This window comes from Bacillus sp. JJ722 (genome assembly GCF_036963345.1).
In the GTDB taxonomy this organism is placed as follows: domain Bacteria; phylum Bacillota; class Bacilli; order Bacillales; family DSM-1321; genus Bacillus_AD.
On the sequence record NZ_JBALMO010000020.1, the window covers coordinates 1 to 52,322 of the forward strand.

Here is a 52,322-nt window from a genome sequence, read left to right on the forward strand (position 1 = left end):
CGACTTTCGCTTTTGTTCTAAAAGCTACTTTATTTAAGTGAACGTAAAAATATGGTATAATAGTTAGGTTAAACAACAATTTATGGAGGATTACATGAGTAAAGACTCTAATTCAATACAATCAGCAAAGATATTGTCGTTTCATCCAACAGGAGAATATTATTTCTCTAAAGGATTACAAGCTTACCATCGACGTGATTTATATAAAGCAAAAAAATACCTTGGGAGAGCATTAGAACTGGAACCTTTTGAGCCGATGATTGCCTGTCAATTAGCAATTGTTTGCACAGATTTAGGTGAATACAGTGATTCTAATGATATTTTAAAAGATATTATATCCCAATTAGATCCATATATGATTGAATGTCATTATTTTCTTGCTAACAATTATGCTCATCTTGGACTATTTAAAGAAGCATATTGGCATGCGAATGAATATATAAACAAAGATAAGTACGGAGAGTTTATAGATGATGCAGAAGATCTTCTTGAGCTTATTTCATTAGAAAGTAATGAAACAGAAGAAAGTTTATTCGAGCAAGATACGCTAATTTATGAACAAGAAAAAGCTAGGGAATACCTTGAAGCGGGTGATTTTGAAAAAGCGATCGAGGTTCTAAAAGATACGATTCAAAATCATCCGGATTTTTGGTTTGCATACAATAACTTAGCGTTAGCGCATTATTATTTAGGGCAGCATCAAGTAGCATTTGAAACGCTTGAGGATCTTTTAGAGAAGAATCCGGGTAATTTACATGCGTTATGTAATTTGGCGGTCTTCTATTACTATGAGAAGAATGCAGAGCAAGTAGAAGTGGTTGTAGCAATGCTTGAGAAAATCCGTCCGATTCTTCCAGAGCAGCAATATAAGTTAGGCGCTACGTTTGCCTTAGTTAATCATTTTGAATCAGCTTATAAGTGGCTGAAACTTCTTCAAAAATCAGGTTTTGATGGCGATGATACCTTCTACTATTGGTTATCGTACAGCTCTCATCACCTTGGATATGAACAAAGTGCTAAAAAAGCTTGGAAAAAAGTACTCAATATAAATCCTGATAAAGAAGGATTAGAACCATGGGGATTGATTCATTCTAATTTAGAAGCATTTGAACATCAAACGGCTATGATCATTAAGAAGTTAGAAAGTGAGTTAATTGAAGAGCGTCTTTTAGGGTTATTTTTATACAAGCATAGCTTTGAAAAAAAACAATTAGCTCAACATCCTGCTGTTAAGAATAACAATTTGTTTTCAACGATTGAGAGCAGTTATGTTCGACTGATAAATAATGATGATAAAGTAGAACCCATTGTTTATTTTATTGATGAAGTGGCAGAATTATTATATAAACAATACCATCCCATAACACTAATCGAATCGGGATTGTATATCACTTGGTTTTCTGCGTATGAGGAAGCAAAAAAAGAGAATATGACGTTCTCAAATCCTTCAGCGTGGGCAGGAGCTGTAGAATACGTGTGGAGTAAGATGACGAATGAACCGCTGCTTCAGAAAGATCTTGCCGAAAAGTACGATGTTTCCATTTCTACATTACGGAAGTATGTAAAAAAGGTGAACTCTTTGTTATATTGAGCAGATTTTTGGACGTTAATTCCTTCGTTATATAGGATTAGAGTAAGGGGATTTTCTAAACCAGTGAAAGTATAAATAAGTTTATTTGAAGGAGTGACAGGCATGTCTGAAGAAAAAATTTATGATATTGTCATTATTGGTGCTGGACCTGCTGGAATGACTGCGGCTGTATATACATCTCGTGCGAATCTATCAACATTAATGCTTGAGCGCGGTATTCCTGGTGGACAAATGGCAAACACAGAAGAAGTAGAAAATTATCCAGGATTTGATCATATTCTTGGACCTGAATTATCTACAAAAATGTTTGACCATGCGAAGAAATTTGGAGCAGAATACGCATATGGCGATGTTAAAGAAGTAATCGATCATAAAGAGTATAAAATAATTAACTGTGGTTCTAAAGAGTACAAAGCCCGTTCAATCATTATTGCAGCGGGAGCTCAGTACAAGAAAATCGGTGTTCCAGGCGAAAAAGAACTTGGTGGCCGTGGCGTTTCTTATTGTGCGGTTTGTGATGGAGCGTTCTTTAAAAATAAAGAGCTTGTTGTAATTGGTGGAGGAGACTCTGCAGTTGAAGAAGGCGTATACTTAACTCGTTTCGCATCTAAAGTTACTATTGTTCATAGAAGAGATGAATTAAGAGCACAAAAAATTCTTCAAGATCGTGCATTTGCTAATGAGAAAATTGATTTCATTTGGAATCATACTGTTAAGCAAATTAATGAAAAAGATGGTAAAGTGGGTAGCGTAACACTTGCTTCAACAATAGATGGCGAAGAGCAAGAGTTTAAAACAGATGGTGTATTTGTTTACATCGGCATGGACCCATTAACAAAACCGTTTGAATCATTAGGTATTACTAATGAAAATGGCTATATTGAAACAAATGAGCAAATGGAAACTCGCGTAGAAGGAATCTTCGCAGCGGGAGACATTCGTGAAAAAACGTTGCGTCAAATCGTAACAGCAACTGGCGATGGAAGTATTGCGGCACAAAACGCACAGCATTACGTTGAAGAGTTAGTTGAAGCTCAAAAAGCTAACGCTTAATCTTAATGCAAGTGATTGTCATTGTCATTTAATTCCACTGTAACATGGATGAAATGTTTATAGGGTATATTAAATTTACAAAATACCCCCTTTAATAATAAAGAATATTTGGAGCACAGGTTTTTATGCCTGTGTTCTTTTTTTGGACGTAAGAATAATAAACACACATTTTTTCGCCACATATAATAAAACAATAATAAACAGTCTTCTTTCAGAAATATAGTAAAAATAGTATAATGTATTGAATACGATTTCTTGACAAATATATAAATTAATTATATGGCATTATGTTACGGAAACGTCTTGAGGTGAAATAAATGCAACGTGTGACCAATTGTGTATTAACAAAAGGTGATCAAGTATTATTGTTACAAAAACCACGCCGTGGCTGGTTTGTTGCCCCAGGTGGTAAAATGGAACCAGGTGAATCTGTTAAGGATGCTTGTGTTCGCGAATTTAGAGAAGAAACTGGGATTTATATAAAAGATCCGAAAATAAAAGGTATTTTTACGTTTATCATGAAGGAAGGCAATCAAGTTCAGTCTGAATGGATGATGTTTACTTTTGTAGCGAGTGAATTTGATGGTCAACTTATTGAGAACAGTGAAGAAGGTCAGCTATCATGGCAAAATACAATGGATTTAAAAGACTTACCAATGGCTGAAGGAGATTATCATATATTAGATTACATGGTCCATGGGAGCGGATTAATCTATGGTACGTTTACGTACACACCAGATTTTGAATTATTATCTTACCGCCTAGACCCGAATTAATCGGTACTAATTAAAAATATGTCCTTTTAAAAATACTAATGAGTATGGAATGGACTGGGGGGAACAGAATGAGTAATGAGCATAATAAAGACACTGAATTAGTAATTATTACGGGAATGTCAGGGGCTGGTAAAACAGTTGCTGTGCAAAGTTTTGAAGACTTAGGCTATTTTTGTGTAGATAATCTACCCCCAACATTACTTCCGAAGTTTCTGGAACTTATGAAGGATTCTGGAAGTAAAATGAATAAAGTAGCTCTTGTAATGGATTTAAGAGGTAGAGAGTTCTTCGATCATTTATTTAAAGTTTTGGATGAAATGTCAGAGACATCATGGATGACAGCTCAAATTCTATTTCTAGATGCTAATAATGCAGCGCTTGTTCGTCGATATAAAGAAACGCGAAGAACGCATCCGTTAGCTCCAGCAGGCTTGCCATTAGATGGCATTCGTTTAGAGCGCAAATTGTTAGAGGAGTTAAAAGGGCGTGCACAAACGATTTACAATACGTCTGAATTAAAGCCTAGAGAGCTACGTGAAAAAATCTTAAAGCAGTTTTCATCTAATAATCGTCCAGAGTTTACTGTAAATGTGATGTCTTTTGGTTTTAAACATGGTATTCCAATTGATGCAGATACAGTATTCGATGTTCGTTTCTTACCGAATCCTTATTACGTGGAACATATGAGACCTCAGACGGGTTTAGATGAAGAAGTCTATGGCTATGTAATGAAGTGGTCTGAAACACAGAAGTTTATTGAGAAAATTACTGATTTATTAAGCTTCATGTTACCTCAATACAAACGGGAAGGGAAAGCCCAGTTAGTTATAGCCATTGGTTGTACGGGTGGACAGCATCGCTCAGTTGCCCTTACCGAGTATTTAGGAAACTATTTTAAATCAGAATATCATACAACTGTTACACATCGAGACATCAAGCATAGAAAGGAAAAGATTGATGACTAGTAATTTGCAACAGCCCAAAATAGTCATTATTGGTGGGGGTACAGGTTTACCTGTCTTATTACGTGGGTTAAAGCAATATCCTGTAGATATTACTGCAATTGTAACAGTTGCGGATGATGGGGGTAGTTCTGGTAGACTTCGTGATGATTTAGATATTCCACCACCAGGTGACGTGCGAAATGTATTAGCAGCGCTTTCAGATACTGAACCACTTGTTGAACAAATGTTTCAGCATCGTTTTGGTCAATCGAATGAGCTGTCTGGGCATTCGCTAGGAAATTTAATACTGGCAGCAATGACATCTATAACAGGTGATTTTGTTCATGCGATTCGTGAAATGAGTAAAGTCCTTAATGTAAGAGGGAAAGTATTGCCTGCTGCTAATCAAAGTGTCGTTCTACATGCGGAAATGGATGATGGATCTCAAATTTCAGGAGAGTCTAAAATTCCGTATTCAGGTAAGAAGATCAAAAAGGTTTTTCTTACGCCATCTAATATTAAACCTTTATCGGAAACAATAGGGGCTATAAGGCAAGCTGATCTAATCGTAGTCGGGCCAGGAAGTCTTTACACTAGTATCTTACCTAACCTTTTGGTACCGAGATTAGGTAGAGAAGTTTGTGCAGCTAAAGCGAAAAAAGTGTATGTATGTAACTTAATGACACAAGCAGGTGAGACGCTAAATTACTCAGCTAGTGATCACGTAAGGGCGATTTATGAACATTTAGGTTGTGCTTTCTTAGACACGATTCTTGTTAACGCTGAAGAAGTGCCACCACAAATGAAACTACGCTATAAGGAAGAGTTAGCTCAACCTGTTCACTTTGATGTAGCAAAACTTCTGGAGCTAGGGTTGGATGTTGTACAAGAGCACATAATGACGTTTGAAGATGAGTATATTCGCCATGATACAAAAAAAGTTGCGAATTTATTATATAAAATGCTTCAGGATGAAACCAAAACACTCTTTGGTTCGTAAATAACAGCAGAAGCTTATTAATGCTGTATCATTTCCTGTAAAAAAGTAAATAAATGGAACAAGTCGGGAGGTGAGAGTGTGTCATTTGCTTCTGAAACAAAAAAAGAACTAACGACGCTAGAGCCTAAGGATTGTTGCTCTAAAGCTGAGCTATCAGCATTAATTAGAATGAATGGATCGCTCTCATTTTCTAATCGTCAATTAGTGATTGATATTCAAACTGAAAATGCGGCAATAGCAAGAAGGATTTATACACTGCTCAAGAAGAATTATGATGTAAGTGTAGAGCTGTTAGTTCGGAAGAAAATGAAGTTGAAGAAGAATAATATTTATATTGTACGTTTTTCAGAAAACGCTCAAGAAATATTAATGGACTTAAAGATACTTGGTGATGGTTTTACCATTATCTATAATATTTCTGAGGAATTAGTAGCTAAGAAATGTTGTAAGCGTTCATATTTAAGAGGGGCATTTCTAGCAGGTGGATCAGTCAACAATCCAGAAACGTCATCTTACCATCTTGAGATTTACTCTTTATATAAGGAGCACAATGATGCACTTTGTGAATTGATGAACGGTTTTGAGTTGAAAAGTAAAACTCTCGAAAGAAAAAAAGGCTATATTACGTATTTAAAAGAAGCTGAGAAAATATCTGAGTTCTTGCGAATTGTAGGGGCCAATAGAGCCATTTTACGATTTGAGGATGTTCGTATAGTTCGAGACATGAGGAACTCGGTTAACAGACTTGTAAATTGTGAAACGGCAAATTTAAATAAGACGATAGGTGCTTCTTTACGACAAGTAGAGAACATTCAATATATCGAAGAAACTGTGGGGCTTAGTGTTTTACCTGACAAGTTACGAGAGATAGCTGAACTTCGTGTTGCCTATCAAGATGTGACTTTGAAAGAGCTAGGTGAAATGGTTTCAGGAGGAAAAGTCAGTAAGTCCGGGATCAATCATCGCTTGCGGAAAATAGATGATATTGCCAATAAGTTAAGAGCAGGAGAAACAGTTTACTGACAAAAGAATAAGGGGGAGAAGAGATGATCGAGAAACAGGTCGAGGTACGTTTGAAAACAGGATTGCAAGCAAGACCTGCTGCAATATTTGTACAAGAAGCAAGTCAATTTTCATGCGATGTGTTTTTAGAGAAAGACGGTAAAAAGGTAAATGCAAAAAGCATTATGGGACTTATGAGTCTTGCGATTGGTTCTGGAACGGTCATTACGTTATGTGCTGATGGTAAAGATGAAGAGAAAGCGGTTGAGTTTTTAGAAGCGTTTGTAGAAAAAGAAGCCCTTTAAGAATTGATAAAAACCCCGGATTAACTTTCAAGTTATTCCGGGGTTTTTAATCGTTATTGTCACGCGGAAGCTAAATGGATGCTTCCGCATTGTCTTAATTATTTATCTTTCTTCTCCTCTAAAGTATTACGAGTAAGAACTTTGTCAATTAGACCATACTCTAATGCTTTATGAGCTTCCATGAAGTTATCGCGCTCTGTATCTCTTTGAATGACTTCAAGAGGTTGGCCCGTACGATCAGATAAGATTTGGTTTAACTTATCACGTAGGTGTAGAATACGACGAGCAGCAATTTCGATTTCAGTAGCTTGACCTTGCGCTCCTCCTAATGGTTGGTGAATCATTACTTCACTGTTTGGAAGTGCGTAACGTTTACCTTTCTCACCTGCTGCTAGTAGGAAAGCTCCCATTGAAGCAGCCATACCGATACAAACTGTAGATACTTTTGGTTTGATATATTGCATCGTATCATAGATTGCCATACCAGCAGTGATGCTACCACCTGGGCTGTTTATGTAGATTGTAATATCTTTCTCTGGATTTTCAGCTTCTAAAAAGAGTAGCTGAGATACAATTGAGTTAGCAACGTTATCATCGATTGCGCTACCAAGCATGATTACACGGTCTTTTAGAAGACGAGAGTAAATATCATAAGCACGTTCTCCACGACTCGTTTGTTCAATAACTGTAGGAATTAAATTCATCGTTTTGTTCCTCCTTAAATAGAGAATGTTAAATACATTTCTCAACGTAATCGTTGTAACAATATGATACACTTTTTGGTCAATTTAGGTCAAACAAAACAATTGAAGTGTAGCCATATTTTAATCGACATTTTTTTATGTATGCGCGAAAGTTCTTTACCATGATATCCAAAGTACAGTGATTTAAACGTGCTAGCTATTGATAGAGATAGGTTTATTTTGAAATGCTATTCATTGAAAGATTAATATATCAGAGTGAAGAATGGATGAAATTATCAAAACAAGTTTTGTACATGAGTTCTATTACACTTATAATTATGGTATATGAATGTCACATACTACGAAAAAATTGTAGGAGAATTTGTATGGATTTTAGAGAACTAAAGTATTTTGCGCAGGTGGCAAAAGATAGGAACTTTACATTAGCAGCAAAAAAACTTCATATATCACAACCAGCTTTAAGTAAATCGATAAAAAATTTAGAGAGAGAGTTAGATGTACAATTGCTGGATCGATCCGATAAAGAAATTAAATTAACTGAAATCGGTCAAAACTTTTTACTTAAATCAGAAGAGTTATTAAATATGTTTGAAGCATTGAAGGGCTCATTATATGATACGAGTAAATTAAATAAAGGAAATGTAATTGTAGGTTTACCTCCTGTTATTGGTTCTAGTATTTTTGTAAATGTACTTACATCATTCCGAGAAGTGTATCCTGATATTACTTTAACTATTATGGAAAATGGTGCAAAGATGGTTGAACATAATTTGCATAATGGGACGATTGATGTAGGAGTGGTAATTGCACCAGTTGATATGGATATGTATGATTATATTTCAATTATGGAGGATGAGAATGTCCTTGTAGTGAATAAAAAGCATGCATTAGCTTTTAAGGACTGTGTTAGGTTTGAGGATTTAAAAGACGAAATATTTCTAATGTTGGATAAGACTTTTATGCTCCATCATCATATTCTGGAACGGTGTCATTCGGCGGGGTTCAGGCCGAAAATATACTTTGAAAGCTCTCAGTGGGATTTCGTATTGGAATTAGTTGCCCAAAACCACGGAATTACTATTTTACCGAAGCCAATATTAAATCGTGTGGAAAATGATTCAATAAGTATCATTCCTATTAGTGACCCACCATTGAAATGGGAGGTTGGTTTCCTACTGAATAAGGATCAATATGTCACACATGTTACGAAAACATTTATTAACCATACGTTAAAAGTAACTAGATAAGTAATAGATTGAATTCTAAGCCCACAACATACTGAAAGTAGCGGGGCTTCGTCTCGCTACTTTCCTAAAAAATCAGCTAAGGAAAAATGTTTCATTTTCCTCCGGTTCATTCACGAATGCAGGAACCAGTGCTGATATATCAAAGTTCTTAAAAGAGAACCTTGATCGGGGTATTCACACTCAGCCGACCTACGGAGCGGTCATAAGCAAGTAATTATTTTCATCTGAGGCGATGTCTTTAATGGCGTCGTCTTTTTATTTTTGTGAAGATTTTTTAAGAGATAGTTTCTACTTCAAGACATGGCGGGGCACCTAGTTTATAAATATGACCAAAGACTGTCTACCAAAGCAGTTGAGCAAAAGGGTGAAATGGAGGATGAGAAGGTTAGTTTTGAGTATGGCAGTCCTCCGCCCTGCTCCATTCGTTATTCGCAGCTTCAGCCTTCGCCAGTGAAGGTGAGAGCAGTGAAGTTGTCCAGAGCGAAATTGTTGTAGAAGGGGGCATACAGCCCGAGGATCTCATTTGTAAACTTTAAAAGGTCAGAATGCAAGCTGACGCCGGTGTCAGCTTGTTTGTTTTTTCGTCAGAAGATTATGCGTTGACATAATTTAGCAAAATATATTATACTCAAAATTGTGTTAAGAGCTTAATACAATTTTGGGGTTGTGTCATTATGAAGTTTAGTGCCAGAGAACCGATCTATACGCAGATCGTGGACGTTTACAAAAAAAAAATTGCAAGCGGCGACTTTCCTCCGGGAGAGGCCATCCCTCCGCGCAGAGAATTGGCCAAAACGTTTGGCGTCAATCCCAACACCGTTCAACGGGCCTTTAAGGAAATGGAGGATAACGGATGGATAACGACTCTAAGGGGGAGCGGCAGCGTCGTTACCGAAAATTCCGAGATTATCTTGGCGTTGCAGAGAAGCATGCTCGACGAATTGTCTTCGCAGTTCGTATCGGAAATGCGATCGCTGAGAGCTTCCGACGAAGAGATTTTGCGAATGGTGAAATTGAAATTGGAAGGGGGAATCTCCAGTGATTGTAGTTAACGATGCCGTAAAATATTACGGCCATAAGTCCGCGCTTAACGGGATTTCCTTGACGATACGCCCCTCCTGCATTACGGGGCTGCTGGGGGCAAATAGTTCGGGGAAATCGACTCTTTTGAAAGCTATCACGGGCTTGATTCGTCTGGATCGAGGTGAAATTCAGATTGACGGGTATCACCCTTCGCCGATAACGAATCGTTCCATAGCCTACTTGCCTGAACTTGAAACCTTTTATCCGTGGATGAGCATTGCTGATGCTATGCATTACTTGAAGGACTTCTATGCGGATTGGAACGAGAAGAAGGCGGCAGATTTGCTGCAAGCCTTCGAGCTCCAACCTGGTGTTCGATTACGGACGTTGTCCAAAGGGGAACTGGCAAAAGCCAAGTTGCTCTTAGCCTTAAGTAGGAGAGCGCGCTATTTGCTTCTTGACGAACCGTTATCCGGAATCGATCTGTTCTCCAGACAACAGATTCTGCAAGGTCTTCTCGACGATTTCATGGATGAAGAGCAAACGATTGTCATTGCTACTCATGAAATCGAAGCCGTAGAGCCTTTCTTGGATGACCTGCTTCTCGTTCGCGAGGGAAAATTGGCCGTTCAAGGCAATCTGGAGGAGTTGAAGGAGCATAGGGGACAAACGCTTACAGAAATCGTAATGGAGATGCATCTATGAACGCCTATATCCGTTTGCTGAAAACCGATTTCCGTTCTTTCCGTTACTGGATATTGCTGACGTTTATCCTTTTTGGGGCGACGGAATTCATACTTATCTATTTACTGTCTCGTTATAGTAAAGATCAATTATCCATATGGTTTTACGGACTTAACGGGAGTGCATTTGTTGCGGCCATCCTCGTTCCCGTCATCCTGTCCTTTGCGATTTGGATTTATGAATGGAGACAAAATACGCATTACTCCTTGCTTCTGCTACCGATTAGTCGAAGCATGATCTTTTTCTCCAAGTTATCTGTCGTCTTGTTCGTAGACACTATATTGCTGTTAACCACATTGCTTTTTTGGAGCAGGGAATGGCTGTTGCAGGGTGGATGGTTAAATGTGGATGCCGGTATCGTAAGTTCCTTGTTCATCACATTGGTTACGATTCATTTGCTGGCTTTTTTTTCCGTATTGACTGGATTGTGCGCGAAGAAATTCCAGGTTCTCGTCACTACCGCAGTCTTTATCGTCCTTTTTCCAGTCCCGACCTTGCTTGCCTACGTCCTCATCGCATTGAACGGACAGGCGGAGATCGGATTCGTTTTCTCCGGCGTCATCGTGATCAAGAACGACGAACCTCTTCTTCTTGTACCGATGCTGGTCAACGTGCTGTTCTGCGTCTTATATAGCTTCGGAGGCATTGCCTTGTTTCGAAGCAAGATACATACTTAAACGTTAAGTGTACGGCTATGCAACACTATTAGAGATAAAGGAGTGGATCGATATGATAACGGCAAAAGATACGGCAAATCCTGTCCTTCGGATCGCGGCGATTTCCAAGCAGTACGGAAACGGAAAAAATGCAACACCCGCTTTAATTAACGTTTCCCTTGATTTCTCTCCCGGTTCGTTCACCGCGATCATGGGACCTTCCGGATCGGGAAAGAGCACAATGCTGCAATGCGCCTCCGGTCTTGAGCGGCCGACATCCGGCGAAGTGTGGTTAGGCGGCATTCATCTGAATAGATTGAAAGAGCCTCGTTTGACTTTAACGAGAAGAGATCGAATCGGATTTATATTTCAGGCTTTCAATTTAATCGATTCCCTGACCGCTCGAGATAATATCCTACTGCCGTTGAAACTATCCGGCAGACGGCCCGATGAGGCCTGGTTGAGGAGACTTGTCCACCAGACGGGCTTAGAAAGTCGGCTCAATCACCGCCCTTCGGAGATGTCGGGAGGACAACAGCAGCGGGTTGCCGTTGCCCGAGCGCTCATAACCCGGCCGGATATCCTGTTTGCCGACGAACCGACCGGAGCGCTGGATACGCGCACGGGATTGGACATTCTTGAGCTTCTTCGCGAGACGGTAGACGAGTTACAGCAAACCTTGGTTATGGTCACTCACGATCCGAATGCGGCTTCAATTGCGGATCGGGTCATTTTTATGGCCGACGGTCAAGTAACGGGCGAGCTTGTGGCGCCTACAACCGCGAAAATTATGGATCGCATGAAACGACTGGAGGAAAGATGATGGTTCGGTTCATCCTGCTGTCTGTTCGTTATCGCCTTGTCCACTACGTCGGCATGTTCGTCGCTATATCGATCGCTGTTGCGATGATCGCCTCGACAGGCATCCTGATGGAAAGCGTCATGGAGGATTCCGACGAAAATCAAACTGTGATTTCATTTATCGGGTTTTTAAGCGTCCTTATCGGGTTTATTTCGATTTTTGTCGTAGCCAACACGCTCGCTTTTTCCGTCTCCCGGCGTACGGGCGAAATCGGCGCGCTTCGTCTCATCGGGGCGACTCCCCGACAAATTCGAATCATGATCGCTGGCGAGGCGGTAGTTATCTCAATCTGTGCTTCGATAGCAGGTTGTCTTGCGGGCATCGCTCTTTCCCGCCTCATTTCTGAGCTGATCGTTCGAGCCGGGATTTCCGGAGGGGACTTACAACTGATCGTGTCCATGACGCCGCTCGTTGTTTCCTTTATATTCGGCGTGTGCATATCCCTTTTATCCGTGTTAACTTCGCAGCGCCGCGCTTCACGTATCGGACCGACTCAGGCCGTGAGGGAAGCTTCAGTGGAATCCCGCGGGATCAGTCTATCCCGGCTGCTATTCGGACTTCTCTTTCTTGTCGGCGGCTGGACCCTGTGGTATAACCTTCCCCGATTGGGGGAAAACGAGTATCCGATTTTAGTCGCCCTTCAGCTCGCGTTTGCCTTTTCCCTGCTCGGCCCGTTGTTGGTTGGTCCTCTCGGATGGTTGTCGGGAGCAATCGCTTCCGTCATCTCCAAGGCATCGGGCTGGATGGCATGGGAGAATACGGCTAAAAATCGTGGGCGCACAGCCGGAGTGATGGCTCCGGTTATGCTCATCGTAACGATCGCCTGTACACTTTTGTTTATACAGGAAAATGAAAAAGATATTTCTCGGGAAAAAATGGAGGGTTTAATCGCCGCAGACTACTTCTATGCGACCCAGGATTCAGATGGAATCCCCGCCTCTCTGCTCCGTGCTGTTAGAGACATTCCCGGGGTATCGGCCGTCGCAGGGATCAGAAGCATAGAGGCGAATGTAATATGGGAAGGATTGGACCTATGGGAAGAAGAGGGCATTTACGAATACCGGGCCACAGGGATCGATGATCAACTCTTGGAACGTTTTATTCACGTCAATCCGGTGGAAGGACAAATATTGGGCATCCGAAAAAACGAGGCGGCAATTAGCAGCGACCTGGCGGAAGAGCTGGCGGACGATTATGGTTTGGGGATCGGGGATTCTTTCGAAGTGCGTTTGGTTAATGGGGATGCCCGGACATTGGAGATCACCGCGATTTTCCAATCTACCGCTATGCTCGGAGATTTTTTGCTGTCCAGCGAATTAGTCGCGCAGCATCAAGATCGACCGTCATTCGAGCATGTGTATGTGGACACGCTGTCTGCGTTGGACAATGGAGATGATCCTCTGCTGCAACAGCTTCATGCTCTCGCAGAGCCATTTCCGAGTTTGACGGGATATTCCAAAGAGGAATATATCGCCCTTTCGGAGCAGCAGCAGTCGTCGGGGCTTTGGGCGTTATACTTGCTCATCGGTATACTGGGGCTATATATCGCGATTTCTATTGTGAACACAGTTACGCTTTCCACCTTGGAGCGCAAGCGTGAGTTTTCCAAGTTGCGTTTGGTTGGCATGACCCGCTCGCAAATCTTGTGCATGATCGGTTGGGAGGCGCTAATCGCTTCCGCCATCGGCGCCATCATTGGAACGGGAATAACCGTTTTTACGCTTATGGGTCATAGTTTAGCGCTAACGGGCTCGTGGGAGTTCGATTTTGTATGGGAGACGTATGTTTGGGTCCTATCTGCCGCTTTGCTTCTAGGCGTCATTCCCGCGATACTATCGGGTCGTTATGCCATCCTGCGGTAGCAGCGGGAACAATCGAAATAGAAAACCGGATCGTCATTCGATCCGGTCAGATTGAAGAAAAAGTGTTTTTCTCTACAGTTTTCAAAATATTTTAAAAATAATAAAAAACCGTCCCTTCTAGCAAAATGAAAGCTACCCCACTACCATTACAGAAAGGACGGTTTTATGTGCAATCTTACGACCACTACTGGAAATTTATAACACGCAAATGACACTTCTTCCAGGAACAGATGAAAAAACTACCTCAAAAAGGCGACTGGCCCCCTACCTTTAAATATTACGATATCACTGACAAATTCATTTTATTTATGATATTGAGGCACTCATACCCGAACATCATGTGGCACGTGTAGAGGATGAAATTGTCGAAGCTGTACCTGATGAGAAGTTGTCTTCTTATTATAAAGGTGGTGGGCGATGTTCCTATCATCAGAATGATGCTTAAAATCATTCTATTTGGCTATGCACAAAAAGTTGATCAGAGAAAATATTCTAGCCACTATAACTTTTAGTTATAGCAATCCAAACTATTATGTATTATACAGATGTAGCCAAACATCGTAGACTAATAAATGAAAACGGATACAATAAACTTGTTTTGGATAATGAATTGTATATATTGCAGTACAAATTTATATGACTTATTTGATGTGAAAAAAGATTGGAAATTCAGTATAACATCTGAGGTGGACGAAATGAAACGTTTAGAAGGAAAAGTTGTCGTAGTAACTGGAGGAGCACAAGGATTAGGGAAAGAAATGTGTGAGCTTTTCATGCAAGAAGGAGCAAAAGCGGTATACTCTATCGATTTGCAAAAAGGTGATTATATAGGTGAGAACTTAATGCATTATGAATTAAATGTAACCAAACCTCAAGAAATTGAAAAGTTTGTTCATCATGTGAAAGAAGAAGTAGGACATATTGACGTATTAGTTAATAATGCAGGAATTACGAGAGATGCGCTAGTGAATAAATTAGATGAAGATGCATGGGATTTAGTTATTGATATTAACTTAAAAGGCGTTTTCAACATGACGAAAGCCGTTGCTCCGATCATGATGAATAACGGAACAGGATCAATCATTAATATTTCTTCTATTGTTGGTGCCTATGGTAACGTTGGTCAAACAAACTATGCAGCTACTAAAGCTGGCGTTATTGGTATGACTTATACATGGGCGAAAGAGTTTACTAGAAAGGGTGCAGCGGTTCGTACAAATGCGATTGCCCCTGGTTTTATTGAAACAGAAATGGTGAAAACGGTACCTGATAAGGTTCTTCAGCCATTACGTGATCAAACACCATTAAAGCGCTTAGGTCGACCGAAAGAAATTGCAAATGCAGCACTCTTCTTAGCAAGTGAAGAATCTAGTTTTGTGAATGGCCATGTTCTATCTGTTGATGGCGGATTACGTTTATAAAAGGAGAATGTGGAGATGTCAAAAGTTTTTCTTATAGATGCAAAACGAAGCCCGATTGGGAAATTTCTAGGAACACTTTCTTCTGTGGCTCCTTCGGATTTAGCGGCTCAAGTTATAAAAAACGTAATAGAAACGAATAAAATAGATGCCTCAATGATTGATGAAGTAATTCTTGGAAATGTTCTTTCTGCAGGACATGGTCAAAATATCGCTAGACAAGCAAGTATAAAAGCTGGAATTCCAACTGAAGTACCAGCTCTTAGTTTAAACATGGTATGTGGTAGTGGGATGAAGTCTTTAATGATTGCTTATAACAACGTCAAAGCAGATATGGGTGATCTCATGATTGTTGGTGGTGTTGAGGTAATGTCACAAGCCCCATTTATAGCATCGCACAAAATGCGTGCTGGAGTGAAAATGGGCAATCTGAATTTGGAAGACACGATAATATCCGATGGATTAACAGATGCGTTTCATCATTACCATATGGGTATTACTGCTGAAAATATAGTAGAGAAATACAAGATTACGAAAGAAGAGCAGGATATGTTAGCGATTCAGTCTCAAGAACGCGCCATTGCGGCAAGTGATAGTGGGCGTTTTAAAGAGGAGATTGTAGCGATTGAAGTGAAAAGTCGAAAAGAAACACTTTCATTCGACAAAGATGAATATCCAAATCGCGCTACATCATTATTGAAGTTGGCAAACTTACGACCAGCATTTAAGAAAGAGGGAACAGTAACTGCCGGAAATGCATCTGGAATCAATGACGGGGCATCCATTCTCTTAGTTGCATCTGAAGCTGCAGTGAACAAGTACGACCTACAACCAATCGGAGAAATTATTGCGGTCGGCCAAGGCGGAGTGGACCCATCAGTGATGGGTCTAGGACCTGTAAAGGCAATCGAAAATGCTTTATCTAAGCATGATATTCAGATGAAGGATATAGGACTTCTTGAACTAAATGAAGCATTTGCGGCACAAGCTCTAGGTGTAATGCATGAGTTGAAAAATACTTATGATCTGACAGATGAGTGGTTACTAGAGCGTATCAATGTGAATGGTGGAGCGATTGCATTAGGTCACCCACTTGGAGCTTCTGGCGCACGTATTATCACTACACTTGTACATGAAATGAAAAAGAGTAAGGTTAAGTTCGGTTTAGCCTCGTTATGTATAGGTGGAGGAATGGGAACGGCTGTAATTATCAAGTCTGTTTAGTAATTACAATCAGAACGAATACAGTAGACACAAACTTATTAAAGAACAAAGGTGAGAGAAATCATGGGAGGAAACATACAATTTATTTCTGCTTGTGAAGCAGTTAAGCTTATACATGATGGTGCTGTTGTTGGGATAGGTGGTTTTATTGGAACGGGTGTAGCAGAAGAAATTCATCTAGAAGTTGAAAAAAGATTTATGCATACAGGTTACCCTAAAGATTTAACTCTCGTTTATGCTGCTGGCATAGGTGATGGAAATGGAGCTTCAAAAGGTCTGAATCACTATGCACATGAGGGACTAGTGAAACGTGTAATCGGCGGACATTGGGGAATGGCGCCTCGTTTAACACCTTTAGTTGAAGAGAATAAAATTGAAGCTTACAACCTTCCACAGGGGGTTATATGCCAATTAGTCCGAGAGGGAGCAGCAGGGCATCCCCGTTTAATTTCACATGTTGGACTAGGTACATTTGTGGATCCAGAAATAGATGGTGGCAAATTGAATGCTAGAACAATAGAGGATCTTGTAGAAAAGGTTCAGTTTGATGGGAAAGACTATTTAGCTTATAAAACACAAAAAATTGATGTAGCTATTTTAAAAGGTACAACAGCTGATGAAAAAGGAAACATTAGTCTTGAGAATGAACCATTAACATTAAATGTTCTTTCATTAGCCATGAATGCAAAAAACAACGGTGGTAAAGTCATTGTGCAAGTCGAAAAAATCGTGAAAAGTTCTACGTTAGATCCAAAAAGTATCAAAATTCCACATGTTTTGGTGGATGCGGTTGTCGTTGCTGAGGATCTTTCTAATCATATGCAAACGTTCGGAACACAATTTAACGAAACGTTTATAAAAAGCGACATCATTGTAAACACGGAGAAAAAAGCGCAACCATTAGATGTTCGAAAACTTATTGCACGGCGTTGTGCATTAAGTTTAACGAAATCGATGAATGTGATTAACTATGGGATTGGTATGCCAGAAGGTATTGCAAATATCTTGGCTGAAGAAGGACAAGAAAAGCATTTTACACCAACTATTGAACCGGGTGTATTTGGTGGTACACCAGCGGGTGGGCTTGATTTTGGTTGTTCAGTTACTCCCGACGCAATTATAGATGAAGCATATATGTTTGATTTCTATGATGGTGGTGGATTGGATGCAGCTTTCTTAGGCTTAGCGCAATGCGATCAACATGGTAATATTAATGTTTCAAAATTTGGGTCGAAAATTGCTGGATGTGGTGGCTTTATTAATATTACACAAAATGCAAAGATGCTTGTTTTTTGTGGTACCTTTACAGCGGGCGGTTTGAAGACGAAAGTAGAGGATGGCAAATTAGTCATTGTTCAAGAAGGTAAAGTGAAAAAATTTATTCAAGATGTTGAACAAATAACGTTTAGTGGAGAAATCGCTAAACAAAACGGTAAGTCGGTTTTGTATGTAACAGAACGAGCTGTATTTGAATTACATCCTGAAGGGTTAACATTAACTGAGATTGCTCCAGGAATAGATCTACAAAAAGACATTCTTGATCATATGGATTTTGCACCATTGATAGCTATTGATCTAAAGAAGATGGATCAAGCCATTTTTGAAGAAAAGGTTATGAATCTGCAATTTGAAGAAAAGCAAGAAGAACTAGTTTCGTAAGTTATATGTATTTGTAGAGGTTATTCCTAAAAGTGAATTTTGGTATAGCCTCTACAATTGCTTATCCTCGAACTATAATTTTTTGTTATAGCTATTAAAACTTTTATGTATATACAAAAAATGATGCGATTTTTGATGAAGGATTTCTAGATTTTATGGATTGTAGTAAAAATGTAAGCGTTTCAAAATTATAAACGGAATTATCTTAAGGTATGGACTTACAAACATCCATGAAATTTGGACCTTTCATTGCAAAGCATTTACAATGAAAGTAATTTCTCAGGATCGACCAATAAACCTATAAATTTCCAATAAATAAGCCGTGATAAAATTTTAATAGATAGGGGTTATTCACATGAGTCAAGCTGTACAGAAAACAAGTACAAAAGCGTATATTATTGAAACAATCATGTTCTTTACTTATGCATTTTTCGCAGTAAGTTGGATTGCAGGAACTACGTTAACACCGCAAATTATGGAGCATTTTAATTTAAAAAGCTTCTCTTCTGCTACATTCATTTCAAATGCGATTACAGTTGCAAAAATCATTGGTAACTTATTAGCAGCATGGCTTTTAATTAAATTGCAACCGAAAAAAGCGATTATATTTGCTTCTTCCCTAATCGTTTTAGGAACAGCTCTAGGGGCTTTTGTAACAGATTACTGGATGTTTGTTGCTACTCGTTTCATTATGGGCTTTGGTGGAGCGCTGTTTGTCGTTTATTTTGGACCAATTGTTATTCGCTATTTCGATCCTACTCGTCGTGCAACGGTTAATGGTATTAATGCAGCGGCATATAATATTGGTAGTATCATTGCGATGGTACTTGTAGCACCTGTTATATCATGGTTAGTAACTTTCCAAAACAGTTTATTATTCTTTGCTGGATGTAGTTTAGTATTACTTATTCTCTGGATGATTTTTGGTGAAGACTTTGAATTAAATAAACCAGCAAACAATCAAGTTACAAATGAACAAATATATACATTTAAAGATGGATTAAAGGATAAGTTTAACTATATCTTCCCATTTACTTATGCGGGTCTTTTATTGTTATATCTTGTTATTCTAACGATCTTCCCAACATCTGGATTATCGGTAGTTGATTCAAAAGTCTTGAGTACAGTTGTTGCTCTTTCTGGTGTTGTAGGTGCAGTAGCAGGGATTTTCGTAGTGAAAAAAATAGCAAAACGTTTACCTATTATTCGATGGTCAGGTCTTTTGATGTCAGCGGCAGCACTTGTGATGGTTTTAACCTCATCTGGAACCATTGCCATTATGATGTCGGCAGCTCTTGGATTCCTAATGTTTTTACCAATGACTGCTTTAGTAACAATCCCACAAGAATTGCCTAATATGACTCCACAAAGATTAACATTAATTATGGGCTTCTTTTGGTCTTTTGCATATTTATTTGAAACAGTGGCGTACTACGTTATTGGAGTAATTATAGATAACGGAGGATTCAAAATGGGCTTCTATGTAACAATCGCTCTTAGTTTGTCATTCTTTATTGGATCGTTCTTATTACCTGAAACAGGTAAAGACAAAGTACCGGCAGATAAAGCAGCTTAATTCGATAAATAGTAGGGGGAGAACTAATAATGGATATGAATTCTGTTAAGAAGCAACAATTTACACTTGATAGTTATACATTAGAAAATGGTAAAACAATCCCAGTAACATTAGGTTATGAAACTTACGGTGAGTTAAACGAAGATAAATCGAATGTGATTCTAGTTGCGCATTACTTTAGTGCGTCAAGTCATGCTGCTGGTAAATATACACCAGAAGATGTAGCTCCAGGTTATTGGGATGGATTAATTGGTCCTGGTAAAGCGGTGGACACAAATAAATATTTTGTTATTAGCACCGATAATCTTGCTAATGTTCAATGGAAGAATCCTACTGTCATTACGACGGGCCCTCGTTCCATTAATCCAGAAACAGGGAAGAGATGGGGCATGGATTTCCCAGCATTTACATTTAGAGATATGGCTGGTATTCAACATGAATTTTTAACAAAGCAGCTAGGTATACAGAAGCTTCATGCTGTGATGGGAGCGTCAGCTGGTGGTTTTATATCCCTAAATTGGGCAGTTCAATATCCTGAAATGGTAGAGCGTATAATAGGAGTCATTACAAACCCACAAAACCCAACGATTACATCATTTAGTGTTTTACAACATGCTATGCGTGCGATAGCAATGGATCCAAATTGGAATGGTGGTAATTATGAAGATGACCAAGAGCCAACAGAAGGTTTGTATCTGGCTGTTCAAATGATGAATGCGGGTGCTTTTACCCCTGAATTTTATGAGGAAACATACAAACGTGATAGTAATGAACAAGCTTGCTATGATCGTTTAGATGTGAAAACTACTTATGAGGAACAATTATTTAATGGTATTAAAGCTGGATCAGCCATGATTGACGCTAGTCATTGGTATTATACGTGCCGTGCAACGATGATGCATGATATTGCTCATGGTGAGGAATCGTTAGAAATGGCATTAAATAAAATTCAGTCGAAAGTATTGATGGTTTCTTGTACGCGTGATTTATTACAACCTACTATTTATAATCGTCAAATGATAGAAATGATGGAAAAGAATGGCAAAGAAGCTGAATTAATGGAGTTTGAAAGCTTAAAAGGGCATATGGCTGGTGTGCTAGATTCGCATCTTTTCAATGAACAAGTTACAGATTTCCTAAATAGATCATAACTATTTGCTTGTAGATTCAGTTATTAAAATATGAATCTACAAGCTTTTTATATTAATATGTAAAGACGATTGATTATTGCAAAGTAGAAGTAACTGAAATATAATTAACAGCAGGTCGTGAAATTTGTCCCTGTGGTGTAATGGATAGCACGTAAGATTCCGGTTCTTGAAATGGGGGTTCGATTCCCTCCAGGGGCGTTCTAAAACGTCAATGTTTACGGTGCCTCAGCGTTATTTTTAACGTTGGGGTGCCGTTTTTTATTTGCGCTTTTTTACCTCTAAAAATACCACGAAGTATACCACGCAATCTCCCGCACACGTTTAAATGAGGAGGTTTTAGTATGAAACGAAGAAAAAATATCGCGTCAGCCAATCTTAAAACCGTATTGCAACCGCAGACCGAACAATTAATCACTAGAAATTATAGTCAAGCCTCATCGGAATTTTTACGTCATTGTCAGATAAAAGGGCTTTCATCGCATACCGTTGCTTATTACGTGAAAGAGCTAAAGCAAAACGGTCGTGCTCTTGCTGATATTGACGCGCCACTGAATGATATTCGTCTTTTAACTGCCGATCATATCGAAGGGTTTGTCGTAAATCAACAGGAACTAGGGCGCGCAGTAAGTACAATCAATTCGCGACTAAGGGCGGGGCATACGTTCTTTGTTTATTGTTTGCGTAAAGGTTACGTAGACCATAATCCGTATGCTGGCGTCAGTAAACTTAAAGAACGTCATAAGATAGGCGCGACACTCACTAAAAAACAATTAAAACGACTATTAAGTGCGCCCGATGTTACTACATTCACGGGACTAAGGGATCTTACAATAATGCTTTCTTTTACTCAAATCGGATGCAGGCTTGCGGAATTAGCAGCATTACGCGTACAAGACGTCAGTTTTGACGGTAAGGGTGCGGTAAGTATACAAGAAGCCAAGAACAGATACGCGCGCAGAATACCCCTTACAAAGCAATTGCGGGCGGTTTTAAAAACATACATAGAAGAACGAGGCGCGTTAGATACCGATTCTCTATTCGTTAGTTTGGATAATAGACCATTTAGCGCGAGAAGTATTCAAGAAAGGCTAGCGTTTTACGGAGATAAATCAGGAGTTTCGCGAGAAGTAAACGTTAGTCCGCACGTATTTCGGCGAACGTTTTGCCGATTAAAGGTCGAGGCAGGTACGAATATTTTCGTTTTACAAAGATTAACGGGACATAATTCGCTTGAAGTATTAAGGCGGTATGTTCAAATTTACGGAAAGGATTTAGAGGAAGCCGTCGAAATGGGTTTCGAAGATATGTAGAAAAAATCACAAAAATAAAAGAGCGCTGATTGCTACGAACAATCGAACGCCCTACCACTTAGTCATGCCCATGACTTAAATACAACTGAATAGGAATTAACCTATCAATCCCTTTAATTATAAAATTTTTGAAAATAAAATTCAAGGGGTATAGTTTGTTATTGTCTTTTTTAGGTAATTCCCTTGTGAGTAGCCGTTAAGCACAAGTAAATAAATTACGTCAGGTATTGATCCAGCCGTCGCGATAAATGGAGATAGGTAACATATGAGCATTCCCTATTTTGCTTAGTTGCCGAATGGTGCGAACGACCATTAACGGTTCGGTGGATTGATAGGGGCGCAATGCCCGCAAGATGATTCGTAAGTAACCAGTTGTACTGTTCTCGCGTAGAGATTAACTAATCGATTAGGTTAGGGGCTGAGTGAAACTGTATGGGCTATCTCTGACAGTAGGATCATTGGTTTAATTACCACGACAAATAGGGTGTTACGAATACGGATTCCATAACCCGATATACAAAAGTGCAGTCGCTTGTCTATGTTCACTCGATATTTTTATCGTTTGAATGTAGGCAACAACTATGCCCAAAGCCGTTGTCCATACCACTCAACCAAAAGTAAAAGTCCTGATGCAGTAAGTCAAGCTAAATTAGCTGATTTGGCGTTCAAATTCTTCTCTATGCAATATTTGACCATATCATATATTCACATACCGAAATAATCATCCGGCACACTTTTGCCGAGCTTCTTAAGCGCCTTCTTTACGCGTCCAACCGTTTCAAATTTTGGCGTGTACTCCTTATCGTTGCAAAGCTTCGATACAGTACCACGACTTAATCCCGAAAGTTTCTCGATGTCAAGCTGAGTTATGTTTTCGCGATCAAGCCAACGTCCAAACTTAGTCCTCGATTTACCTAATCCGAATAAACTAAACATTTTCATCACTCCTTACGTCAAGTCTCGTCCAAATTGTCATTTTTTAAACCTTGCGCAAAAAAGTGACATATCGGACAAGCAGCGCGCCATAAAGTAGTTCCATAAGCAATGCTTCGCGAAGTTCCCGAGGAATTACTACGTAAGAATCGCGTTAGGAATAGTACGAATTAAGTCACACTAGCGCAAAAAGACGTCAAACTCTATTCCTTTCGCGAAGAACTATTCTTATAGAATATAGGGCGGAGGTGTTTCGATGTTATTGGAGCTGTTTTCGTCGGCAGTAGTGGCGGGCATAGTCGGATATACAACGTTACACGTACGAGGTACCACCGACGATAGCAAGAAGATAGGACGTATTTGTTACTATGCGGGGCTACGCGATAAGGACGGAGACAAACCGATTAGGCTTATACGTAAATCAAAGCGCGAATGGGGCGTAGAATATGCTTACGTGTTGCCGTTAGGGTATAGCTTCGCGGATTTTAAAAGCAAACGCGAGGCAATCGAGGACGGCTTAAACCAACGTGCCTATCTTGACGTTAAGACGTTCTTGCGTGAGGTAGCTAAACTACGCCTGCATCCAAATAGTTTCGCGGATATTCGTAAGCTACTTAAAGAAAGGCAAGGCGCCCATAAAACGGTTGAGCTTTCATATAATGGCGTTCTAATTGTGCGAGTATTTGACGTAACTATGCCGAACTACTTCGAATTTAAGCGCGAACACTTCGACATATTGAACGGTTGGGAGGTACTAATCGGCGCGACCAAAACGAAGCTAATTAAGCACGATTTCGACCGTAATTCGCACTTAGTTGTAGCTGGCACGACCGGCTCCGGAAAGTCCGTGTTTCTTAAGTCGGTTATAAGTACGTTAGTAGCACGGCAAACCAAAAATACAAACTTATTTCTAATCGACTTAAAAGGCGGCGTTGCACTTAATCGTTTTTCGCGACTAGAGCAAGTGGAAGGCTTTGCGAAGAATCCAGTCGAAGCATTAATCGTACTGAAGGACGCGCAAGCTCGCATGAACGCCCAATTAGACTATTTACTTGCGTATGGTTACGAGGATATGAAAGAGGCAGGCTTTGCGGATCGCTTCTTTATCATAATCGACGAGGCTGCGGACATCGGACAGCACGAAGAATGTCAGTCAATTGTCGAAGATATAGCGCGAAGAGGAAGGGCGGCAGGCTTTAATTTAATTTACTGTAGTCAATACGTTACGACGCAAGTTATGTCATCGCAAGTAAAGCAGAATTGTAGTAGTCAAGTTTGTTTTCGTCTCAAAACGGAGATTGCAAGCCGTGTTGTTCTCGATGAGGGAGGCGCGGAAAAGATACCTATTATTCCTGGGCGTGCTATCTATCGCGCGGATAAGAAGATTGACGTACAAACGCCGTTCATGAGTAACGATTTTATTAACGAGACTATTAAACCGCATATTACGTTTAAGGGACGGAAGGAGGGCTATTGCCATGAAACAAACAATCGCGAAGGAACAAAGAACGGAAGCCATACTCTTCACATTGAAGAAATTGGGCTACGCTAGTCGGACACAGCTACAACGAATACATCGGCTCGGCGGTGATCGTAATGCTAATCGCGTATTAACCGAAATGCGTGAATATCTCTGCTCGGTTCGGCTCGAAGAAAACGTCTATTATCTTAACGCGGAGGGGCGTGAGCGTGTCGGTTGTCAACGCGTATTAAAGAAGACGGGTCAAGTCACTCACTACTTAATGCGTAATGCGTTATTCATTGCGTTTGGCTGTCCTGCGAGCTGGCGAAGCGAAGTTAAGTTAGAAGTATCGGGCGAGGCTAAAGTCATCGCTGACGCTTTGTTTTCGCGGGAAAATCGTTACTATATTTGCGAGATTGATAACACGCAGAAAATGGCTGCTAATCGCGATAAGATAGCGAGGTATCGGCGAATGGTCGAGCTAGGCGTCTTTAAGCAAGCGCCGGCGTTCGTTTGGCTTACAACTACGGAATATAGACGACAAGAGCTTGCGAAATTGTGCGAGGGGCTTTGCGTCAAGATATATACAGCGAGTGAACTACGATAAGGAGGCGGTTTGTATGTTCGGACGGAAAACGGAAGTAATGACGGTTAAAGAGTTTATGGGGCGGACAGATGTTGTGCGGCAGGCGCACGAGGTTACTCCAGTTTTGAAGGGAGCTAAAACGTCGACATCGTCGTATTTCAACTCAACGCGCAAGCAAATAACGAAGATAATCGTAGTAACTGGCGCTACTATACTTTCGCTAGGCTTTGGCGACCCAACACTCGCAGCAGCCGGCGCGGTTAATGCAGCGATAACCGAGCGTGTCGTCAATGCGTTTGATCCTCTTATCGCGTTAGTGCAGGCGTTAAGCTATCCAATAGGGCTTACGGTTATGCTTTGCGGAGGAATTTTCCTTATGCTCGGTAACGCAGACAGAGGGCTGACGATGATACAGCGTGCGGGCGCTGGGTATATCGCGGTTCAGTTGCTGCCGATGCTCATGGATTTACTCGTTGAAATTGCGAAGGCGTTATAAGGCAAAACAAAAAAGGGACGCTTACTCGGCGTCCTCTTTCTTTTCTATAAATTCAACTACGTCTACTATATTACAGTCCAGGTATTCACAGATTAACGCAATAATATCTAGCGCGACAAACTCATTGTTACTCATTTTAGCAAGAGTGGATGAGGAGATACCTAAATCTCTTTTTAGATCAGCCTTCGTTTTGTCCTTCTTAATTAAGGTAATTTCCATCGGTTTAAATGATGGTATTAAGTACTCCGGCTTTCTTCTATTAAGTTTTTTCTTTTTAGTCTCCTCCATTAAAAGCACCTCTGTTATTCTCGTTTTTATTTATTATATCACAATTTCAAAGCAAAGATTCGAAAAATCGAATTTTTTATTTCGAAATCTGTTGACATATGTTTCTGGCGGTAGTAATATGTAAACAAGAAGTTTGATAAAGCGAAGTAAAACTTCTTTAAAGTAAAGGAGGAATTAAAATGATTGAACGCAAAAAAGTAAAGCGCAAAATGGTCACAGTAATGTTTAGATGGGAAGGGCTCACATATCCAGTAGATATCATGAATGGCGTGTTATTGGAGGACGGCAGAGTATTCGTCGCAAACGAAATGCCGGGCGTATATAACGCGGAATTACTGCCGGAAGATGGTTACGTATTAGTTGATTTGGACAAGGATCAGACTGATTTTATCTCGGGCAAGCAGCACGAAGATTCGTTACTTAAATTAGTGTTAGGAGGCGAAGATTATTGCTCAGAGACTGGGGAGGCGGAGCAAGATGAAACTCGAACGTAAGGACGTTTTGTTCACCGACGCACGCGATCCGGGCTACGAGCCGGAAGTTACACGCGATGTACTAATAATCGACGGCACAATAACGCTGGAAATATACGACGACGGCGGAGGTTACTACGAATGGGTGTTCCGTGAGATAACTGGCGAATCTGACGGAATAACTGAGGTTAATATGGACAGCGGCAAACGTTCATGTTTCACGGCAAACCTCGGCGGCAATGCTGGCATCGTTGCTGATATTTTGAAAATGTCCGTTTTGGATTTCGCGAAACTAATGATGGAAGATGGGAGGGGCGCGAGATGAATTTACTGGACGTGCAAGTTACGCTAGAAGGTCCGACGCTTTGGTTTGTCGCGATATGTACAATTTACGCAGTATTCAAACTGTCGACAATCAGCGCAAAATAAAAGCCCATCCAATTGCACGGCAATGCTTTGGATAGGCGGTTCTGAAAATTAAGTTAATTTAATTATAGCGTAGGGAAGGCTCTTAGGCAAGTCTTTTAAATATAAATAGGTGCGGCGGCAAACGTACCTGTATACTTGCTACTCGTTGCCATTAGGCGGGGCAATGACTAGCTTGCGACATATAAGCTGGCAATTGTATGTCAATAAGCGAGGCGGGAGAGTGTCGCGAAAGTTAATACGGTGTTACCGCAGGCAACTGCGATTATATAAAAATACGAATAAAGGGAGCGGTTTAAATGAAGGAACTGGAACTTGTAAGACGTTATGAAAAACTTAGTAATGAAGTGTCTGAACGTCGAAATTTTAGAATGCGTCTGTTGGGTGAGTTTTACAAGGCATGGCACACGCTTGATAGGGTGGGATTTACATTAGCTGAGCGCGATAAAAAGATTGAAAGTGACTTTGAGACGCGTTCAGCCTACGATTACCTACAATATAAAGGTTATATCGAGGAAAAGATTATAACGGATTCTGAATGTAAAGTTGTTATTAAGGTGGAAGGTATTGATGCGTACGAGGCGTGGGTAAAATAGGAAGCCCATTTAATTAAGAGGAAATTTAGAAACGATTTAACTATTAGCTTAGTTGAGTCGTTTTTTTGTGCTTAAATACGTCGACATCGTCGTTTTTCTATAAAAAGTGTCCGACTTTGCATCCTCGCGCCTATTATTTTGTGTAGAACGAAAAAACTTTCAGAAAATGTGTGCGGTTTTACCTTCTCGGGCGACATTCTTAGTAGAGGCATAAAAAATTTCATCGATTTTTGTCCGAAATCATGAATTTACGAGGCAATCACGGTGAAGGTCGCAAAAAAGTTACGGAAAAAGTGCGCAGGTTTATGTGCGATCGCCTTTAATATTGTAGGAGATAAAAAGGAGGAAGTCGGAATGAAGGAAGATGCACTTGATTATTTCGAAAGTGCTCGTCAAGAAATTAGCAAATTGGAAGCTGAGGAGGCAGAGGATTTTGGAAAGAAAAATATTCGATAAAAAGAATCCAACGGAAGGCGATAAGACGTTCGTTGCACTTCCGAGCGATGCGCGCCATTATGTTCACCACGACCGAATGGCTGCGGAAAAACTCTATTTATATGCGCTGATTATTGACTACTATAACGCTGAGGATGGGTTCGCGTTCCCAAGTATAGAGACACTCGCGGTAAAGTATGGTAAAGCTCCGGACACGACAAGCAAGCACGTAGAGGATTTGAAGGCGGTTGGACTAATTGATTATCCGCAAAAGGGGCATTACATTCCGTTAGTACCTCTTATCGAAGAAGAATTCTACAGACAATTCCCGGAAGCATTCACGAATTACCAAACTGCTTTCAAAAGGTGTGAGTCGCGGAGGGATGGGGCACGTGAACGAGCTAGATTATGGAGGGAACGGAAGTACGCGGAGTAATAGAGGTACGTACACATAATAGAGCCGTTATTTATTCGTGTCACTTATGGGTTAACTAGATTTAAAGAACGAGATTTACTTAACAAGATTTAAAAAGATTGCGCCAATAAATTGTCGCTAATAAGTATCTATTAGTACATGATCGCGAGTAATTAAAGAGAATAACAAAGATATAATCCGTACACCTAAATGACCGCGTAGCAAAAGAATAGGAGAGAAATGATATGGAAATGTTGAAAACTAGTTTAGAAGAAATTACGAAAGAAATTATTAGCCACCAAAAGATGTCTGTTTTTGAAATTGGACGACGTATTAAATATGTAAAGGAAAATGATTTAACACATGGCGAGTTTGGTAACTGGCTAAAATCAATCGACATAAACAAAAGAACGGCACAACGCATGATGCAGACTTATGAACAGTTTGGAAATACGTCGATAGCGACGGAATTAAAAATAAGCCAAATAACAGAAATGCTAACTTTGCCGCAGGAAATTGATCGCGAAGAGTTTGCAACCAAAGAGCATACTGTACCGAGCACCTCCAAAAAGAAGAAGGTCGCGGATATGACAGTTAAGGAGTTACGCGAGGTTGTACGAGTGGCTTCTGGGAAAGATATAAGCGAGAAGATTGAAGCTAATACAATGGAAGATAGTTCGCGCCCATCAACTGAGCAAGAATATGTTAATAGTTTGTTAGAGAAGATTCGTCAGTTAGAGGATGAAAAGCACGCATTACAAGGCGAAAAAAGAAAACTTGCCTCAGAAAATAGAAAGCAAAAAGGTGAAATAGATAGTTTGAAATTGGAGCTTAGTTTGGAAAGAGCAACGAATCGCTTCGGTAAAAATAGTATCGCTACGCCTTACGAGTTACTTGGTATTGAAATTACGGCGACTAAACATGAGATGAAACAACGGTATCGAGCATTGATGAAAGCAGTACATCCCGATCATGGCGCCAAAAATGACTATATGTTTAAACAAGTACAAAGTGCATATGAAAAGTTAGTAGGTTAGGAGGGGAAAAGATATTGTGTAAGAATGATGCAAAGGGGCGAGTAAAACAGAAAGTTTCGAAATTATCAAAACTTGTGAGCGCTACATTTACTGATAAGGATTATTTAATCAATCAAACTAAAGTAATTTTCATCAAGGGCTATCTCGCGGACGGTGGTGAACGCCCGCAGCTAGAATTACAAGAGGAACTAGCGCTTGCGTCAGATTTACACGTTAAGACGCACGAAAACATTGAACGTCAGCAGATAAGAATTAGGTCGCGTGAGGAATGGGAGGAAATCGAAAAGACGTTTATACCGCCTATACCAAATCATGTGCCGGATAATCATCGAGTATGCGCTTGTTGGAATTGTAATAACGTCTTTAAGAAGTCCGGAAAGAAGAAATATTGCTCATCGGATTGTACTCGCGAGCAAATGGACGCTAATAGTAGATTCGTAGCAACTGGAACATATCTCGCGCCCAAAAGAGACGGGTATCTGCCAAACAGAGAAGAAAATACAGGTGTGAAAGATAAGAAGAGAGTAGTTTATACGGAAGATATAGAAAAAGCCCAAATCTATGGGATGCGAAGAAAAGATGGAAATAGGACGTTTTCACCTAAAAGAAATCCGGACAAGCCAGCGTCTAAGGTACCTCTAAAATTAGGAATAAGGGACAGTTGCAATCAAGAAAGACAACAAACCTATGAAGCATTTAAGAAAGGAAAACACCCTGGAACATTTACAATTAATATAAAAACTGGGTTAAAAATATACCATACAAATGAGAAGAAACACGAATATAGTGAGGAAGGTTCAAGTGTTGGCGCGCGACATTTGAGCCGGAATCTCATACCTGGTTTAATGTAAGTTATACTTCCGACTTCCAACTGTCTTTCGATGGTTGGCTTTTTTTATGCCTAAAACTAACAAAAATTTGTTACAAGGAGCTGATAACCGTGGATTGTATATTGATTAAAAGATTACGTCAAAACAAAGGAATGAGTCAAAGAGACTTCGCAAAATTACTCGGCATTAGTCGTTCAGCACTTGCTCAAATAGAGAGTGGATATAAGCAAGTGACTTCGGACATTACGGCGAAGATAAACCATTCACTGCCGCAAGATTATATTGAAAAGGTGCGTGATTTATATTGCGCCCACTAGAAGAAGTATTTTGGTACGACGCTTATTGGTATATTCGCGCTAATGTCGTTATGACGACCTATCTAGGAATGTCCGAAGAGTCTCGAAGAAGGCTGCGATCTAAAATGACGATTGATTTATGTAAAGAGTATGCGCCACGCCGTAATTACGACATATCAAAAGCTGAAGTGGGCGCGTATGTTGAAAAGTCACTTATAGAGTGGGAGGCGGAACTCGCTGACTAACGAACTATGGAAATTAGAAACGGGCTGGCTGGCAGGTTACACGGACGACAAGGATTTAATAAGAAGGATCAAGCGCTACAAGGACGACTGGCAGGCTATGGCTGAGTATTACAAAAAGGGTAAACCTTTCGCGCTACAATTCAAAATACCGATAGAGCAAAGGCGGTCGGCTGAGCGTATGTTTTCTGTGAAAGTTGAGGGGAATTAGCCGGTTAAGCTGCGAGCCTACCAATTATACTCGGTTTTAATTATCGAGGCTGAAATCGTTTGATTCGGTACAAATTTCTGTTGGTTACACACATTTCGGAAAGGGGTTGCGGAATGGAATGCATCGAACAAGTTTTTGAATATCTAGGTAATGAGTTTACTCGTTGTTATTACGATAGAGGCGGTCAACATATCTTAGGGGCTGACCATATCGCGAAGGTAAATATAAAAGTAATTGATTCGGGCGAAGGCTTCAAGACGACATATGAAATGTATGCTCCACATGGCGAAGTAGTCGCGATGAATAGTAAGTATTATTCCAACTTTGACATATATCAAAAAGCTGAACTCTTAACGTCAAAGCGAGCTAAAGAAGCTGCTGACAAGTTAGGGGCTATTGCGGTTTTCAATGAAAAAGGAAAGTTGATTGATGACCGAATTAACTACCTTGAAAGAGAGGTCAAGAAAATTGAAGAAGAAAGAAAAGTGAAAGAAGCGGAAGCAATAGAGCGGCTTCAAGTCTTCGGAGCTGATCGGTTTGCAGGCTGAAAATAACCTAAGAGGAGCGATAAAAGATGGAAGAAAATCAAACAGAAGTAGTTGAGCAAGTAGAAGAAGTTGAAACAGTAGAAGAGGAGACGCCCGACGTTGACGCATTGCAACGCGAGCTTGCCGAAACAAAGGCGGCTATGCAACGTCAAACAGTCGAGCATGATTTCTATAAAAGAGGAGTCGCGCAAGGTGTCGGCAATATCGATCAGGTGATGCCGTACATTGACTTTTCGAAGGTTAGTAACGAGGAAGGGGTCGACACAATCGGCGATATTTTAACAGCGCTGACTTCGGCAGTACCTCAAAAAAAAGTCCAAAGGCAATTGGGTGAGCCGACAAATGGGGGTAGTCAACATGTAGATAAAACACCAGATATGATTCTTAAACAAGCAGAAGAGAAGGCGCGTCGAACTGGTAAAACAGAAGATCGCGCAGCATTTAGCGCATTAAAACAAAAACTATATGGGGGTAATAAGTAATGAGTATGATTTATAATCAAGATTTAATTGGTAAAAAACAATCGGTAACAGATGAGATTCTATTATTAAATGCGGATCAAACGCCAATGCTTAATTTGCTAGGCTTTAGTGAGCCGGCAACAGCTACTACACACGTATGGTATGAGGATGAAATGTTCGCAACGAAATCGGCAGTAACAGTAGCCGCAGCAGTGGACGCGGTAGAACTAACAGTAGCAAGCGTCGAGCCATTCCGACCAGATTCCGTCGTTAGTGTTGGGGATGAAATGTTGATAGTAACCGCAGTAAATGCTAGCTCAAGTAAAATCACAGTTACGCGAGGACATGGCGAAACTACACCGGCAGCTATTACAAAAGATACGGAAATCGAGTTCATGTATATTCGTGGTGAAGAGGGTGCGGCTGCCCGTGAAGCTAGGCATAAACAGCGCAAGCGTGTAGATAACTATACACAAATTTTTGACGATAGTGTAATGCTAACGGATACGGCGCAAACAGTGGCACAGTACGGAATTAGTGACCTTTACAACTATGAAAAAGCTAAGAAGGAACTAGAGCTTGCGCTGCAACTTGAAAAAGCTATCATTAATGGACGCAAGTTCGATGATGGAAACGTTCGTCAAATGCGAGGCATCCGCAGTTTCATCGAAACTAATGTTACCGCAGCAACTGGGGCGGTTACTATCGATATGCTGAACGATATTTCACAAAAGATTTACGAAGCTGGCGGATTTGCTACGGGCGGTCAATATTCGTTCATTGTTCCTGCGAAACAAAAGCGAAAAATTAGCGACTTATCAAACGATAAGCTGCGTGTCGTTCAGTCGGAAGACTCACGTGGTCAGTCTGTAGACTATCTTGTGAATGACTTCGGTAAGTTCCCTATCACCATGAATAACAACTTACAATCGGACGAGCTTCTATTTGTCGATACCAACAGAATCAAGATTCGTCCTTTAGGTGATCGCGGATTCCACCACAAGTTATTAGGAGTAGACGGCGACAGAACTAAAGGGATGCTAGTCGGTGAATATACGCTAGAGTTCCAACAAGAAAAAGCACATGCAAGAATCAAAGGATTAGCTTAATTATATTGGCGGCGGGCTTAGGCTCGCTGCTTTTTATTTATCTAAAATGAGAAGGAGCGATAATTGTGAGGGTATTTAAATCTCAAGACGGAAAATGGATTTTTTCTGAAGATGAGAAAGTCACAGAGCGAGTACCAGTTGAGGACGAATTAGAGGACGTAGATATTAGTGCATATAAACCTAATCCGCAGGACTTAAGCGCGTTGTATGAATTAGCTTTAACGAGATCACATGACATAGAGTTAGCGCGAAAGTACGTGAAGTTAAAAGGCAAGGCGATTAATGAAACAAAGCATAAAGTGTGGAGATTTGTAGTTAAGGAATCGATTATGGGCGATAAAAATCTAACAAAGACCTTTAACGGGGTTCGCGGTGGGCTTGTGATATACAACGATGGTGAAAGCGACTTATCGTTCACATTTAACGATGATCCTCCGTTCTTTACTCTAAAAGCTAACGAAGTTTTCTTCGAGGAAGTTGATCCTTTCTACAAACTTAAAATAACCGCAACTGGTAAATATCGAGCATATACGAAGGCTTGGGAATATTGTTGACGTCCACTAATCGGGCGTTTTTTTTTGTTTTTTCAAATATACGCGAAAGGGTGACGAAAATTGAACGCATTATTAATGAGAAAACCGAGAATCGAGAGAATCGTAGAGTTAGGACTCTTGATTAACGAAATTGTGGAGTACGAAGGCAAGATACCGCGAAAGCCTATCCAGCAATTACGGAAATTAAAGCGCCAGTTTAAGGCGGCGATAGGCGATGAACTGCTAAGCGAAATAATCAAAACGGACTTGCTCGTTATTACGGAGGTTGAGCAGTATATTATCGCGCATAATCGAGGCGACACAGTTGGTGCTAAACGCCATCAAAACGAATCCGAACGGCTTTGGGAGGAAACTGACGAGCTTATTTATCAGGTGATTGACGAGGTGAACGCGAATGGCAATTAGTCTAGTTGCAAAGCTCGGCTTAGATGGTAGTGGCTTTAACAGTGGCATGAAAGATGCTATCAAGCAAATGAACTATGTGGAAAAAGCTACTAAGACGATGGGCAGTAGTCTATCGAGCGCAACCGATAAGGGACGCCTCAGCTTCAAATCGCTAACGGCTTCGATTAACGCTAATAGACAAAGCCTTGATTTAGCTAGAAACAGTAGCGCGAACTATGGTGCAAGCCTTGGCACACTTGCGGCGGGGATAATGACCGTTGTTGGCGCACAAAAAACGCTTAACGCGACGGTTGGCGAAGCCATGAAGCTCGATTATAACAAGGTTAGTTTGCAGGCGATGTTTGCCGGAGACGCTAAAGCAGCGAATGAGCTATCAAAGTTCATCGAAAACAAGGCGCTAAACTCCGTTATGTCCTATCAGGATGCCTTAAGTGCGACTCAATCCTTCGCCACAACAACTAAGAATACGAAGGACATCAAGGAAATGGTTAACTTGACCGAAAGGTTATCGTACCTAAATCCGTTAGAAGGCTTTCAAGGCGCAGGTTTCGCGATAAAGGAAAGTCTCGGAGGCGATCTTGTCAGCTTGAAAGATCGATTTAACTTGACGTCCAATCAACTAACACCATTGAAAGAGGCAGCGACACAGGCGGAAAAGCTAAAGGCGCTGGATAAAATCCTTAACGACATTGGAATAAGTACGAAATACCTCGATACCGTTAATAATACGACCTACGCGAAGTGGAATAAGCTGACCGATACAACGCGGCAATTCTTCGTGAAGCTCGGTGAGTCGGCGCTTACGTCAGTGTCGCCGATGATTGACAAGTTAACGAAGTTTATGGAGGGCGAGGAGTTCGCAGGATTCCAAGCAAAAGCAGGCGCAGCCTTCGGAGCTTTGTTCCAAAATATCGGACAGTTTGCGACTACTCTATACGATAATCGCGCGCAGATAGCCGAATTTGCCAACGGTGCTATTACGGTACTAACGGATGTCGGCAATGCGGCCAAGTCATTCGCGACCTTCTTTGTTGAGAATTGGTCGACGATCAAGCCCGTTCTAGCTGGAGTTGCGGCCGGATTAATTGCCGTTAAGGTTCACGCAATGGCTCTGAGCATAATCGGGATGGTTACGTCTGTGCTTGGAGGTTTGAAAAAGGCGTTAGCACTGGCACGGGGCGCAATGCTGGCTTTTAATATGGCAATGCGGGCAAACCCGATTGGTTTAGTAATAACAGCGATTGGTCTTTTAGTGACCGCCGGTATTCACCTCTATAAAAATTGGGACACGGTAAAAGTACAGATGGCGAAGACTTTTGACGGTATTAAGTTAGCTGCGGAAAAGTCTATTAACTTCATCATTGGCGGTATTAACGACATGATTGAAACAATCAACAAGATACCTGGCGTTAACATCCCGATTGTGCCTAAAGTCAATTGGTCACAGGCTGATACAAAGCCGCCTAAATCGCCTTACGAAGCTACAAAGCTTAAGCCAGTCACGCCGAACGTGCCGCAAATTAAACTAACGGGCATAGGCGTCAACGGTTCATATTACCACGGACTCGATCGCGTGCCATATGACGGCTTTATCGCGAAATTGCATAGAAATGAGCGCGTCCTAACAGCGCAGGAGAATAAGGCGTTTAACAAGTTGGGCGGATTAAATGGCTTAACTAGTCCGGATCGCGACAGCAAACTAAACTTTAACTACGAGGATTCTGCGCGATTGGGTGGTAGAGGCTCCGGTGGTAACGTTAAGTATGATACGGATAACAGCCGAGTAACACAAAAGATTGAAATGACTAACAACTTTACTCTTCAAACCAATGGCGGAGAGTTTGACCGCAGGCAAATGGATCAGATAGCTAACTTTTTACTATATAAAATTAAAGAAGCAGGGGAGTTGGGAGCATAGTGAGTGTATGGAGAAAAACAGGAAAAAAGCATTTATCATTAGAGGGAGACGCCTATTCTCAATTTGCGCAACTAATGAAAGTTAATGGATATAACAAGCCAATCGATATTATCTTTGGGACTGTAGTTTCACCACCTCCAAATATAGAAATTACACTAGATAGTGCAGGCTCGGATTTCATACTCGATAAGGACGATATTCTTGTTATGGAACACCTTACGCGACATAAACGTATCGCAACGATTAGTCATACCGAAAATGCAACGCGACAACTAGGCGATAAGACAGCGATAGACTACTGCGAGGGCGATTTGCTCAATGACGATTTAGCAGCACCTAATACGGCTTTCAAAATGAACAACGTAGAATTGCAGTTTGAGGACGTTTTAAAAGAAGGCGACCGCATTATCGTTGCGTGGCTGGATGAACAAGACTATGCGGTAATACTTGATCGTTTAACGAGGTATCAATAATCGGCGGAGTCCTTCGGGGCTTCGTCTTTTTTATTTGCGAAAGGGGAGAATATCGAATGGGAAAACGAGGTCCAGCACCGCAACCATTAACGGCAATTCAGCGCTCTGTAGCCTTCCGTTTGGTGTATCGGCAAGGCATGACGATGGATGAAATCGCAGAAGAGGCGGAGGTATCGCGAATGACATTATGGCGATGGATGCAGCGCGAAGATTTCAATAAATTGTACGATCAGGAACACCGAAATATGGTGCGGAGATATGACGCATGGGGTCGAAAAGCGTGGCGGAAAGTAACCTAAGAGTTCAGTGACGGGACATCGACTAAAACGTAGACATAGCGAGGGTTTAACGCTTATAAACTACGTTACAAAACTGCGCATATTTGAACGTTTTCACCCGCACGGAGGCTCTGACGGACACACGCCTCGAACACTTTCGCGATATATTCCGATAACTTCCGATTTTGGGGCGCTTATCGGGGTTCATACATCCGCACGGCGTGCCTGCCGGACGAAGCCTTCCGAAACTCATGGGGTTCAGCGATAAAACATTATGCAACATATCGCTTATCACTACATAAACGGAAGCGCTAGAAACGTTGGTATATCAACAATGTATAAAATCATGCATAAACGATAAATTTGGGCGCTTGACAAACGTTGATATGACGCGGTTTGTGAAACATAGTTACTTCTCATAATGAGCATTATGTAAACTAAAAATGAATGCTTTATACGCTAAAATGAATAAACGGAATACCCCTGCCATGTTGTATCGCGAACCTCCCAAAGCCCCACGTCCGATTCCGTCCAGCTAAGCTCCGCACCTTACGCGCAATGAAAAAACATTTTGCTTTATCGCACTAAAGGAATTGCTAGTCTAGAATAATTTTCGTAGTATTTTTTGAACTCAGGGGGCTAACGAAGAAGGCTCGCGAATATAAGTAGAAAAGGCGACGAGGGCTTGCGCTGGCTGGCGTAGGCTTTCGTTTACATATCGCAAATGTTAGAATATAGCAAGGGAGGGGATATATGTGAAAAGAATCGTATACATAGTTGTTTTATTATTCGCGCTGATTTTAAGTGCTTGTAGCAGTGACGATGAGCACGTACCAGAAAAAACATCTAACGAAAATCCGGTACAAGCTGACGCCGAACCTAAAAAGTTATCAGACGATGACTTAAAGGCGGCAAAAGATACCGTCGAAGAAGGCGGCTGGATTAAGTATCGCGGTGCTGAGTGGGAAGGGAATTTCGATAACGGCGGTCTAAAACTGATGATACACGGCGTATCTGTAACTAACGACATTAAGCGAGTTTCAAACTATACAGGTTCAGATGATGTAGAGGACGGAATAAAAGTTGTGAATGTTTGGGTTGAGCTGCAAAATACAACAAAAGACAAGAAGTATAACGCTTACCCTACTCAGGCAACGCTAGTAACTTCAACGGGTGAACAAGTAGACGCGAATCCATCAATAACGGAGGACATCGGTGGAGAAATTTATGAAGGCGTTAGTAAAGACGGATCAATCGGATTTGTTCTTGAAAAAACTACTGATGTCGCGAACATAACTAGTGTTAAATTCGTGTTTGATGCTTTTTCGGAAGATAATACGGAACGAGAAACGTTTGAAGCTGATATAATACTTAAGTAAGTTCTAGCTCTATTTACAGTTAAGTCTGCCGTAGATAGGGCGTTTTTTTGTGTTGCTACGGACGTTTCTCGCGAAATTAGAAAGAGATTGTCGTATGGTAGCTAGGTAGTTTCGCGTAATTTCCTATTTGCAAACGAATAATGTTTCCGTTGCCTCATCGTCTATTTTTTGCGTTGACATTTATCGCGAATATAAGCTATGATACGAGTAATATAACGTGCGGGATTTAGCGTAATACTACGCAACCTTTTAGAATAAATAGCCGTAAACATTGGTATATAAACGTTTCTCATAACCTACGAATCGAGTGGTGTAATGGATAGCACGTAAGATTCCGGTTCTTGAAATGGGGGTTCGATTCCCTCCAGGGGCGTTCTAAATGAAAAAAGAAACCTTCTTCATCTTTTATTTGATGGAGGAGGTTTTTTTAAGGTTAAAATTTATGAGCAAGTTTTAGGACTAGATGTTAAAATAGATATATTAATTACGCCTTGTTAAATGTCAATAACTTTATTGTATATTTTATGTCTGATTATTGTTTATTTTTCGACAAATTTCATATAAAATAATAGAAAATGAATATTCAGTAATCAATTATCCCTTACTTGACATATGAATATAGGAAAGCGGTTTCAAGGTTAGTTTTGTCACTTTGTTTCTCAGAATTTCTAAAATTGAGAAGAGGAGGTACAATCATGAATTTAAAGGCAGGTTTATACCAAACACAAACACTAAAGCTCGCAATGACCCAAGAGTTAAGTCAAGCGATAGCGCTTTTACAATATTCTACACAAGAGTTAGCTGCTTATTTAGAAAATAAAGCTGCTGAAAATCCTCTCATTTCTCTAGAGAGTCGTGATACAACATTCGATTACAGGAAGAAAAGCTCGAAGAAACAGAAACAAGAATCAGATCCTAAATATTGGATAGAACAAATTGGAGAAGTAAAGATTTGTCTAGAAGATTATCTAATGTCTCAAGTACATCCCAAATTGCTCACAAAAGATGATAAGAAAATCTTAAAACATCTTATACGTAATTTAGATGAGAATGGATATTTTCGAGTAGATTTACAGGGTATAGCATTAAATCTAAATGAACCTGTAGACCATGTCGAGCAAATATTGTTTGTACTCCAAGGATTAGAACCAGCTGGAGTAGGCGCAAGAAACTTACAAGAATGTCTTCTATTACAAATCCAAAGGCAAGATAGCCTTCCCCTCGCTTATAATGTGATTAATAATCATTTCATTCCGTTTGCAGAAAAGAAATGGAAGCAAATATCAAAGGATTTAAAGATCTCACTAACTGAACTCCAAGAAATATTTGATTTTGTACAAACATTACAGCCTAGACCTTGTGCCAGATTCTCACATGACAAACCATCCTATATCGTTCCGGATGTAGTAGTAGAAGTGATAGAGAATCAGCTACACGTTAGACTTGCAGATGATCTACTATCCAAAGTTAAGCTAAATGAAGGCTATTATAAGGATATGAATAATGTAGGAGATAAACAAGTCAATCGATTCCTACAAGATAAGTTTCAGGAATATCAATGGATTATGAAGAGTATTCAACAACGTAGAGAAACGATACTACGAGTTATGACTGCTATTACGGAAAAGCAACCCGACTGCTTGACTAAAGGCTTTTCATACTTAAAGCCGATGACAATGAAAGAGATAGCAGATGAATTGAATATACACGAATCCACTGTCAGTAGAACTGTAAAGGACAAATATGTGCAAGCTCCATTTGGTACTGTTGAGATGCGAGAGTTTTTCTCTTCAAGTCTCCAGTCATTAAGCAGTGAAGATGTTTCTGCAAGAGAAGCGAAAAACGCCATTCAAATTCTTATCGCTAATGAAGACAAGAAAAAGCCACTATCTGATCAAGATATTTCAGAGATATTAAAACAAGAGAAAAGCATCATTCTTTCAAGACGTACTGTAGCCAAGTATCGCGATCAATTAAATATCCCCTCATCCTCCAAAAGAAAAAGATTTTAATAAGAAAAAAGGTGAATGGTGTGTCTGTTGAGTTACTATTGTATTCCAAGACCAATTGTCATCTTTGTGAAATTGCAAAAGAAGAGCTTGAAATAGTTAAGCAACGAGAAGGAATTACGTATCAAGAAATAGATATTTATAAAGATGATCGGTTACTTGAGAAGTATGGATTAATGATACCGGTGGTAGAATATGAAGGTAAAGTTATTCAATATGGTCAAGTGAATTGTAAAGTTATACAGAAATTTTTGAATAATACAAATTAAGTAATATAGGCAATTGGTAGTTGAAAAAATGAATTCCCCTTGTTAAAATAAAAGCAAGACAAGGGTGAATTTTTTTTGGATACGGTGGGACAAAAAACGTCTAGCGTGGACAAAAGTCGTCCATAAATAATTTTTAAGGAGAATAACTCCATGCAATCATTACTAGATATCCAAAAAAGATTATTGCCAGACTTGTTAGAAGTTATGCAAAAACGATATGGAATCCTACATTACATAAGATTTATGCAACCTGTAGGTAGGCGAAGTTTGGCGCATAGTCTAAACCTTACTGAGCGCGTTGTACGTAGCGAAGTAGATTATTTAAAACAGCAAAATTTAATTGAAATCCATAGTAGTGGAATGACATTATCTGCTGATGGTTTAGAACTTCTCGAAAAGCTTGATGGTGTAATGAGAGAGATTTTGGGTATAGACCTGATTGAGAAGCAATTACAACAGAAGCTTGGGGTAAAAGTAGTAGTAGTTGCTGGAAATAGTGATGTTTCACCTTGGGTGAAAAGTGAACTTGGAAAAGCGGGAGCTTTACGAATGAAAAAATCACTTTCCGGGGAAAATATCATAGCTGTTACCGGAGGTACGACAATGGCTACGGTGGCGGAAATGCTAAATCCTATTCCTGATAGCAAAAATATTTTATTTGTACCAGCTCGTGGTGGCCTTGGTGAAGAAATGAAAGACCAAGCAAATACGATTGTTTCTAAGATGGCTGAGAAAATGAACGCATCTTATCGAGTGTTATATGTCCCAGATCAAATTAGTGATGAATCGTACGCCACAATAATGAAAGAACCTTCTATTAAAGAAGTTAGTTCATTAATTAAAGACTCTGATATTGTGATTCATGGTATTGGAGAGGCTTCCGTGATGGCAAAAAGAAGAAATACGACAGACGCCGTCATGACAAAAATCAAGGATGGTGAAGCTGTTGGTGAAGCATTTGGTTATTACTTTAATGAACATGGGGAAATTGTTCATAAAGTCCAAACTGTAGGTATTCAGCTTGAAGATTTAAATCAAGCAAAAGAAGTAATTGCTGTAGCTGGTGGAACATCCAAAGCTAAAGCAATTGGAGCCTATATGAAAAGTGCACCACGAAACACCATTTTAATCACTGATGAAGCAGCAGCAATAGAGTTATTAAAGGGTTAATCCCTTTTATATAAAAAATAAAAAACTTACGCAGTTCCTAATTAAAGGAGGAAACTACACATGGCAGTAAAAGTAGGTATTAACGGATTTGGACGTATCGGACGTATGGTTTTCCGCGCGGCATTAAAAAACCCTAACATTGAGGTTGTAGCTATCAATGACTTAACAGATGCAGACATGCTTGCGCATCTTTTACAATACGATTCAGTTCACGGAACTCTTAGCGAGAAAGTAGCTGTAGATGGCGATTCAATCGTTGTAAACGGACAAAAAACCAAAATCATCGCTGAGCGCGATCCAGCTCAAATCGGTTGGGGAGATCTAGGTGTAGAAGTAGTAGTTGAATCTACTGGTCGCTTCACTAAGCGTTCTGACGCTGCTAAACACATCGAAGCAGGCGCTAAAAAAGTTATCATCTCTGCTCCGGCATCTGATGAAGATATCACAATCGTTATGGGTGTTAACGACGATCAATATGATGCATCTAAACACGATGTAATCTCTAATGCTTCTTGTACTACAAACTGTTTAGCTCCTTTTGCTAAAGTTCTTAACGAAAAATTCGGTATCAAACGTGGAATGATGACTACAGTTCACTCATACACAAATGACCAACAAATTCTTGACTTACCACACAAAGACTACCGTCGTGCTCGTGCAGCTGCTGAAAGCATCATCCCAACAACTACTGGTGCTGCGAAAGCTGTTGCTCTAGTATTACCTGAGTTAAAAGGTAAATTAAACGGTATGGCTATGCGTGTACCAACTCCAAACGTATCAGTTGTAGACTTAGTTGCTGAACTTGAAAAAGACGTAACTGCTGAAGAAGTAAACGCAGCTCTTAAAGCAGCAGCTGATGGTGAATTAAAAGGTATTTTAGAATACAGCGAACTTCCATTAGTTTCTCGTGACTACAATGGAAACACTCACTCTTCATCTGTAGATGCATTATCTACAATGGTAATGGAAGGAAACATGGTTAAAGTTCTTTCTTGGTACGATAACGAAACTGGTTACTCTAACCGTGTTGTAGACTTAATCGACTACATCGCTTCAAAAGGTCTTTAATTTAACCTAAATGTTTCAAAAAAACATTTCTAGCCAGTATAAGAACGTATTGGATAAAATGTGTTGATGGGACTATAATATAAAGAGAAAAAGGGGAGAGGGGAATATGCCCCTTCCCCTTTTTCTTATTTTGACTAAATCTTTCAATAAAGTTAGAAGTTTCTCGGTGTCTTTGCCAATAGCCGTTAACTACTAATTTATATGAAATTGACTAGTAATTGAAACGATGGGAATTGTAAGTACATACGTAAGCTTTTCCTATCTAATGCAAAAGGAGGATCTTTTTAGCATGAATAAAATGAGTATTAAAGATATTGATGTAAAAGGAAAGCGTGTATTCTGTCGAGTGGACTTTAACGTACCAATGCAAAATGGTGTAATCACAGATGATACGCGTGTTCGTGCTGCATTACCTACTATTCAGTATTTAGTAGAACAAGGCGCAAAAGTAATTCTAGCAAGCCATATGGGTCGTCCAAAGGGACAAGTAAACGAAGATATGCGTTTAACTCCAGTTGCGAAAAAGCTTAGTGAACTTCTTGGTAAAGAAGTAGCAAAAGCAGACGAAGCTTACGGAGAAGCTGTTGAAGCTGAAATCGCAAAAATGAACGATGGCGATGTATTATTGCTTGAAAACGTTCGTTTCTACCCAGGTGAAGAGAAGAATGATCCAGAATTAGCAAAAGCATTTGCTAACCTTGCAGACATCTTTGTAAATGATGCATTCGGTGCTGCACACCGTGCGCATGCTTCAACTGAAGGTATTGCGAAATACATTCCAGCTGTATCTGGTTTCTTAATGCAAAAAGAACTTGATGTTTTAGGAAAAGCAATGTCTAATCCAGAGCGTCCTTTCACTGCTATTATCGGTGGAGCAAAAGTTAAAGATAAAATCGGTGTTATTGAAAATCTATTAGATAAAGTAGATAACTTAATCATCGGTGGCGGATTAGCTTATACGTTCATTAAAGCTCAAGGTCACGAAATTGGTACTTCTCTAGTAGAAGAAGACAAAATCGAATTAGCTAAATCTTTCATGGAACAAGCGAAAGAAAAAGGTGTTAAATTGTACATGCCAGTCGATGGAGTTATTGCTCCTGAATTTGGTGAAAATGTAGAGTGTAAACCAGTTGATATCGATTCAATTCCAGCTGACTGGATGTCACTTGATATCGGACCAAAAACAGCGGCACTATATGCAGATGTAATCAAAAACTCTAAATTAGTAATCTGGAATGGACCTATGGGAGTTTTTGAATTTGATAAATTTGCTAATGGAACAAAAGCTGTGGCTGAAGCATTAGCAAATTCTGATGCATACAGTGTAGTTGGTGGTGGAGATTCAGCAGCAGCTGCTGAAAAATTCAACCTAGCTGACAAAATGTCACACATCTCTACAGGTGGTGGCGCTTCACTTGAGTTTATTGAAGGTAAAGAGCTTCCAGGTGTAGTTGCTTTAAACGATAAATAATCTAATTACTAAACTAGAAAAGCTTTAGTTACAATTATTCTTTTATATTAATGAAGGAAGTGTGCACAATATACTTCGACTTTGCCCTTAGGAAGTATCATTTTGTGAAGCTTTTACCATTCATATGATTTGTAATGTAACTTATATGTAACATAGCTGTACGAACACTCATTACAAACCAGTTAAGGGCCCTAACTAGTTATGGAATGAATCGAGCAGTTTGTTGCACTATGGAAAGGAAGGTACACAATGCGTAAACCAATTATCGCTGGTAACTGGAAAATGAATAAAACACTTTCTGAAGCAATGAGCTTTGTTGAAGAAGTGAAAAATGGAGTTCCTTCAAACGATGCAGTAGAATCAGTAATCTGTTCTCCAGCATTATTCTTAGGACAACTTGTAGAAGCAACAAAAGGCACAAACGTTAGCATTGGTGCTCAAAACATGCACTTTGCTGAAAATGGAGCTTTCACAGGCGAAGTAAGCCCTGTTGCACTTGCTGACCTTGGCGTTCAGTACGTTATTCTTGGACACTCTGAGCGTAGAGAAATGTTCAATGAAACGGATGAATCAGTTAACAAAAAGACTCTTGCTGCATTCAAACATGGTTTAACGCCAATCGTTTGCTGTGGTGAAACATTAGAAGAGCGCGAAAGCGGAAAAACAAACGAACTTGTAGGAGCTCAAATTGAAAAAGCTCTTGCTGGTTTAACTGAAGAACAAGCTAAAGCTACAGTTATTGCTTATGAGCCAATTTGGGCAATCGGAACTGGTAAATCTTCTACAGCAGCTGATGCTAATGAAGTATGTGCTCACATCCGTTCTGTAGTAGCTTCTCAATTCTCTCGTGATGTAGCAGAAGCAATCCGTATTCAATACGGCGGAAGCGTTAAGCCTGAAAACATCAAAGAATATATGGCTGAAGCAGACATCGACGGTGCATTAGTTGGTGGAGCAGCTTTAGAACCTCAATCTTTCCTTCAATTATTGGAGGCAGGTAAATAATGACTAAGGCTCCTGTTGCTTTAATTATTCTTGATGGTTTTGGTCTTCGTGATGTTACAGAAGGAAATGCGGTAGCACAATCTAAAAAGCCTAATTATGATCGTTACTGGAACAACTTCCCTCATGCTACTTTACGTGCTGACGGTGAATTCGTTGGTCTTCCAGAAGGTCAAATGGGTAATTCAGAAGTTGGTCATTTAAATATCGGTGCAGGCCGAGTAGTGTATCAAAGCTTAACTCGTGTGAACGTTGCGATTCGTGAAGGAGAGTTCGAAAAGAACGAAACTTTCGTTGACGCATTGAATCACGTGAAAAAAAATGGTACAAATCTTCATTTATTTGGTTTATTATCAGATGGTGGAGTACATAGCCATATTGATCATATGTATGCTCTTCTTCGCTTAGCAGCTGAAGAAGGTGTGAAAAATGTATATCTTCATGGTTTCTTAGATGGACGTGACGTTGGTCCGCGAACTGCTAAAAAATACATCGCAGAAACTGAAGAAAAAATGAAAGAATATGGTGTAGGGAAATTCGCAACGATTTCTGGTCGCTATTACAGCATGGACCGCGATAAGCGGTGGGAACGTGTTGAGAAGTCTTACCGTAGCATGGTTTATGCTGAAGGTCCTACTTACACGTCTGCAATGGATTGCGTAGATGATAACTACAAAAATGAAATCTATGATGAGTTCGTACTGCCATCTGTTATTACTAACGAAGATGGATCGCCAGTGGCAACAATTCAAGATAATGATGCAGTTATTTTCTATAATTTCCGCCCTGACCGTGCAATTCAAATTTCTAATACGTTCACAAACGAAGACTTCCGTTCATTCGATCGTGGACCTAAAGCACCGAAGAACTTACACTTCGTATGCTTCACTCACTTCTCTGAAACTGTTAAAGGATATGTAGCGTTCAAGCCTTCTAACCTTGATAACACATTAGGTGAAGTACTGTCTCAGAATAATTTAAAGCAGCTTCGTATTGCTGAAACAGAGAAATACCCTCACGTAACATTCTTTATGAGTGGTGGTCGTGAAGCGGAATTTCCTGGTGAAGAGCGCATCTTAATTGCTTCTCCTAAGGTTGCAACGTACGACCTTAAGCCAGAAATGAGCGCTTACGAAGTAACGGATGCATTGCTTGCAGAAATTGCAGCTGATAAATTCGATGCGATTATTCTAAACTTTGCTAACCCTGATATGGTTGGGCACTCTGGAATGCTTGCGCCAACGATTAAAGCGGTTGAGACAGTAGATGAGTGCTTAGGTAAAATTGTTGATGCCATCCTTGCAAAAGGTGGACAAGCAATCATTACAGCTGACCATGGTAACTCTGATGAAGTAGTTACACTTGAAGGTAATCCAATGACTGCTCATACAACAAATCCAGTTCCTGTAATTGTAACGAAAGAAAATGTTACACTTCGTGAAGATGGAAAATTAGCTGATTTAGCACCAACAATGCTTGATTTATTAAACGTAGAAAAGCCTGTTGAAATGACAGGATCTACATTAGTAAACAAATAATAAAAACTTACATTTAAAGGAGATTTTTTAATATGCCATACATTCAATTCGTATATGCTCGTGAAGTTCTTGATTCTCGCGGAAACCCAACTGTAGAAGTAGAAGTAATGACTGAGTCTGGTTACTTCGGACGCGCTCTAGTACCATCAGGTGCATCAACTGGTGAATATGAAGCAGTTGAATTACGTGACGGAGACAAGTCTCGTTACCTTGGAAAAGGTGTTCAAAAAGCTGTTGATAATGTAAACAACATTATCGCTGAAGCTGTAATCGGCATGGACGTAACTGACCAAGCTGGAATCGACAAAGCAATGATCGAATTAGACGGAACTGAAAACAAAGGTAAACTAGGTGCTAACGCAATCCTTGGTGTATCTATGGCTGTAGCACACGCTGCTGCTGATTCAGTAGGTCTTCCATTATACCGTTACCTTGGTGGATTCAACGCTAAGCAACTTCCAACTCCAATGATGAACATCATCAACGGTGGATCTCACGCTGACAACAACGTTGACTTCCAAGAATTCATGATCTTGCCAGTTGGAGCTCCAACATTCAAAGAAGCAATCCGTATGGGTGCTGAAGTATTCCACGCTCTTAAAGCAGTTCTTCATGACAAAGGTCTTAACACTGCTGTAGGTGACGAAGGTGGATTCGCTCCAAACCTTGGTTCTAACCGTGAAGCTTTAGAAGTAATCATCGAAGCAATCACTAAAGCTGGCTACGAAGCTGGAAAAGATATCTTCTTAGGAATGGACGTAGCTTCTTCTGAGTTCTTCAACAAAGAAACTAAGAAATATGACTTAGCTGGAGAAGGACGTACTGGTTTATCTTCAGAAGACATGGTTAACTTCTACGAAGAGCTTTGCAACGAGTTCCCAATCGTATCAATTGAAGATGGTTTAGACGAAAACGACTGGGAAGGTCACAAATTATTAACTGAGCGTATCGGTGATAAAGTACAACTTGTTGGTGATGATTTATTCGTTACAAACACTAAAAAATTAGCTGAAGGTATTGAAAAAGGAATCTCTAACTCAATCCTAATCAAAGTTAACCAAATCGGTACTTTAACTGAAACTTTCGATGCAATCGAAATGGCTAAACGCGCTGGTTACACTGCAGTTGTATCTCACCGTTCTGGTGAAACAGAAGATGCTACAATCGCTGACATCGCTGTTGCAACTAACGCTGGTCAAATCAAAACTGGTTCTATGTCTCGTACAGACCGTATCGCTAAATACAACCAACTTCTTCGCATCGAAGACGAGCTTGGCGATTTAGCAGTATACGATGGAATGAAATCTTTCTACAACATCAAACGATAATTGTAAAACAATAAATGAAAGCTCATATCCACCATAATGCCTTTGCCAATTCATTATGGTGGATCAACTTGGGCTTATAGAAAACAACCCATTATCAGTAGTGATTCTTGTTTGAATCGGCTGATATGGGTTGTTTTTTTTCCGTTCAAACTAGCGCTAAGACTCCCACTTCAAAACGAAAGTATAAGTGAAGACGTGTAAGTGGGAGATTAAGAGCCAGTAAGAACCCGATTGACTACTAATCGGTGAGGGATGAACGAACACCCCATCGATTAAAGTTTCACTTTATTGGAGTAATAAAAATTTTTTTTAGTCACTCTTTTTCTTCATAATTTCTGCAAGGTTTTTCGGTAAGTTATAGCAAAGGGGTGTTTTTTATGAAGAGGAAATATTTAATGACCTTAGCTTTAGCCAGTACATTAATAATCAGTGCATGTTCTTCAAATCAAGACGATGATATGAAAGGAATGGACCATTCTGAAATGAATCAGTCAGAGGATAGCATGGAAGGAATGGATCATTCTGAAATGAATCAAGCTGACGGTGACATGGATCATGCTAATGAACAGAATGAATTTCCATTAAACAATTCAACTGGGGAGAATGAATTGAAAGTACCACCCATATTGAAGCCGGATAAAGTAGAAGGAAATAATGTTTATTACACCATTGAGACGAAAAAGGGAAAAACAGAGATTTTTAAAGGGTATGAAACAAGTACTTTAGGATATAATTCGTCATTTCTAGGTCCTGTTGTCAAAATGAAAAAAGGCCAAAATGTTTATATAAATACGAAAAATAATTTAGACGAAGAGACTACCTTCCATTGGCATGGTTTAGAGCTACCAAGTGATGCAGATGGTGGTCCGCACAGTATCATCAAGCCTGGGGAGCAGAAACAAATCTCTTTTCAAGTACAACAAGATGCGGCAACGCTATGGTTTCATCCACATCCAAAAGGAAATACAGCTAAACAAGTTTTCAACGGTTTAGCAGGATTGATTTATCTTGAAGACGAGGAGCAAGAGCAGCTATCATTACCAGATAAATATGGCAAAAATGACTTTCCATTAATCATTCAAGATAAATCGTTTGATAAAGACAAGCAATTTAACTATGAAGAAGTTATGAATGCAGATGGTACATTAGGAGATACGTTATTAGTCAATGGTACAGTAAATCCAACATTGAATTTGAATAAAGAGAAAGTTCGTTTTCGTTTAGTAAATGGATCGAATATGAGAAATTATGTATTTAAGTTAAGTAATAAACAGTCATTTATGCAAATTGCCTCTGATGGAGGATTGTTAAATCAGCCTGTAGAATTAAAAGAATTGAAATTAACACCTGGTGAAAGAGTGGAGATTATTGTAGATTTCTCAAACATGAAAGAGGAAGATCTTGCTTTAATTACAGAAGAGGGTACCGTTGTTTTACCGTTTACATTTAAGGAGGCGACTAGCTCTGAAACAGCTGATACGCCAAAGCAAATGAATAATATCTCGATAAGCGAATCGGATTTAAATAAGGATGTTAGTAAAAAAATTGAGCTATTCGGTATGGGATCGATGGTTACAATTAATGGTAAGAAGTTTGATATGGACAGAATTGACTTTAAACAAAAAGCGGGTGTGACTGAGGTTTGGGAAATTTACAATAAACCGGACATGATGGGTGGTATGGTTCATCCTTTCCACATCCATGGGACGCAATTCAAAGTTATATCAATCAATGGAGAAAAGCCTCCAGCAAATCTACAAGGCTATAAAGATACAATTGCGCTAAATCCCGATGATAAAGTGAAGATTGCTGTCAAATTTCATCAAAAGGGTACTTATATGTACCATTGCCATATCCTTGAGCATGAGGAAAATGGTATGATGGGTCAAATTAAGATTTACTGATGATTTCAAAAATAGTAGCTTATATTTCAAGCGTGATTTTTTGCTGAATTCACTAGATATAAGCTGCTTTTTGTTTAGTATTATTTATTATCTAATACATTATTATATTTCGTAGGTAATTGATTATTTAAGATTTCATCAATACAATCATATATAGTTTCTCTATAGAACGCCATAGAACTAGCGGTGTAAACAATAGAATTAGAATCGAATTCTGGTAATACATCTGTTGTTCCTCTATTAATATAAACATGATCATTTACATGTTTTTTTAACATTTGATACCCAAGATGGGATATATCATCATTTTGAATGGTTTTAATAAAAGAATTTAAATCACTTTCTTGACTTACATTAAGTGATTCGAAATCATCTATTAGATTTTTTATATCTTTCATAACAATTTCTAAATCAGATACAGTAACTGCCTGATCGTGTCTTAATTTTTCTATCTGAATGGTAAAAAGGCTAGTTAAGAATTCATTCGTTAATTTTGCGTTTTGAATATGTAAAAGATTTTTAATTGCGAATACAACCAAAAAATATTGCCGGCTTGTTATTAAGACCGGCAATACTCTAATAATATTAATTTTGTAGTAATTATATTATGGATACATTGTGTTTTTCTAGTTGCGTTATTTATATAAAAAGCTCTCAGCTGAATACGATTGGTTCTATATTATTAATTAATAGACGCCGTTACTTGTTCCAATACGGTTAGCACCAGCTTCTACTAATGCTTTCATCATTTCCGGTGTTCTTACACCACCAGAAGCTTTTACGCCTACGTGTTCGCCAACATGTTTTCTCATTAAGGCTACATCTTCGACTGTAGCTCCTCCTGTTGAGAAGCCTGTCGATGTTTTAATGAAATCAGCTCCAGCTTCACGTACGATGACACTTACTTTTTCGATTTCTTCTTTTGTTAATAAGCATGCTTCAACAATAACCTTAACTAACGCTTTGCCTTTAGCTGCTTCTACTACTGCTTCAATATCTTTTTGTACAACTTCGTAACGACCAGCTTTTAATTCACCAATATTAATTACCATATCTACTTCATCTGCACCATTGGCAATTGCATCTTTTGTTTCAAATACTTTTGTATTTGTTGTGTTTGCTCCTAAGGGGAATCCAATAACTGTTACCACGTTTACTTCAGAATCTTTCAGTACTTTTGCAGCTAATGGAACCCAATATGGACTAATACATACTGATGCAAAATTATGTTCTAAAGCTTCATTTAGTACTCTTTGAACGGAAGCTTCTGTTGTATCTGCCTTTAAGATTGTGTGGTCAATTAATTTGTTGAAATTCATGTTTGTTTCCTCCTCGTAATTTAAGCTCACATTCAATATAACACCATAAGGAACAATTGTAAAATATAATTTTTACAATTGTTCCAATGGAGCTTTAAAAAGGTAATAAAATATGAAGTTTTCATTAGATTTAAGGAAGAAATATTATCATTTACATAAACTTACTAGCTTTGGCCTTGATTAAAGAGCTAGCAATTTCTTTGCTGTGAAGCGATCCGTAACCAGTGTATTTGCTAATTGATGTTTTAGAGCGATATGTATAGCCTTTACCTTTTCTTCTCCACCAGCTATTAGGAGGCTTTTATCCTTTTGTTTCAGGTCAGATAATTCAATACCAAATGTTCGGCTATTTAATTCTTCATTACATACATTTCCGTTACTTTCGAAAAATCTCGAACAAATATCACCTACAGCAGACTCTTTCAGAGACTGAAACTCCGAGTCGGTAATATAGTTCATCTTATAAAGTAAAGAGTCTTTTGAGATAGATCCAATCGAGTACAGTGCGATATTCGCTCGTTTCATTTGTTCTAAAACGTGAGCAATATGTCGATCTTGACCAATGATATTTTTAAGTTCAATTGATTCAAAGATAACAGGGAGTGGAACAAATTGCCCAAACGCTTTATAAGCATTGGTGAACATTTGAATGATTTCAATATCGTGCGCCTTATGATGTGAGTAACTCATGCCACCTTTCATTTGGATAATTTCTATCCCTTTTACATTTTTGGGTTTTAATTCTTTTGCTACCTCATAGAGTGTGCTTCCCCATGAAACACCTATGATATCGCCATCGATTATAATTTCATCTAAGTATTCAGCCGTAGTTTTGCCAATATATTTCTTGATTTGCTTTTCTTCATCCGCGGGAGCGAAGGCGATACGCACTGCTTGTAATTGATATTTTTCCTGCAGTGCTAATTCTAAGTTGGAAGACTGATCTCTTGGGTCATTTATGACGATGCTAACGTAATTTTTTTCTTTAGCATACTTCAATAATTTTGATACTGTAGGTCTAGAAATATCTAATGCCTTTGCTATATCACTTTGATTTTTGTCCAAATCATAATACATTTTAGCTACATCGATACTAAGTAAATCTTTATCTTCGTACATGAGAAGCTCCTTTTTTATTTTATCTTTTTAAGAAAGAAGATCTTTTTATGTATTATCCTCTTTATTTTACATATTTAGCATTTTTGTATTGCTTTCTTTATAAATAATAAACTCTTTATGATAACGATGGCTACTATATGTTGATTTATCCCGTTCAAACTGGCGCT

The 52,322-nt window shown here is 39.6% G+C and carries 54 protein-coding genes and 1 tRNA gene; 49 read left to right on the plus strand and 6 right to left on the minus strand.

The genetic code is table 11. The features are described 5' to 3' along the window. Nucleotides 1-94: 94 nt before the first annotated feature. The 7 genes from V7014_RS03350 to V7014_RS03380 all read left to right on the plus strand — a co-directional run bounded on the left by V7014_RS03350 (nucleotide 95) and on the right by V7014_RS03380 (nucleotide 6,671). Nucleotides 95-1,591 (plus strand): tetratricopeptide repeat protein, encoded by a 1,497-nt coding sequence (locus tag V7014_RS03350; protein WP_335504172.1) that lies wholly within the window; start codon nucleotides 95-97, stop codon nucleotides 1,589-1,591. Between the two features lie 102 nt (nucleotides 1,592-1,693). Next, complete coding sequence (trxB, locus tag V7014_RS03355) at nucleotides 1,694-2,644, plus strand: thioredoxin-disulfide reductase (RefSeq protein WP_335504174.1); 951 nt, start codon at nucleotides 1,694-1,696, stop codon at nucleotides 2,642-2,644. Between the two features lie 317 nt (nucleotides 2,645-2,961). Continuing rightward, complete coding sequence (locus V7014_RS03360; RefSeq protein WP_335504176.1) at nucleotides 2,962-3,420, plus strand: 8-oxo-dGTP diphosphatase; 459 nt, start codon at nucleotides 2,962-2,964, stop codon at nucleotides 3,418-3,420. A 68-nt stretch (nucleotides 3,421-3,488) separates the two neighbouring features. Then, nucleotides 3,489-4,385, plus strand: a complete 897-nt coding sequence (rapZ, locus tag V7014_RS03365; RefSeq protein ID WP_335504177.1) for an RNase adapter RapZ — start codon at nucleotides 3,489-3,491, stop codon at nucleotides 4,383-4,385. After that, nucleotides 4,378-5,364 carry a gluconeogenesis factor YvcK family protein gene (locus V7014_RS03370; protein ID WP_335504179.1) on the plus strand — a complete coding sequence of 329 codons (987 nt, stop codon included), beginning with the start codon at nucleotides 4,378-4,380 and terminating at the stop codon, nucleotides 5,362-5,364. The genes rapZ and V7014_RS03370 overlap by 8 nt, the downstream gene beginning before the upstream one ends. A gap of 78 nt (nucleotides 5,365-5,442) precedes the next feature. After that, nucleotides 5,443-6,387 (plus strand): DNA-binding protein WhiA, encoded by a 945-nt coding sequence (gene whiA, locus V7014_RS03375; protein ID WP_335504181.1) that lies wholly within the window; start codon nucleotides 5,443-5,445, stop codon nucleotides 6,385-6,387. A gap of 23 nt (nucleotides 6,388-6,410) precedes the next feature. Then, nucleotides 6,411-6,671 carry an HPr family phosphocarrier protein gene (locus V7014_RS03380; protein WP_335504182.1) on the plus strand — a complete coding sequence of 87 codons (261 nt, stop codon included), beginning with the start codon at nucleotides 6,411-6,413 and terminating at the stop codon, nucleotides 6,669-6,671. A gap of 98 nt (nucleotides 6,672-6,769) precedes the next feature. Here the strand turns inward: V7014_RS03380 and clpP are convergent, their stop codons facing one another. Then, nucleotides 6,770-7,375, minus strand: coding sequence for an ATP-dependent Clp endopeptidase proteolytic subunit ClpP (gene clpP, locus V7014_RS03385; RefSeq protein ID WP_335504184.1), 606 nt, complete (start codon nucleotides 7,373-7,375; stop codon nucleotides 6,770-6,772). A gap of 365 nt (nucleotides 7,376-7,740) precedes the next feature. Here clpP and V7014_RS03390 point away from each other — a divergent pair, with 365 nt between their 5' ends. The 13 genes from V7014_RS03390 to V7014_RS03450 all read left to right on the plus strand — a co-directional run bounded on the left by V7014_RS03390 (nucleotide 7,741) and on the right by V7014_RS03450 (nucleotide 22,107). Next, nucleotides 7,741-8,622 (plus strand): LysR family transcriptional regulator, encoded by an 882-nt coding sequence (locus tag V7014_RS03390; RefSeq protein WP_335504186.1) that lies wholly within the window; start codon nucleotides 7,741-7,743, stop codon nucleotides 8,620-8,622. A 674-nt stretch (nucleotides 8,623-9,296) separates the two neighbouring features. After that, complete coding sequence (locus V7014_RS03395; RefSeq protein ID WP_335504188.1) at nucleotides 9,297-9,674, plus strand: GntR family transcriptional regulator; 378 nt, start codon at nucleotides 9,297-9,299, stop codon at nucleotides 9,672-9,674. Then, nucleotides 9,661-10,350, plus strand: a complete 690-nt coding sequence (locus V7014_RS03400; RefSeq protein WP_335504189.1) for an ABC transporter ATP-binding protein — start codon at nucleotides 9,661-9,663, stop codon at nucleotides 10,348-10,350. Before V7014_RS03395 ends, V7014_RS03400 begins: the two co-directional genes overlap by 14 nt. Then, entirely contained in the window at nucleotides 10,347-11,066 is a 720-nt protein-coding gene (locus V7014_RS03405) for an ABC transporter permease (protein ID WP_335504191.1), read from the plus strand. Before V7014_RS03400 ends, V7014_RS03405 begins: the two co-directional genes overlap by 4 nt. Nucleotides 11,067-11,118: 52 nt before the next feature. Further along, a complete protein-coding gene (locus V7014_RS03410; protein WP_335504193.1) occupies nucleotides 11,119-11,868 on the plus strand; it encodes an ABC transporter ATP-binding protein in 750 nt (249 codons plus the stop codon). Further along, nucleotides 11,868-13,769, plus strand: coding sequence for an FtsX-like permease family protein (locus tag V7014_RS03415; protein WP_335504194.1), 1,902 nt, complete (start codon nucleotides 11,868-11,870; stop codon nucleotides 13,767-13,769). Before V7014_RS03410 ends, V7014_RS03415 begins: the two co-directional genes overlap by 1 nt. A 695-nt stretch (nucleotides 13,770-14,464) precedes the next feature. Next, complete coding sequence (gene fabG / locus V7014_RS03420) at nucleotides 14,465-15,190, plus strand: 3-oxoacyl-ACP reductase FabG (RefSeq protein ID WP_335504196.1); 726 nt, start codon at nucleotides 14,465-14,467, stop codon at nucleotides 15,188-15,190. Nucleotides 15,191-15,205: 15 nt separating this feature from the next. Beyond that, nucleotides 15,206-16,411 (plus strand): acetyl-CoA C-acetyltransferase, encoded by a 1,206-nt coding sequence (locus tag V7014_RS03425; protein WP_335504199.1) that lies wholly within the window; start codon nucleotides 15,206-15,208, stop codon nucleotides 16,409-16,411. A gap of 63 nt (nucleotides 16,412-16,474) precedes the next feature. After that, the gene (locus tag V7014_RS03430; RefSeq protein WP_335504201.1) at nucleotides 16,475-18,070 is read left to right on the plus strand and encodes an acyl CoA:acetate/3-ketoacid CoA transferase; all 1,596 of its coding nucleotides are present in this window, start codon (nucleotides 16,475-16,477) and stop codon (nucleotides 18,068-18,070) included. Nucleotides 18,071-18,425: 355 nt separating this feature from the next. Continuing rightward, nucleotides 18,426-19,646 (plus strand): MFS transporter, encoded by a 1,221-nt coding sequence (locus tag V7014_RS03435; protein WP_335504203.1) that lies wholly within the window; start codon nucleotides 18,426-18,428, stop codon nucleotides 19,644-19,646. Nucleotides 19,647-19,681: 35 nt separating this feature from the next. Further along, nucleotides 19,682-20,797, plus strand: coding sequence for an alpha/beta fold hydrolase (locus V7014_RS03440; protein WP_335504264.1), 1,116 nt, complete (start codon nucleotides 19,682-19,684; stop codon nucleotides 20,795-20,797). Nucleotides 20,798-20,923: 126 nt separating this feature from the next. Further along, a tRNA-Arg gene (locus V7014_RS03445) sits at nucleotides 20,924-20,995 on the plus strand. Between the two features lie 188 nt (nucleotides 20,996-21,183). Beyond that, nucleotides 21,184-22,107, plus strand: a complete 924-nt coding sequence (locus tag V7014_RS03450) for a tyrosine-type recombinase/integrase (protein ID WP_335504204.1) — start codon at nucleotides 21,184-21,186, stop codon at nucleotides 22,105-22,107. 705 nt (nucleotides 22,108-22,812) lie between these two features. Here V7014_RS03450 and V7014_RS03455 read toward each other — a convergent pair. Beyond that, nucleotides 22,813-23,043 (minus strand): helix-turn-helix domain-containing protein, encoded by a 231-nt coding sequence (locus V7014_RS03455; protein WP_335504205.1) that lies wholly within the window; start codon nucleotides 23,041-23,043, stop codon nucleotides 22,813-22,815. 691 nt (nucleotides 23,044-23,734) lie between these two features. Between V7014_RS03455 and V7014_RS03460 the strand changes: the two genes are divergently transcribed. The 3 genes from V7014_RS03460 to V7014_RS03470 are packed head-to-tail and all read left to right on the plus strand — an operon-like array spanning nucleotide 23,735 to nucleotide 25,584. After that, nucleotides 23,735-24,592, plus strand: a complete 858-nt coding sequence (locus V7014_RS03460; protein ID WP_335504265.1) for an FtsK/SpoIIIE domain-containing protein — start codon at nucleotides 23,735-23,737, stop codon at nucleotides 24,590-24,592. Continuing rightward, the gene (locus V7014_RS03465) at nucleotides 24,519-25,109 is read left to right on the plus strand and encodes a replication-relaxation family protein (RefSeq protein ID WP_335504207.1); all 591 of its coding nucleotides are present in this window, start codon (nucleotides 24,519-24,521) and stop codon (nucleotides 25,107-25,109) included. The genes V7014_RS03460 and V7014_RS03465 overlap by 74 nt, the downstream gene beginning before the upstream one ends. Nucleotides 25,110-25,122: 13 nt before the next feature. Continuing rightward, the gene (locus tag V7014_RS03470) at nucleotides 25,123-25,584 is read left to right on the plus strand and encodes a hypothetical protein (protein WP_335504209.1); all 462 of its coding nucleotides are present in this window, start codon (nucleotides 25,123-25,125) and stop codon (nucleotides 25,582-25,584) included. Nucleotides 25,585-25,605: 21 nt separating this feature from the next. Here the strand turns inward: V7014_RS03470 and V7014_RS03475 are convergent, their stop codons facing one another. Then, entirely contained in the window at nucleotides 25,606-25,872 is a 267-nt protein-coding gene (locus V7014_RS03475; protein WP_335504211.1) for a helix-turn-helix domain-containing protein, read from the minus strand. 179 nt (nucleotides 25,873-26,051) lie between these two features. Between V7014_RS03475 and V7014_RS03480 the strand changes: the two genes are divergently transcribed. From V7014_RS03480 to V7014_RS03605, 26 genes are all read left to right on the plus strand, one after another. Further along, nucleotides 26,052-26,366, plus strand: coding sequence for a hypothetical protein (locus V7014_RS03480; protein WP_335504213.1), 315 nt, complete (start codon nucleotides 26,052-26,054; stop codon nucleotides 26,364-26,366). Next, nucleotides 26,350-26,670 carry a hypothetical protein gene (locus V7014_RS03485; RefSeq protein WP_335504215.1) on the plus strand — a complete coding sequence of 107 codons (321 nt, stop codon included), beginning with the start codon at nucleotides 26,350-26,352 and terminating at the stop codon, nucleotides 26,668-26,670. Before V7014_RS03480 ends, V7014_RS03485 begins: the two co-directional genes overlap by 17 nt. A gap of 400 nt (nucleotides 26,671-27,070) precedes the next feature. After that, on the plus strand, nucleotides 27,071-27,367 hold the full coding sequence (locus V7014_RS03490) for a hypothetical protein (protein ID WP_335504217.1): 297 nt from the start codon (nucleotides 27,071-27,073) through the stop codon (nucleotides 27,365-27,367). A 264-nt stretch (nucleotides 27,368-27,631) separates the two neighbouring features. Further along, complete coding sequence (locus V7014_RS03495) at nucleotides 27,632-27,823, plus strand: hypothetical protein (RefSeq protein ID WP_335504219.1); 192 nt, start codon at nucleotides 27,632-27,634, stop codon at nucleotides 27,821-27,823. Continuing rightward, complete coding sequence (locus V7014_RS03500; RefSeq protein WP_335504221.1) at nucleotides 27,801-28,238, plus strand: helix-turn-helix domain-containing protein; 438 nt, start codon at nucleotides 27,801-27,803, stop codon at nucleotides 28,236-28,238. Before V7014_RS03495 ends, V7014_RS03500 begins: the two co-directional genes overlap by 23 nt. A 224-nt stretch (nucleotides 28,239-28,462) precedes the next feature. Next, complete coding sequence (locus V7014_RS03505; RefSeq protein WP_335504222.1) at nucleotides 28,463-29,254, plus strand: DUF3102 domain-containing protein; 792 nt, start codon at nucleotides 28,463-28,465, stop codon at nucleotides 29,252-29,254. A gap of 14 nt (nucleotides 29,255-29,268) precedes the next feature. Then, nucleotides 29,269-30,105: a hypothetical protein gene (locus V7014_RS03510; RefSeq protein WP_335504224.1), complete on the plus strand. Its 837-nt coding sequence runs from the start codon at nucleotides 29,269-29,271 to the stop codon at nucleotides 30,103-30,105. An 89-nt stretch (nucleotides 30,106-30,194) separates the two neighbouring features. Beyond that, complete coding sequence (locus V7014_RS03515; RefSeq protein WP_335504226.1) at nucleotides 30,195-30,401, plus strand: helix-turn-helix domain-containing protein; 207 nt, start codon at nucleotides 30,195-30,197, stop codon at nucleotides 30,399-30,401. Nucleotides 30,402-30,946: 545 nt separating this feature from the next. After that, a complete protein-coding gene (locus V7014_RS03520; protein WP_335504228.1) occupies nucleotides 30,947-31,381 on the plus strand; it encodes a hypothetical protein in 435 nt (144 codons plus the stop codon). A gap of 26 nt (nucleotides 31,382-31,407) precedes the next feature. After that, nucleotides 31,408-31,863, plus strand: a complete 456-nt coding sequence (locus tag V7014_RS03525) for a hypothetical protein (protein WP_335504230.1) — start codon at nucleotides 31,408-31,410, stop codon at nucleotides 31,861-31,863. Continuing rightward, on the plus strand, nucleotides 31,863-32,951 hold the full coding sequence (locus V7014_RS03530) for an SU10 major capsid protein (protein ID WP_335504231.1): 1,089 nt from the start codon (nucleotides 31,863-31,865) through the stop codon (nucleotides 32,949-32,951). Before V7014_RS03525 ends, V7014_RS03530 begins: the two co-directional genes overlap by 1 nt. A gap of 65 nt (nucleotides 32,952-33,016) precedes the next feature. After that, on the plus strand, nucleotides 33,017-33,505 hold the full coding sequence (locus tag V7014_RS03535; RefSeq protein WP_335504232.1) for a hypothetical protein: 489 nt from the start codon (nucleotides 33,017-33,019) through the stop codon (nucleotides 33,503-33,505). Between the two features lie 117 nt (nucleotides 33,506-33,622). After that, entirely contained in the window at nucleotides 33,623-33,910 is a 288-nt protein-coding gene (locus V7014_RS03540; protein WP_335504233.1) for a hypothetical protein, read from the plus strand. Then, entirely contained in the window at nucleotides 33,900-35,828 is a 1,929-nt protein-coding gene (locus V7014_RS03545) for a hypothetical protein (RefSeq protein WP_335504234.1), read from the plus strand. Before V7014_RS03540 ends, V7014_RS03545 begins: the two co-directional genes overlap by 11 nt. Continuing rightward, nucleotides 35,828-36,301 carry a DUF2577 family protein gene (locus tag V7014_RS03550; protein WP_335504236.1) on the plus strand — a complete coding sequence of 158 codons (474 nt, stop codon included), beginning with the start codon at nucleotides 35,828-35,830 and terminating at the stop codon, nucleotides 36,299-36,301. The genes V7014_RS03545 and V7014_RS03550 overlap by 1 nt, the downstream gene beginning before the upstream one ends. Nucleotides 36,302-36,357: 56 nt before the next feature. Beyond that, nucleotides 36,358-36,600 (plus strand): phBC6A51 family helix-turn-helix protein, encoded by a 243-nt coding sequence (locus V7014_RS03555; protein ID WP_335504237.1) that lies wholly within the window; start codon nucleotides 36,358-36,360, stop codon nucleotides 36,598-36,600. Between the two features lie 734 nt (nucleotides 36,601-37,334). After that, nucleotides 37,335-37,958, plus strand: coding sequence for a hypothetical protein (locus tag V7014_RS03560; protein ID WP_335504239.1), 624 nt, complete (start codon nucleotides 37,335-37,337; stop codon nucleotides 37,956-37,958). 695 nt (nucleotides 37,959-38,653) lie between these two features. Continuing rightward, entirely contained in the window at nucleotides 38,654-39,970 is a 1,317-nt protein-coding gene (gene rpoN, locus V7014_RS03565) for an RNA polymerase factor sigma-54 (protein WP_335504242.1), read from the plus strand. A gap of 20 nt (nucleotides 39,971-39,990) precedes the next feature. Next, a complete protein-coding gene (locus V7014_RS03570; protein WP_335504244.1) occupies nucleotides 39,991-40,236 on the plus strand; it encodes a glutaredoxin family protein in 246 nt (81 codons plus the stop codon). A 150-nt stretch (nucleotides 40,237-40,386) separates the two neighbouring features. After that, complete coding sequence (locus V7014_RS03575) at nucleotides 40,387-41,406, plus strand: sugar-binding transcriptional regulator (protein ID WP_335504246.1); 1,020 nt, start codon at nucleotides 40,387-40,389, stop codon at nucleotides 41,404-41,406. A 60-nt stretch (nucleotides 41,407-41,466) separates the two neighbouring features. After that, nucleotides 41,467-42,474, plus strand: coding sequence for a type I glyceraldehyde-3-phosphate dehydrogenase (gap, locus tag V7014_RS03580; protein ID WP_335504247.1), 1,008 nt, complete (start codon nucleotides 41,467-41,469; stop codon nucleotides 42,472-42,474). Between the two features lie 289 nt (nucleotides 42,475-42,763). Further along, a complete protein-coding gene (locus V7014_RS03585; RefSeq protein ID WP_335504249.1) occupies nucleotides 42,764-43,945 on the plus strand; it encodes a phosphoglycerate kinase in 1,182 nt (393 codons plus the stop codon). Between the two features lie 249 nt (nucleotides 43,946-44,194). Continuing rightward, complete coding sequence (tpiA, locus tag V7014_RS03590; protein ID WP_335504251.1) at nucleotides 44,195-44,950, plus strand: triose-phosphate isomerase; 756 nt, start codon at nucleotides 44,195-44,197, stop codon at nucleotides 44,948-44,950. Next, nucleotides 44,950-46,485 carry a 2,3-bisphosphoglycerate-independent phosphoglycerate mutase gene (gpmI, locus tag V7014_RS03595; protein WP_335504253.1) on the plus strand — a complete coding sequence of 512 codons (1,536 nt, stop codon included), beginning with the start codon at nucleotides 44,950-44,952 and terminating at the stop codon, nucleotides 46,483-46,485. The genes tpiA and gpmI overlap by 1 nt, the downstream gene beginning before the upstream one ends. Nucleotides 46,486-46,517: 32 nt before the next feature. Beyond that, nucleotides 46,518-47,813: a phosphopyruvate hydratase gene (gene eno / locus V7014_RS03600; RefSeq protein ID WP_335504255.1), complete on the plus strand. Its 1,296-nt coding sequence runs from the start codon at nucleotides 46,518-46,520 to the stop codon at nucleotides 47,811-47,813. Nucleotides 47,814-48,190: 377 nt separating this feature from the next. After that, on the plus strand, nucleotides 48,191-49,717 hold the full coding sequence (locus tag V7014_RS03605; protein WP_335504257.1) for a multicopper oxidase family protein: 1,527 nt from the start codon (nucleotides 48,191-48,193) through the stop codon (nucleotides 49,715-49,717). Between the two features lie 80 nt (nucleotides 49,718-49,797). Here the strand turns inward: V7014_RS03605 and V7014_RS03610 are convergent, their stop codons facing one another. From V7014_RS03610 to V7014_RS03620, 3 genes are all read right to left on the minus strand, one after another. Continuing rightward, nucleotides 49,798-50,256, minus strand: a complete 459-nt coding sequence (locus tag V7014_RS03610; RefSeq protein WP_335504259.1) for a hypothetical protein — start codon at nucleotides 50,254-50,256, stop codon at nucleotides 49,798-49,800. 147 nt (nucleotides 50,257-50,403) lie between these two features. Beyond that, entirely contained in the window at nucleotides 50,404-51,036 is a 633-nt protein-coding gene (gene deoC, locus V7014_RS03615) for a deoxyribose-phosphate aldolase (RefSeq protein WP_335504261.1), read from the minus strand. 180 nt (nucleotides 51,037-51,216) lie between these two features. Continuing rightward, entirely contained in the window at nucleotides 51,217-52,155 is a 939-nt protein-coding gene (locus tag V7014_RS03620) for a sugar-binding transcriptional regulator (RefSeq protein ID WP_335504262.1), read from the minus strand. Nucleotides 52,156-52,322 lie beyond the last annotated feature (167 nt).

What these genes read in the sequence shown, in the direction of transcription:
- clpP (WP_335504184.1), bottom strand. Translation starts at nt 7,375, where the DNA reads ATGAATTTAATTCCTACAGTTATTGAACAAACGAGTCGTGGAGAACGT.
- fabG (WP_335504196.1), top strand. Translation starts at nt 14,465, where the DNA reads ATGAAACGTTTAGAAGGAAAAGTTGTCGTAGTAACTGGAGGAGCACAA.
- V7014_RS03455 (WP_335504205.1), bottom strand. Translation starts at nt 23,043, where the DNA reads ATGTTTAGTTTATTCGGATTAGGTAAATCGAGGACTAAGTTTGGACGT.
- V7014_RS03480 (WP_335504213.1), top strand. Translation starts at nt 26,052, where the DNA reads ATGATTGAACGCAAAAAAGTAAAGCGCAAAATGGTCACAGTAATGTTT.
- V7014_RS03485 (WP_335504215.1), top strand. Translation starts at nt 26,350, where the DNA reads ATGAAACTCGAACGTAAGGACGTTTTGTTCACCGACGCACGCGATCCG.
- gap (WP_335504247.1), top strand. Translation starts at nt 41,467, where the DNA reads ATGGCAGTAAAAGTAGGTATTAACGGATTTGGACGTATCGGACGTATG.
- V7014_RS03530 (WP_335504231.1), top strand. Translation starts at nt 31,863, where the DNA reads ATGAGTATGATTTATAATCAAGATTTAATTGGTAAAAAACAATCGGTA.
- V7014_RS03585 (WP_335504249.1), top strand. Translation starts at nt 42,764, where the DNA reads ATGAATAAAATGAGTATTAAAGATATTGATGTAAAAGGAAAGCGTGTA.
- tpiA (WP_335504251.1), top strand. Translation starts at nt 44,195, where the DNA reads ATGCGTAAACCAATTATCGCTGGTAACTGGAAAATGAATAAAACACTT.
- V7014_RS03350 (WP_335504172.1), top strand. Translation starts at nt 95, where the DNA reads ATGAGTAAAGACTCTAATTCAATACAATCAGCAAAGATATTGTCGTTT.
- eno (WP_335504255.1), top strand. Translation starts at nt 46,518, where the DNA reads ATGCCATACATTCAATTCGTATATGCTCGTGAAGTTCTTGATTCTCGC.
- V7014_RS03430 (WP_335504201.1), top strand. Translation starts at nt 16,475, where the DNA reads ATGGGAGGAAACATACAATTTATTTCTGCTTGTGAAGCAGTTAAGCTT.
- V7014_RS03390 (WP_335504186.1), top strand. Translation starts at nt 7,741, where the DNA reads ATGGATTTTAGAGAACTAAAGTATTTTGCGCAGGTGGCAAAAGATAGG.
- rpoN (WP_335504242.1), top strand. Translation starts at nt 38,654, where the DNA reads ATGAATTTAAAGGCAGGTTTATACCAAACACAAACACTAAAGCTCGCA.
- V7014_RS03605 (WP_335504257.1), top strand. Translation starts at nt 48,191, where the DNA reads ATGAAGAGGAAATATTTAATGACCTTAGCTTTAGCCAGTACATTAATA.
- V7014_RS03575 (WP_335504246.1), top strand. Translation starts at nt 40,387, where the DNA reads ATGCAATCATTACTAGATATCCAAAAAAGATTATTGCCAGACTTGTTA.
- V7014_RS03425 (WP_335504199.1), top strand. Translation starts at nt 15,206, where the DNA reads ATGTCAAAAGTTTTTCTTATAGATGCAAAACGAAGCCCGATTGGGAAA.
- V7014_RS03460 (WP_335504265.1), top strand. Translation starts at nt 23,735, where the DNA reads ATGCCGAACTACTTCGAATTTAAGCGCGAACACTTCGACATATTGAAC.
- rapZ (WP_335504177.1), top strand. Translation starts at nt 3,489, where the DNA reads ATGAGTAATGAGCATAATAAAGACACTGAATTAGTAATTATTACGGGA.
- V7014_RS03520 (WP_335504228.1), top strand. Translation starts at nt 30,947, where the DNA reads ATGGAATGCATCGAACAAGTTTTTGAATATCTAGGTAATGAGTTTACT.
- V7014_RS03545 (WP_335504234.1), top strand. Translation starts at nt 33,900, where the DNA reads ATGGCAATTAGTCTAGTTGCAAAGCTCGGCTTAGATGGTAGTGGCTTT.
- V7014_RS03360 (WP_335504176.1), top strand. Translation starts at nt 2,962, where the DNA reads ATGCAACGTGTGACCAATTGTGTATTAACAAAAGGTGATCAAGTATTA.
- V7014_RS03370 (WP_335504179.1), top strand. Translation starts at nt 4,378, where the DNA reads ATGACTAGTAATTTGCAACAGCCCAAAATAGTCATTATTGGTGGGGGT.
- V7014_RS03395 (WP_335504188.1), top strand. Translation starts at nt 9,297, where the DNA reads ATGAAGTTTAGTGCCAGAGAACCGATCTATACGCAGATCGTGGACGTT.
- V7014_RS03415 (WP_335504194.1), top strand. Translation starts at nt 11,868, where the DNA reads ATGGTTCGGTTCATCCTGCTGTCTGTTCGTTATCGCCTTGTCCACTAC.
- V7014_RS03475 (WP_335504211.1), bottom strand. Translation starts at nt 25,872, where the DNA reads ATGGAGGAGACTAAAAAGAAAAAACTTAATAGAAGAAAGCCGGAGTAC.
- V7014_RS03505 (WP_335504222.1), top strand. Translation starts at nt 28,463, where the DNA reads ATGGAAATGTTGAAAACTAGTTTAGAAGAAATTACGAAAGAAATTATT.
- trxB (WP_335504174.1), top strand. Translation starts at nt 1,694, where the DNA reads ATGTCTGAAGAAAAAATTTATGATATTGTCATTATTGGTGCTGGACCT.
- V7014_RS03380 (WP_335504182.1), top strand. Translation starts at nt 6,411, where the DNA reads ATGATCGAGAAACAGGTCGAGGTACGTTTGAAAACAGGATTGCAAGCA.
- V7014_RS03525 (WP_335504230.1), top strand. Translation starts at nt 31,408, where the DNA reads ATGGAAGAAAATCAAACAGAAGTAGTTGAGCAAGTAGAAGAAGTTGAA.
- V7014_RS03440 (WP_335504264.1), top strand. Translation starts at nt 19,682, where the DNA reads ATGAATTCTGTTAAGAAGCAACAATTTACACTTGATAGTTATACATTA.
- V7014_RS03410 (WP_335504193.1), top strand. Translation starts at nt 11,119, where the DNA reads ATGATAACGGCAAAAGATACGGCAAATCCTGTCCTTCGGATCGCGGCG.
- V7014_RS03620 (WP_335504262.1), bottom strand. Translation starts at nt 52,155, where the DNA reads ATGTACGAAGATAAAGATTTACTTAGTATCGATGTAGCTAAAATGTAT.
- gpmI (WP_335504253.1), top strand. Translation starts at nt 44,950, where the DNA reads ATGACTAAGGCTCCTGTTGCTTTAATTATTCTTGATGGTTTTGGTCTT.
- V7014_RS03555 (WP_335504237.1), top strand. Translation starts at nt 36,358, where the DNA reads ATGGGAAAACGAGGTCCAGCACCGCAACCATTAACGGCAATTCAGCGC.
- V7014_RS03490 (WP_335504217.1), top strand. Translation starts at nt 27,071, where the DNA reads ATGAAGGAACTGGAACTTGTAAGACGTTATGAAAAACTTAGTAATGAA.
- V7014_RS03435 (WP_335504203.1), top strand. Translation starts at nt 18,426, where the DNA reads ATGAGTCAAGCTGTACAGAAAACAAGTACAAAAGCGTATATTATTGAA.
- deoC (WP_335504261.1), bottom strand. Translation starts at nt 51,036, where the DNA reads ATGAATTTCAACAAATTAATTGACCACACAATCTTAAAGGCAGATACA.
- V7014_RS03405 (WP_335504191.1), top strand. Translation starts at nt 10,347, where the DNA reads ATGAACGCCTATATCCGTTTGCTGAAAACCGATTTCCGTTCTTTCCGT.
- V7014_RS03470 (WP_335504209.1), top strand. Translation starts at nt 25,123, where the DNA reads ATGTTCGGACGGAAAACGGAAGTAATGACGGTTAAAGAGTTTATGGGG.
- V7014_RS03465 (WP_335504207.1), top strand. Translation starts at nt 24,519, where the DNA reads ATGAAACAAACAATCGCGAAGGAACAAAGAACGGAAGCCATACTCTTC.